Below are 42963 nucleotides of genomic sequence, written 5' to 3'. Positions count from 1 at the left end.
CAAGCGTTACTCCGCGGCTCCGAGTTTCATATGACTTGTCGGGTTGCCGCGTCCGTGAGACCTCCCCAGTTAAGAACATACTCTTTCCATCTTATCTCTGCATGATTTACCTTTGCAAGTTCCGGATAACTATTGGGCTTTGTCTTCTTGTGCAGACTCACCACACTTGCACCGGCCTTATATCATGTTCTTGTGCATCAGAGCAGATGTTTGACTCAGACTTCCTTCAGATTCCGCGTCGCCACGGACACCCTTGTCTTTGGCTGTAGCCTTCCCGTTATCAGGGCGGCTTGGGGACTTGCACCCGTTAGAGTATGCCCATGCTGGGCGAACACAAAAAAATCCGCCGCATTTTCTTTTGAAATGAGACGGATTTTAAACTATGGTGTAAGAATTGTCAGCTTTTTATCCCTAATTCGTGTATCTTTTTACTTTGCAACCACTTCGACCTCCGATTCGTATTTCTTGTCTACCACGATGAGCAGCAGTGGCTGAATGACGTACGAAATCTTAGAGCCGCGCTCAATGCCGTAGGAAAACACAATCCTGCCTTCCGAACGCACAAGCGATAATGGCGAATAGGTTGTGGAGTTTGCGGTAGGCTTTTCGCTCACGGCAATGACAAACTGCTTGCTGAAGTCAATCGGCGTGATGCTTCTGCCCATTACGGCAGCCATGCCAAACAATTTGTCGAACTCTCTCTGCGATGTAATCTTTCCAAGTGGAACTTTGTCTGCATCGTTCCTTACAAAATATCCTTCGCAAACCGTGTAAGGAATATCTCCGGTTTGATTCTGCGACTTACAGTCGGCAAGCAGCAAAACGGCAGATACAATTACCGAAATAATCAAAACTAACCTTCTCATCTTTTTTACTTATAAAACATTTTTTAGACACCCAAGTTAAAAGCTATCCTAATTGGAAAACGGCATAAACCTCGGCTGCAAAATTAAGAAAAAATTATTTTCACTCTCATTTTAATCTAAAATGTTTGCTTTTTTTCTGAAAGTGCTCATTTTATATAATACATTGCCAAAATCTTACATGGCAAGAAGCCATAAACGCAGACCATTCGTCACAAAACGTGCATTCCGTCAAGGCAAACGCACCATTCGTCACATAAACATGCAGAATATCCCAGAAACTTGCATTACAGCAGACGGCATTATAATTTTGCGCCATGAAAAAAACACGAAAATAAACATATCATGAATAATAGAACTATTCTTGGAATAATACTTGTGGCAGGCGCACTCTTGAAACTTGCCGACATGTGGGGCTTGGCAAACCTTGGATGGCTATGGCAGCAGCCTTGGCTCGAATACGTTGCCCCGGCGGTGTTTCTGTACATAGGCGTGCATCTTATAATTGAAAGCATAATTAATAACCGCGACCAGTGGCTTCAGCGTCCGCTGCCAATAGGCGACGACGGCAAGCGCATACGCTGCTCGGTTCACTACGGAGGCGACGAGTACATATATCGCGGAGAGGCATTTCACGGAGCGCGCCTCGACGTGTGCTGCGGAGGAATACGCCTCGACCTTCGCGAAGCAACCATAACCGAGGACGAGGAGATTGACATTCACACCTTTTGCGGAGGCGTTGAACTGCTCATTCCGCCAACGGTTAACGTGGTGGTGAAGAGCCGCAGCATTCTGGGCGGCATAGGCAACCATACCGACCGCCACGTCAAGCCCGATGCTCCGTGCATCCACATCATTGCAAGCAACATTATCGGCGGCATTGACATAAGAAACAGCGATTAGAACACAAAAACACAACGAGAAAATGCAAAGACTCAACAAAGAACTAACAATGCTTGCGGTTATTATTGTTGTAACCGCACTCGCTATTGCACAAGCACACAGACAATACGGCAAAACCATCAACGAGAAGGGCAAGGCACTGGCATGCTACGTCGTACTGCCTCTGCCACTTCCCTACTCAGTTTTCTTTGCTGAAGGCAACTGCACTCGCTGAACGGGAAAACGAGGAAATTCTGAATAAAATCAAAGAAAATGAACATTAGATTAGAAGAAACAAAAGACTACAGAGAGGTTGAGAACCTTACGCGCGAGGCATTCTGGAACGTTTACCGACCGGGATGTACCGAGCACTTCGTACTTAACCAGTACAGAACGAATCCCGACTTCATCCCGGAACTCGACTTCGTGATGGAGGAAGACAACAAGATAATAGGCCACGTAATGTTCTCGAAAGCCGAACTCGACCTCATCGACGGAACGAGCCGACAATCGTGGACGTTCGGTCCTATCAGCATACACCCCGACTACAAGCGAAAGGGCTACGGACTGAAACTGCTAAACCACGCGCTCGCCAAGGCGCGGCAGATGGGCATCGGATTCATCTGCATGGAAGGTAACATAGAGTTTTACAAACATGCCGGATTCGGACTTGCAAGCAAGCTGAACATACACTATCATGCCGAGCCGAAAGATGCCGAAGTGCCTTACTTCCTTGCGCAGGAACTGATTCCGGGCTGGCTTGGCGGCATTGAGGCTACATACACTCCACCGCTGGGATATTTCGTGGCCGAAGATAATCCCGAAGCATTCGAGGCATACGAATCAACATTTCCGAAGAAAGAAAAAATGTTCTGCGACGGTCAGCTTCCGCAGTTCTGCCAAAGTTGCGGAATGCCTCTGACAAGTGCTGCTGACTGCGGCACAAACGCCGACGGAAGCACCAACTTCGACTACTGCAAATTCTGCTATTCAGACGGCAGATTTCAGCAAGACTGCACAATGAACGAGATGATTGAGCATTGCCTTCAGTTTGTAAACGAGGTGAACAAGAACATGACAAAGCCCATGACAAAGGACGAATACAAGCAGATGATGCAAAACTTCTTCCCGATGCTAAGGCGATGGAGAAAAATGTGCAGATGATAATGGATTAGCCGACACCGACGACGGAAAGACTACGAACGGCGCACGGCATTATCCGATACAATCCACATCATCAATAAATGGAAACTGGCTCTTGAATAAAAAATGAACGCAATACTATACATTCACGGAAAAGGAGGAAGTGCAGCAGAGAGCGAGCACTACAAAACCCTTTGCCCCAACTGCGATGTCATAGGTCTGGACTACAAGACGTTCAGTCCTTGGGACACAGGCAAGGAGATAAACGATGCCGTAAAAGAACTAAAAAGCAAATGCGGCAGCATAACTCTGATAGCCAACAGCATAGGCGCATTCTTCAGCATGAATGCCGGCATCGATGACTTGATAGAGAAAGCCTTCTTCATCTCGCCCATCGTTGACATGGAAAGCCTCATCTCCAACATGATGACGTGGGCAGGCGTTACCGAGGAGCAACTGAAATCGGCAGGCACTATCCGCACCGATTTTGGCGAGGATTTGTCGTGGGATTATCTGTCCTACGTCAGAAGTCACCCCATAGAATGGCACGTGCCAACACATATTCTCTACGGCAGCAACGACAATCTGACATCGTTCAAGACAATCGCCGACTTTTCCAATAAGCATCAAGCCACTCTAACCGTCATGGAGAATGGCGAGCACTGGTTTCACACCGATGAGCAGATGGCGTTCTTAGATAACTGGATAAAAGGATGAAAACATTAGTATTAAACACATTAGGAAATGACTATACAGAGCAGATAAAGGCTCTGATTAAGGATAAAGAGGCTGAGATTGTAGACACCACAGACATGAAGATTGCACATTGCATGGGCTGCAACCACTGCTTTCTGAAAACGCCCGGCATTTGTGCCATAAAGGACGATTATGCGCAGATTCTGAAGAAACTGGCACACAGCGACAGCCTCTGGCTTGTGTCGGACACACGCTTTGGCTTTCTCGACTACAAGGGCAAGCGGGTGATGGACCGTATTCTGCCAATGCTTAACATGGACTTGTGCTTCAGAGACGGCGAGATGCGCCACACGCTGCGCTACGGCGCACTAAACGTAGGTGTTCTGTACAGCGGCGAGGGTAATCAGCAACTGCTCGACTTCTGGTGCTACCGCTCATCGGCAAACTTGGGCGGACACTCGCTGGGAGCATATTCGGTAAACAAGACAAAGGAGGTAAAAGTATGCATGTAGTAATAATAAACGGAAGTCCGCGAACAAAGAAATTCAGCAATACGGACAAGATTATACAATCGTTTGCAAAAGGTCTGCAAAGTGAAGGCTCAACCTGCGAGGTGTATTCCCTCTCTAACCGCAGCGAGTGGGAAGCGGCGTGGGAAGCCTTCATGACGCACGACAAGATAATCATCGCCCTGCCGCTCTATGTAGAGTGCGCGCCGTCGCTCCTTCTGGAGTTTCTGTCTACGCTGCCAACCGAGCGACGCAAGCCGGCAACGCTGTCGTTCATTCTTCAGAGCGGCTTTGCCGAGGGCTGCCAGCTGCGTTGCGGCGAGGCATTTCTGAAGTCGCTCCCTGCCCAGCTTGGCTGCACATTCGGCGGATGCCTTCTGCGCGGCAACAACTTCGGCATAAGGATTGCAAAAGAGGGCGAGCGCAACAAGATTCTGAAGCCATACGCCGACATGGGGCGCAGTTTTGCACAAAAGGGCAACTTCCTCTCGCCCGAGGCAGCCAAGTTTGTGGGACTGGAGACATTCCCTCTGGTGCTGCGCAAGTTTATAATGCTGTCTTACAAGGTTGTGGGGCACAGAAAGTTCAGCCGCACGGCAACGGAATGGGGCTGCATCCGTCCGCTCGACGACAGACCTTATTAGGAATGTGATTAGTATCTGTAATAAATTCTTTATGCACTGTTTATTTTTAAGTTAGAGTTGGTTTTCGGGAACGCACAGTCGGATGATTATTGCGTTCCCCTTTTTTATTTATGCCGACGTTCATTTTCTGTTCAAATTACCTATCTTTGCAAAAATTTAGTCACATTTAAAATTATGAATGATAATTTTGTATTCTCATATGCAGAAAATGCAGAAGGAAGAATGGTACATGTCGATTCTGTTCCAAATGGCTTAAAATGTAAATGCAATTGTCCACATTGTCATGAACAACTACTTGCACGTCATGGAGATGAAAGAACACATCATTTCGCACATCATAGCGAAAATCGTGGTGCAAACTTAAATATATGCTACATGGTAATATTGTACAAATTAGCCGAACAAATTGTACAAACCAAAAAACGAATCCATGCTCCATCTTATTATGGCATATACATAGAAAAAGATCTCGAATTCATTGATGTCAAAATAAACAGCGACTATGAGCGAGAGGACAAACAACCAGATGTTATTGCTACAACAAAAGATGGCAAGCAATATCTTATTGAATTTACATTCGAGTACAAAGTTCAGCACAAAAAACCTATTGATTACAAGAGCCTCAACTGTCTTGAAATTGATTTATCCCAGCAATCTCTTGAATCTCTGGAAGATTTTCTTCTTTCAAGTGCAGAAAGCAGAAAATGGCTTAACAATGAAAGCTACTTTACACGAATAGAAGAAACATATCTGAAAAGAAAGTTTAAAGTAAAGGTTGTAACAAATAATGAATGTCAACAATGCAAAATAAAAAACGCATGTGTTAATATAAAAGATACGAGTTGTCCAATGATTATTGAGAACAACGGTGAAAACTACCGTATCTGTAAGACAGAAATTTTTGAAAAAGAAATGACAGAAAGAGAAATGAGAAAAAAACATATGGAAGAAAAAAAAGAAAAGACTTTAAAAGTAGAAAGCATTATAACAGAGCAAAAAAATGAAGATTCTGAAATCGACACAGAAGAAATAATGAGAAAAAACCACGAATGGTTTCAAAATCTATTACGCCAACACAATGAAAAGATACAAAAAAACAATTAAGGAGATTTTTCAAATTTCAATTTACGACTTTTGAAAACCCGACTTTGAAAAAACATCATATCTCTGCAAACGGAGCAAAAAATATAGCCGAATTGCATAATTTCCGGTCTTTCTGTTCATGGAATCTTTGCCTTAGTTGAATAAATTAAATATTTTTGCCGCATCTTTTAATCCTTAACTGCGATTATTATGTATGAAAAATTTTTAATCATTGTTGATCCTCAGAACGATTTTATCGAGGGTGGCTCGCTTCCTGTCTCTGGTGCGCGCTCTGCAATGCAGCAACTTGCAGAATTTGTAAAAAGCAAATCTGCCGAGTTTTCAACCATCTTCGTGACTCAGGATTCGCATCCCGAGAACCACTGCAGTTTTTCATCAAACGGCGGAATATGGCCTGTGCATTGCGTCAGAGACTCCTCGGGCTTCGAGGTATTCCCGCAGTTGCAAGAGGCTCTGTCGGCTTCGGACAATGTTGAATATTGCCAGAAAGGCACGGATTCGGCAGTAGAGCAGTACAGCATATTCTCGTATAACGGTGGCCAGATAACCAACCCCGACGGACAGAAGATTATCTCTGCCATCGAGAAAGCCTCATCGCCAACGATTGTGGTGTGCGGAATTGCCGGCGACGTGTGCGTGATGAACACTCTCAACGACTTGGTTCAGATTCGCAAGTCGGCCGAAGGCATCTCTGTGGCAGCAAACTTTACGGCAAGCATCGACGGCGGCGAGAAACTCGAAGCCTTCTGCAAAGAGAACAACATCAACCTTCTTAATTTATAAAAATCACTATGCAACAGATAGTTAAGCACTTTACCGACAACGACCTATACACCTTTACCTGCATGTACTACATTGTGCAGTCGTACCCGAGAGCCGAGGTTGAATACACATTCTTCGACCGCAACAAGACCGTCTATCCCGACGGGTTCGACGCTCTGCTGCGCGAGCAGGTTGACATGATGAAAAACATAGTAATAACCGATGAGGAGATAGAATTCATGCAGCAGAAATGTTATTATCTGCCAAAATGGTTCATCGACGTGTTTCTGCGCGGCTTCAGATTCAACCCAGCCGAGGTGGATATTTCAATGGACAAGGACAACCATCTGCACGTCTCAGTCAAGGGCAAATGGTATTCGGCAATCATCTGGGAGATGCCTATACTTAGTTGCGTGAGCGAGCTGATGCACATTCTGAACGGCGACACAAAGATATACGATGAGCAGACCGAGCGCGAATACATCAGAAAGAAGTCTGAAGAGATATTCTCTTCATCGCTCGTAATTGGCGACATGGGTACGCGCCGCCGCTTCTCGTTCGAGCATCAGAAGGTGGTGCTCGAAGAGATGAGCCGCGTGTACAAGGAGAAACAGTGGAGCGGCATCTTCACCGGAACATCAAACGTATGGTTTGCCATGAAACTCGGACTGAATCCGCTTGGCACCATGAGCCACCAGATTATCTCGTTCGAGGAGAACTGCTCTTCGGTGTTCGAGGTGAACCATTCTGTTATGGAGAAGTGGGCCGAGGTGTATAACGGCGACCTCGGAATATATCTATACGACTGCTTTGGCGACAATGTCTTCTTCAACAATTTCTCTAAGAAGATGGCGATGCTGTTCTCTGGCTTGAGAGTGGATTCGGGCAACGAAGAGGAGCAGATTGACAAGATTGTGGCTAAGTACAAGGAACTGGGCGTTAATCCGCTTACAAAGCAGGTTATCTTCTCTAACGGTTTGAATATTAAGCGCGCAATAGAGATTAACAACTATGCCAAAGGCAAGATTATCCCATCGTTCGGCGTGGGCACGTTCCTGACGTGCGACGTTGCAAGCGGCGGCGGAGTGATAAAGCCTATGAACATCGTCGTAAAACTTACACGCTCAAGAATTACCGAGTCGAGAGAATGGCACGACTGCGTTAAACTCTCTTGCGACAAGGGCAAGACTCTTGGCAACGAGATGAAATGCAAGTACATTCAAAGCATTATCGGCTAATCGTAAACGAATTTTTTCAGTTGCGGCGGTGTTTTCTGTGGCATCGCCGCTTTTTGTTTCTGCGATTGGAGCATCGTTCTGCATAAAATAACTATCTTTGCAACCAATTTTGAAAAAAAGGCAAATGAAAGAATACGTTATAAAAAACAATCATCGTGGTTATGACGGAAGAGAAACGCTATTCAAGGCTAACGAAACAGGCGTTCTCACGCCAAAAATCCAATATTCACTTGAGCCGAACCGAAAAGAACAGCCAGAAGACGCTCAGTACCATCTTCTGAAATGGAAGGACATCGAGAAAATAGAATTCGGAAAATACTGTGGCTGCAACGAATACTTGTGTTTCTACACAACCGACGGCTATGTATACACTCTCCACATGGATATATACTTTCAGAATTTCTCCTTCGATAAACTGTATAAGAATTTCAAGAAACTTTCGGGAAGCGACAGTCTGAATATGGCTATCGTAAACGAAGAAGTCTGCCCAAACTACTTTCCCGAAGAGCCAGTAAAGAAAGAAGACTTTCTGATGCTAAAACAGCAGCATGCCAACGATAATTACAGTCCTGCAAATCAACAAGATGATATCGATTATTCAGAAACAGACAAGAAATTTAAGTTTAGCCTATATCCGAAAAATTATAAGATAAAAATACAGAATGAAATCCCTTCAGTTATAAAGTTATGGATAATAATATTGATATCGCTCTTTTGCATTCATTTTTCCGAATATTTCTGGGGAATACAGATAATAATGTGTACATTATGTATTGTTTATTGCATTTATGACTTTATTAAAAGAGAAAAAAATAAAATTCTTCTTTTTAAAGCAAACAGACAAGGTGTTTTCTTTTATAACGTACATGAATACTCTGCAACATTAAAGTGGAACAATATCAAGAAAGTTACATTTGGAAAGTTGGAAAATAAATTTTTATACATTTGTTTTCAAACCAATGATGACATTCTGTATTTCTATAAACATCCAAAAAGGGAAGTTTTATGGTTTCTAAAAGGACTATTCAGACATTATTCTGGAAACAAGAATTTGGAGATAACAACAATTAAGAACGATTATTTTTATATTCCTGTACGCAAGCCTATTAGCGAACAAGAATACTTGGATGAAGTAAAAAAATTGAAGAACGTTATAAACAAATAGAAAAACGGCTCTTATACTTGAATTACAAGCTATACGTTCTGCCGAATTCAGAAATCTCGGCAGAACGCGAGAAAATAAAAAATGTCCGCAGAGATTTTGTTTCTGCGGACATTTTTTGTGGTGAATTACAAACTCTTTATCGCATCTTTTATGCCAGCCATGTTGCTGCGCGAGACAGGCAAACATTCCTCGCTGTGGCGAACCAAAAGTTGCATCGTTCCTGCCTTTGAGACGATTTTCTCTACCTGAGCAAGATTAACGAGGAAGGCGCGGTGGCAGCGAACCACCATCGGATAGCCGTGCAACTCCTCTTCCATCTGTTTTGATGTGGCACGCAGCATATCGGTCTGAACCTTTCCGCCGAGCCACTGGCACACCTTAACGTAGTTGCCAACCGCCTCGACATAAAGCAGATTATCAACATTAAGGGTTATCGTCTCGCTCGTTGTGCCCGTTAGCGTAACGGTGCTTTCGGCAGCCGGAGCGTCATCGGCTTTTCTTTCAGCCTCAACCATCTTGGCGCGCTGTTCAGCCATTTTCTGCATCTTCTGCAACTGGTCGTTAAGTTGTTGCATCTCCTCTTCCTTCTCGCGCAAAAGTCTTTTGCGGCGGCGCGCAAGTACTGAGAGCGCAATGATTACGGCAAGCAGTCCGACGGTGAGCAGCAGGAAGAAGATGAGCTGGCGCTGGCGCGACACGGTGAGCAGCAGTTCGTGTTCGCGAAGGTTCTGAATGGAGCGTTCCTTGGCTTTCTCTACCGCCTGACGCTTGTTCATGCGGTTGCGAATGTCGTTGGCAAACTCAGCCATGTCGGTAATGTTGTACCGGCCTGTGGTAGCATAGTCGAGCACCATTCGGTGACCGATGACGCAGAACCGCGTTGAGTTTGACATATCGTACTCCTCTACCTTGTTCATGTAGTGCTGGGCGCGCTCCTTGTTGCCCTTAAGCAACCACGCGTGCGAGAGCGAGAAAAGCGGTCCGAGTTCGTTGCCGGAGTATTCCTTCGAGCGACCGTAATGTGCCATTATGTCCTCGTGCATGGCAATGCCCTCGTCTATCCTGCCTATGTCAATGAGCAGGTCGGCATAGTTTCGCATGGCATCGCGCCACACATAGACAGAGTCTTTTGCCGTATCGCGAAAGGCGATGGCTCGCTTGAACATCACGATGGCAGAATCAATCTTTCCTTCGTAATAATAGTTTACGGCAAGGGCGTTGAGGAGCTGCGCGTGATTCTTGTCGCCACCGTCGATGGAGAGAAGCTCGTCTACATATTGTTTTGCCTCCTTCTGATTGTTGTTCTTGAGGGCGAGTTTAGCCATTCCGCACAGCATCGAAACGGTTTCGGGATAATTGGCAGCCTTGCGGCTCTCTTCGAGCGACTGCACCATCAGTTTCTTAGCCTCATCCTCACGCTCTGTCCACCAGTAGTACGACGATGTGAACGAGCGTGCCTTGCGCAGTCTTACGCTGTCGATGGGCTGATGATGCTGAAAATAGCTGAACGCGAATGCCACCATCGAGTCTTCGGATAGCGACTGGTTCATGGCGGCATGAGCCTCGGCCGTTGTTAGCCAGTATCGGGCAAGCCACTCGTCGGGCAGTCTGCCCACGTTCTCAACCTGATTTAATACATAAAGTGCGCTGTCGGGTTTCTCGCTTATCAATGCTTCGGCTTCGCTGATGTACTGTTTGTCTGAATTTCCGCAGGAGGTGAGCGCAATCATTCCTGCGAGTGTCCATAGAATCTTTTTCATAGCACAAAGTTCACACATTTTTTTGGTTCTGCCAAGCCATTCGTCACAAAACCGTGCAGAATATCCCAAAAATTAGGCTATTCGACATACAAACCGTTACTTTGCCGACGAAAAAAACGCATTGGGCGAACAAAACACACCGCCCGGTACAAATTGAAAAGCGATAAAAAACTAACAAAAAAGAAACTTAATTATGAAGAAATTTCTTTTCATGGCGTTTGCAGCCACCATCTGCTGCGGAATATTTGCATCGTGCAACACCGATGACGATGACGAGATTTACGACCCTTTCGAGATAACCGACGGCGACAAGAAGGATTACTACGGGTATTCGGAAGAAGGCTTCTTTATAGACGGCGAAATAAAAGTCGTGGGATTCTTCGACAAGGACAGCGTGATTGAGGGATACACAAAATACGTGGAGCGCAACTATCTCTATCACGAGAAAGACAACGACGAGGAGGAGCACAAGCGCAGCCTCGGATACGGCATGAACATGCGTCTGAAAGACTTTGCCGTGATATATACCGACGAGATAACATACAATGCCGACAGCACACGGATAACGGGCAAGGGGCATCTGTATTTTATTGAGAACGACAAGAATAACGTAACCGTTCCGAAAGTTCTTCCAGACAACAAGAAGAACGACTTCGGTACAGACGTATCTGCCACCATCGACGAGAAAGGACAGCCTCATCTGATAACCTGCAAGACGGTGATTGACAACAAACTGGTTACAATTCAGTTCAGGGAACTCCACTTCAAGTCGCCCTACGATGCCCCAAACATCGAAATACCAAAGGACGATGAATTCAGTATTTAATTGTTAAAACTCAATACTAATTCCAATCTACTGTAATCTCTCTTTTTTATCAAACCAACAGAGATAAGGAATAAAGGCACTCAGTCGGGAGACTATAGTGCCCTTAATTTTGAAAAAAGAAAAACAAACAAAATATAATGAGAATCTTAAACATTATCATCGCAACAGCGATTTTGTGCCTCGTGCCAATCATGGCATTTGGGCAGACAACACAAACCATTCGCGGACAAGTAAGCGACATTGCATCGGGCGAACCGATGATTGGCGTGAGCATCGTTGTAGAAGATGCCGACAACTGCGCCACCACATCAGACACCGAAGGAAACTTTGTGATAACCCGAGTGCCCGTAGGCCGCCACTCCATCAGGGTGAGTTACGTTGGCTACGAGCCTCTGGTTCTGAAAGAGCAACTCCTCTCATCAGGAAAAGAGATGGTTCTGAGCCTAAAGATGCACGAGAGCGTTGCCGAACTGGGCGAGGTGGTTGTAAAGCCACGCTCAAACAAGCAGATGCCGCTAAACGACATGGCTCAGGTTGGAGCACGAATGTTCAGCGTTGAGGAGGCAAACAGATATGCCGGCGGAATGGCCGACCCGGCACGCACGGCTTCGATGTTTGCCGGCGTGGCTTCGGGCGGAGCAACAAACGGCATCAGCATTCACGGAAACTCGCCGCAGATGCTACAATGGCGAATAGAGGGCGTTGAGGTGAACAACCCCAACCACTTTGCCGAAATAACCGAAGCAGGCGGAGGCATATTCACCTCGCTTAACGGAACGGTTCTTGCCAACAGCGACTTCCTTACGGGAGCGATGCCTGCCGAGTTTGGAAACGCCCTGTCGGGCGCATTCGACATGAAGATGCGAGCCGGAAACAACAACAAGCACGAGCACGCCATACAGATAGGAACGCTGGGCGTAGACTTTGCCTCGGAAGGCCCGATAGGAAAGTCTAAGAACGGCTGCCCGCGCGCATCGTATCTGGTTAACTACCGATACAGTTTTCTGGAGATAGCAAAGAAACTCCACGCCATAAACATGGAGAAGGAGACGCTCGACTATCAGGATTTGAGCGGAAAACTGAATATGCCGACGTGCAAGGCCGGAACATTCGCCCTATGGTTTACAGGCTTGATTGACAGATACATAAACGACGTTCCCGAAAAAGACGAGTGGGAAACGCTGTGGGACATGAACGACTCGTGGTCTAACCAGAAGAGTTGGGCTGGCGGACTTACGCACAACTACCGTTTCCGCAACGGCGGAACACTTCACTCAAGCATTGCATATACCGGAAACTATCAGAATCTGAGAACCAACGACTACGACGACAATATGACAAAGACTCCCGACATGAAGGGCCAAAACCTGTCGTGGAACGTGATGATTGGCGTGCAGTATCAGCACAAATTCTCATCAAGATACACCATGCAGAACGGATTCGACCATCAGCATATCGACTTCAACACATGGTTAGACCACGTTGCCGAGGTAGGCGGTCCGCTGCTGCGCATATACCAGTCGGAAGGCAACACGGGACTAACACGCGCCTACACAAGCCACAAGATTGCACTTAGCCGAAGACTCTCGGCGGTGGCTGGCGCAAACGTAATGTGGTTCAACCTTAACGACCAGTGGCTGTTAGAGCCTCGCGCAAGCATTGAGTACAAGACATCGGCATCGAGCAGCGTGGCAATAGCCTACGCGCTTAACAGCCGAAAGGAGACGACCGACACTTATTTCGTACAGATATCCGACGGCAACGGAAATGCTGCCAACCCAAACAAGAATCTGGGACTCACGCGCTCGCACCACATCTCGGCATCGTTCAGCCAGCGTCTGGGCGAGAATGCGATAATTAAGATTGAGCCTTACTGGCAATATCTGTTCGACGTTCCGGTAGAGATTGGCTCAACTTTCTCAATCCTCAACCACAACCTTTTCTATCAAGACAGGGCTCTTGTAAACGAGGGTGTTGGACGCAACTACGGAATAGACCTCACCCTTGAGCGATATCTGAAGGACGGACTCTACGGAATGTTTACGGCAACCCTCTTCAAGTCTGAATACCGCGACGCGCAGGGCGAATGGCACAACACGCGCCACGACCGCACGTTCGTAACCAACATTCTGGGCGGAAAAGAGTGGATGGTTGGCAAGAGCAAGAAGAACGTCTTCGGATTTAACGGACGATTTACGCTGATGGGCGGCGACCGTTACACTCCGATGCCCGAGGGACTGACGTTAGAAGAAGTGATGAAGCGTCCCGACCATTCCATTCCCGAGGACGGCGACAAACCGTTCAGCAAGCAGATGGGACTGAACACAGGCTTTGCCTTCTCGGTTAAATACACCATCAACGGAAAGCGAAAGGCCACGCACCTCATTCTCGAATACCTGAAAGTGCGCTCGTTCCAAGGCAAGACATTCAACATAAAGACCCACGAGGTTGAGGATAAATTCACCTCGCTCACCTTCCCTAACATAGCCTACAGACTAGAGTTTTAGGGCATTTCTGCAATTCGTCACAAAAGCGTGCAGAATATCCCAAAAGCATACGGAAAAAGAACTTTTTGGCATAACTTTGCAAGCAGAATCGCAGGGCGGCGAACACATACTTTCCCCCATGTGGTTCTGCTTTTTTTAACCTTTACACGATGATTATAATGGAAACAGAAAGACTGACGCTGCGACCGTGGCTCGACACCGATGCCGACGCGCTATTCAGATACGCATCCGAGCCCGACATAGGAAACCAAGCCGGATGGCCGCCGCACAAGAGCGTTGACGAGAGCCGCGAGATTATCCGAACGGTATTCAACAGTCCAACCGTGTGGGCTATAGTTCTGAAGGAGACTGGCGAACCAATAGGCTCGGTGGGCTACATGGAATCGTTCGACCTGAACATTCCTGCCCGACCCGGCGAGGCGATGGCAGGCTACTGGGTTGCAAAGCCCTACTGGAACAATGGCATCTGCACCGAGGCTCTGGCTGAGATGATAAGACACATAAGAGAAACAACACAAATACCGTCGCTCATCTGCTGCCACTTTACCGACAACCCTGCATCGGGGCGCGTGATGGAGAAATGCGGATTCATTCCGACAGGCGAAATAAGCATTGACGAAAATCAGCATGGCGGCAAAAATCGTCCAATGAGAATACTAAGGCTCGAATTTTAGTATCAAACCCGAAAAATGAGAAAACTTTTATATATAACTGCCCTGACTTTGACAGATACAGCAGTCATGGCAGCAGCACAAACACAGCAAGACACAATTGAATGGGTAAGCAAGATGTTAGAGTTGAAGGAGGTCGTCGTCCGTGGCGACCTTCCCAACACTCGGCTGAAAGGCAATGCCATGATTACGCGCATTGACGGAACGCCGCTTGCCAAGTCGGGAACGGCAGACGAGCTGCTACTGAAAGTGCCGGGAATGACCGGTAGCGAGGACAAACTCGAGGTTATAGGAAAGGGCGAGCCGCTCATCTACCTTAACGGCCGTCTGCTGCGCGATGCCGGCGAACTGAAGCGTCTGCGCAGCGAAGACATACGCGACGTTGAGGTGATAAACAACCCCGGAGCACAATACAACGCAACCGTAAAGGCGGTGGTGAGGATTCGCACAAAGCGGCAGAAGGGCGACGGATTCAGCCTCGACCTTACGGCTACCGACGAGCAGGACCTCAGATACGGCTTTAACATGCCGCGCGGAAAACTGGGCATGAACTACCGCACAAACGGATTTGACGTGTTCGGCTCGGTCTACTACTTTCATCAGGACTATCGACAATACAGCACTCTGAAAGAGGTTACGACAACGCCCAACAGGGTGTTCTGCCAAGACGGACCATACACAATGACTTGGTTTCACAACGACATCACTTACACCGCCGGAGCAAACTGGCAGATTTCAGACTCGCACTCGGTTGGAGTGAGAGCCGACCTGACTCAGTTTTTCGACGGAAAAAACAAGGTTATTTATGACGAAGACGTTTACATCGACAACAATAAAACCGACCATCTCTACTCCGACCAGACAAACCGCGAGACGAAGCCGCTGGGCATCCTTACAAATGCCTACTACAACGGCACGGCGGGCAAGTTGGGCATCGACCTCAATGTCGATTTCATGCGCACGCAGACCAATACCGACCGCCACAACGTGGAGACGAGCCTTCTGAACAACGACTACATACTTAGCAAGTCGGGGACAAAGAGCCGCCTGTATGCCGCCAAACTCGTTCTCTCCTACCCCGTGTGGAAAGGCGATGTAGAGGCAGGAACGGAGATGACCTTCGTAAGGCGGTACAACACTTATTGGATTGACAAGCCATCAATCTCAAATACCGATGCCGACATAAAGGAGGACAACATCGCCGCCTTTGCCGAGTATGCGTGCAACTTCGGAAATGCAGGAAGGGCAAGCATCGGAATGCGCTACGAACACACGCTGTCCGACTATAGCGACGCTCTGGCAAACGAATTTCTGCACCGTTCGCAAGACGAGTTCTTCCCTACGGCTTCGTATTCGGTAAGCCTCGGAAAGATTCAGGCGGCGCTGGCATACAGCCTCAAGACCAACCGCCCGAGTTTCTTTGCCATGAACGATGCCGTAACATACATAAGCCGATATTCGCTTCAGGCAGGAAACTCGCAACTGCTAAACGAGCGCATGCGCGACCTAACGCTAAACCTGTCGTGGAAATGGCTCACGCTGTCGGCATCATACGAGCGCAGCAGGAATGCCATAACGCAATGGTCGTTCCTTCGCGACAACGACGTGGCGCTGGTAAAGCACATCAACCTTGCCGACCCTTACGACAACTACAGCGCGTACATCTCGGCAACGCCAAAAGCTGGTATATGGTCGCTCAACGCAACGGCTGGGATTGACAAGCCCGACCTTACGCTTACGCTCGACGACGGCCGACGATGCTCGTTCAACAAGCCAACGTTCACGGTCAATGCCTTCAACACCATCAGTCTGAAGCACGGCTGGCGGTTCGACCTTAACCTGATGTTCCAGTCGCGCGGTAATGACATGAACTTCTACAACAGTTACGACAAGGTTCGCCTTGGCATTGTTGCGCAGAAGAGCCTGCTGAAAAACCGCTCGCTTACCGTCCGCGCCGCCGTGCTCGATGTTCTTCAGCGCAGCGGAATGAACGAATACGGCGACATGGGCTACTATCAGATTTGGCAGGCAAACAAGTATTCGCGGCACAAGCTGCATCTGTCGCTCTTCTATCGCCTCAACTCAGCCCGAAGCAAGTACAAGGGCACGGGCGCAGGCAAGGACGCGCAGAACAGAATGAAGTCATAAACACAAAAAAATCAGAAAAAATGAACAATATACAAATTGAAACATTATTTTTGGCACTCGGACTCGGTTTCAGCAGTTGCATGTCAACGCGCGACACCGTAAAAATAAACAAAGTTGAAATGGGAATGACGAAGGATGAGGTAAGAAATCTTCTGGGCAAGCCGCTCTTCAAGAATGCCGACGAAAACGGCGAGGAATGGGGCTACCGAAAGTTCGTAGGCGAGATTGCCGGCCCCGAGGAGATGATTTTCACCGTCGTCTTCAGTCCCGAAGGAAAAGTCATGGCTTACAACTCTGCCAAGGCTCATCCGCAGCACTATGGAAATGTGCAAAGATAATTACCATTAAAAACATTTGAAGATGGAACAGAAATTTTGTCAGAGTTGCGGAATGCCGCTCACTCCCGAAGTCCTCGGCACTAATGCCGACGGCAGCAAGAACGAGGACTACTGCATGTACTGCTACAAGGACGGCGATTTTACCACCGACTGCTCTATGGACGAGATGATTGAACATTGCGCCCAGTTTGTAGGCGAGGTAAACAAGCATCTTCCAAGCCCGATAACCAAGGAAGAATACATCGGGCAGATGAAGGCTTACTTTCCGCACCTGAAGCGGTGGCGCAAGTCTATTACGGTAGGCAACGACGACAAGATGCCTGATAATCCAGCCCTTGCACCAGTCAAGCCGCTCATCGGACAGATGGCAGACACGCTCCCCATTGCGTTCATCTCGTCGGTAGACAGCGACGGATTTCCATACACCAAGGCGATGCTTGCTCCGCGAAAGCGCGAGGGCATCAAGGTATTCTACTTCACCACAAACACTTTTTCGCTTCGTGTGGCACATTACAGAGCCAATCCAAAGGCGAGCGTGTATTTCTGCGATGCCGAGGGATTCAAGGGAATAATGCTGCGCGGCACGATGGAGGTTCTGACCGATGCGGCATCAAAACAGATGATTTGGCGCGAAGGCGACACCGAGTACTATCCCGGCGGCGTTTCAGACCCTAATTACTGCGTGCTTAAATTCACCGCTACCGACGGACGTTTTTACAGCGACTTTTACCCAAGAAGTTTCGTAATAGAATAGCATAAACATGAAAAAAACATTAAAGATTGCATTGTGCGGCACTCTCTGCCTCGCCTTGGTTGCGGCATTGATGGTGTGGCTGAAGTTCGGCTCGCTGATAAAGGGAGCAATGTCGGTAGAAAAACTCGACGACGGTCTGTACTACATGGAATACACCGGCGACGACGGCTTTGACGGACTGGTTGAGCAAGGCGGCGCAAAGACTTCGGGCGAACTTACAAGTTACATAATCAACTTTCTTTCGCAAGGCTACTACAAGTCCGAAATAAAGACAAAGAAGACCGACTACGGCTGTTCAACCCTCGCCGCCCGAACTTCCGACGGCAACGTGCTGATGGGGCGTAACTTCGACTATCCGTCGGCTCTGGGCATGATTATCCACACCATTCCCGAGCATGGATACGAAACGATAACGACCTTCAACATGGAGTTTTATGAATTTGGCGACGGCTACAAGCCCGAAGGATTCAGAAACCAGTATATGGCGCTGGCAGGACTGTTCTGCGCCCTCGACGGCATAAACGAGAAGGGACTTGCCATTGCCGACCTTGTTACAGGCGACAGCGTTCAGGCACATCAGAACACCGACAAGCCCGACATGACCACCACCGTTGCCCTGCGCTACATGCTTAACAAAGCAGCCAACGTAGACGAGGCTCTGAAACTTCTCGAAGGCATAGACATGCACTCCGACATTGGCTTCGGGCATCATTATGCCATGGCAGATGCCTCGGGCAGAAGCGTGGTTGTTGAATATGTAAACAACAAAATGGTTGTAACCGAGACTCCGGCGGTTGCCAACCACTATCTCTGCAAGGAGAATCTGAATGTGGGTCTGAAGGAAGGCGACGACCGCTACGACCGTCTTTGCAAGCGTTTCGAACAGGCTGGCGGCGTAATGAGCGTCAATCAGCTTACCGAGGCAATAGAATCGGCATCGCAGCCCGAGCGCGAAGGATTCCTTGGCACGGCTTGGACAATGGTGATGAACCTAACCAATCCGTCGGTAACATACTATTCGCGCCGTCATTTCGACAAACCGTTCACGTTCAGTCTAAAAAGAAAGAAATAACGAAGATGAATATTCTGATTATCAACGGCAGTCCGCGCAAGAAAGGACTCATCTCGCAGATGCTCGGCATTATGCGCAACGAAGCCGAGAAAAACGGCGACAAGGTTGAAACGGTCTTCACCAACGACCTTAACGTGAGGCCCTGCACAGGCTGCATGGCATGCCGCTCAAAAGAGCGATGCGTGCTGCCCGAGGACGATTCGCAACGCGTGCTCAGAATGATGCAGGCGGCAGATGCCATAATAATGGGCGCGCCGTGCTACTGGGGCAACATTCCCGGCAAGATGAAACTGCTGTTCGACCGCCTTGTGTACGGCCTGATGCGCGACACTCCGCGCTTTCCCGAGCCGCTGATGAAGGGCAAGAAGTGCATTCTTGTAAGCACCTGCACAACGCCGTGGCCTTTTAACATCTGGTTTGCGCAGTCGCGCGGCGCAATACGCGCAATGCGCGAGATAGCCCGATACAGCGGCTTCAATATTGTTGCAACCATCGAGCGCGGCGGCACGGCAAAACACTCCGAAATGACAGAAAAAGACAAGAATAGAAGTAGAAAAGCCGTGAGAAGGCTTAAATAACCATCATAAAAAGATTCTCATAGAAACCCAGATTCTGCGCGACGCAGAGTTTGGGTTGTTTTTTTTCATTCTGCATCTGGCTGGCATTTTTGCAAAAATGAAAAATAAGAGAATATTGAAAATTCTGAGTACGAAACTCATAATGAACAAATTTGATACAAAATATCCCTTTGGTAAATACAAAATAGTGCCAAGGTATAGGGAAGATATATGCAAGGTATATGCAAGGTATATGTAGGCTATATGTTGGGTATATGTTGGGTATATGTTAGATATAGCCAAATTAGGTGATAGGAAAGTTGAAAATTCTGAATTCGATTGACAGGAGGAATTGAAGTAAGCCGATAGCAAGGGAGTAGCAAGAGGATAGCAAGATGGTAGCAAGGGGGAAATTTCGACGAAGCGTATATTGAAGAAATTTGCAATTGCAATTCGGGAGTTGAAAATTAGAGTATTTCATTAGTTCTGCGGAATTCTGGCTCGAAGCACACAACATTCTTACAGGTAAAGGCTATTACGCCTTTGCCTGTAAAAAAGTTTTGAATATAATCTTATAAGTTTATGTTAGCTTTATGCTAAAACTACCTCCATAATGTTTCCTGCAAAATGTATAGAATGGCTACAACTATAATTGGTAAAGCAATGTTAGGTATAACAATCAAAAACAATCCTTTTTGAGCTAGTCTTTTCTTTTTTGAATCAGATAGCGTTTGGTAAAGTTCTATTTCTTTCTCAACAAAACATATTTTTTTCAATTTCCTTATAAAAAAACGAGCTATAATATATAATACTAAGAATGCAGATAAAACTAACATAACTCGATTTTTAATATGATTCCCAGTTATATTTACATATAAAAAACACAACGCACCAAATGTCCAAATCAATGGGTGAATTATAGCCATTTCTATTTTATCATAAATTGAATGAGAAATCATATCAATATGTTCAAGAAGTTTTTTGTTATACCTTTCTATCATTCTATAATTCCAATATACAACAATGCCAAACATCCGATGACTGAACCGAAATAGTAAACTTTCCATTTTATAATTTGTAACTATATTAGTAAGACCAAATAACACTATTATTATCACTTCTATCATAGACGGCTGAAACAAAAGTGCATACAAGTGACAATCCGCCTAATGTTAAAGCTAAAGGAGGAATCTCCACGCTCAAATTAGAATTTTATAGTTAATTATGTACCATCTATAAGCTTCAGGTATTGCTCCTTGATATATAACTGCCAAGGTCAGTTTCCTATTGTTTTTCTCTTTGCAAAAGAAATCAAAAAAATAAAAAACAGCAAATATTTTTTTGTAATTAAATGTAAAAATGCGCTCATTACTTGATTTATATCAATAGTAACAATAGTGATGCAATTAAAAAAATACAGACTTGTGACAACATAAAATTACATACAAGTTGATAATATTGCTATTTATATCCATCCTACTGAAAAACGAGTTTGTTTCAAAAAAATGCCCCAAATTACCAAAAACAAAGTTACGGATTTTTGCAATTATTGGCAGTTTCGCTATATTGATAGCCATAGATACTGCATCATATACCAAGCGTAGAGTCAATTACAGATGACAGTTTGGCATCAAAATGCTCCATTATTGAAAATATTCCGCCAAAAGGAGTGAGTTTCGCTGATTTTTTGCTTATATTTGCCATGCCATTGATGAAATTCATTTGCTTTATTTCGCAACACTAAGTTAAGTGATTTTAGACATGGCAAACACCTGAGCAACAAATCGTTGCTCAAAATTTTATATGGATCGTTAAATTTATTGTGTTGTGGAATTAAAGGGAATAACAAAAAATTCTCTTCTAAATATGCAGAAAAAACATATTTAGTGGATAATATTTATTATTTTGATGCAAAAGACAAATTCTATAAAGAATTCAATGATGCAAATACTTTTGATGCACAAGCGTATGTTGTTTCGAAGTTCATTGATGATGTTTGTCTGTATTATTTAAAACCATAATTCAAGGAAAAATCATGGCAGAACGTAAAGAAATACGAAATAGCACAGCTGAGTTCCTAATATTTCAGATAGAGGGAAAGGAACAAGGTATAGAAGTGTTCTACAAAGATAAAACTGTGTGGTGTACGCAAAAGGCAATGGGGACACTTTTTGATGTGAACATACCTGCTATTAGCAAACATCTTAAAAATATTTATGAGCAGGGTGAACTCACAGAAGAGCGAACTGTTTCCAAAATGGAAATAGTTCGAATGGAAGGTAATCGGCAGGTTAAACGCGAAACTGTGTTCTACAATCTTGATGCCGTTATTAGCGTAGGCTATCGTGTGAATAGTATTCGTGCTACTCAGTTCCGTCAATGGGCAACGAGCGTATTGCGAGAATTCGCTATACGTGGATATGTTTTGGATAAGAAGAGAATGGAGAACGGCTCGTTCCTTGGCGAAGATTATTTTGAACATCTCTTAGCCGAGATACGGGAGATTCGTCTTTCCGAACGACGATTCTATCAGAAACTGACAGATATCTATGCTACAGCCGTTGACTATAATCGGGATGCACCGACCACCCGATCATTCTTCAAGATGATGCAGAATAAGATGCACTATGCAGTTCACGGTCGAACAGCAGCTGAATTGATTGTAGAGCGAGCTGATGCTGAGCAAGAACATATGGGACTTACCTCATGGGAGAATGCACCAGAAGGTAAAATTGTAAAGACCGACGTGGTTATAGCCAAAAACTATCTTAAAGAGGCAGAACTTGCCGACATGGGACAGTTGGTGAATGGTGTGCTTGAATTGGCTGAAAGAATGACAAAACGTCATATTCCAATGACAATGGAAGATTGGGCTAAACGGATTGACACTATTCTCGCATCTGGTGGCAACGAGGTTCTACAAACGGCAGGACAAGTTACTGCCGAACAAGCAAAAGAACATGCTGAAACAGAATTTGAAAAGTATCGTATTATACAAGACCGCCTATTCCAAAGCGATTTTGACAGATATATGGATGCTCTTCCTTTTGATGAAGATCCAAAAGACTGAAATATCCAAGACCTCCTATTTTTTTGCCAACCGCAAGGGCTGGCACATAACTTCAAGTCAATAAAAAACTAGAGCATTGAGATAAGAATAAGAATAAAAAAGTAGTCCGCATCTGGAAAATTCTTTTGCCAGATGCGGACTATCATCGTTATAATCTCGTCACTCGTCACAAATCACGACAGAATATCCCAAATATTCAACTATTCAGGCAACATAGTGTAATTTTGCAGCATCAAATCATTAAAATAAAACAAGATGAAAAAAGAAATTAAATTCTGTCAGAGTTGCGGTATGCCGCTAACCGAAGACGTTCTCGGCACAAATGCCGACGGCAGTAAGAATGAAGACTATTGTATGTATTGCTACAAGGATGGAAAATTCTTGCAGGACTACACCATGGACGAGATGATAGAGCATTGCGCCCAGTTTATAGGTGCTGTCAACAAAAACTTGGAGAATCCCATCACCAAAGAGGAGTATATCGGCCAGATGAAAACGTATTTCCCCCAACTGAAACGCTGGCGCAAGGAATTGACACTTAGAGACAAGACTATTGAAAATCCTGCATTGAGAGGTGTAAAGGAACTCGTTGCCCAGATGGCCGATAAACAACCCATCGCTTACATCTCATCAGTAGACCGCGAAGGTTTTCCCTGGACCAAAGCCATGCTGAAACCACGCAAGCGTGAGGGCATCAAGACCTTCTACTTTACTACCAACACGTTCTCAATACGCGTGGTTCAATACAAGGACACCCCCAAGGCAAGCATCTATTTCTGCGATGCAGAAGGTTTTAAGGGTATTATGTTGCGAGGCACGATGGAGGTTCTGACTGATGCCGCTTCGAAAGAGATGATTTGGTGCGAGGGCGATGAGCAATACTACCCCGGTGGTGTGACCGATCCCAACTACTGCGTGCTGAAGTTTACCGCCACCGACGGTCGTTTCTACAGCGATTTCTATCCAAGGAGCTTCGTAATTGAGTAATCGTAAAATGAGATTTGTTCGTTTTATTGCGATGGCGATTGCGACAATGGGCGTCATCCATATCGTTGCTACTTTTACACCGCTCATCAACGGCGGACAGGAGGTGCTAAGTCCGGCCAAGCAGCAGGCCATGACTTATATGAGTCTGATGTGTGGCATGCTGCTGATAGTGTGCGGCTCGCTTGTGGCAATGCTTCATAGCAAAGTCAAAGAACATCCGTATTTACGCAGGCCATTTCTGCTGATATATGGTGCTCTGTGCGTTGATGGCATATCCGCAGTTGCCTTCATGCCCCATAATCCATTTGCGTGGTTGGTGCTTATATTGGTTGGCTGTTTGCTTATTGCAATTTTTTCAGCAACTCATAAATAAAATAAACAGAATATGGATAAAATGATTGGATATTGTGGCATTAACTGCGAGAAATGTGAGGCTCGCATAGCCACTGTTAGAGATGATGACAAAATGCGTGAAGAGGTTTCTCGTAAATGGTGTGAGATATTTCATACAGATATCATTACACCTGATAAAATCAACTGTACGGGATGCCGAAGTAATGGTGTAAAGTATTTCTTCTGTAGTCAGATGTGCGAAATCAAGCCGTGTGTTACCATGAAGGGCTATGAGTCTTGCGCAGAATGTGCCGAAATGGATTCCTGTGCAAAACTTGCCGCTGAGATTGGTAATAATGAAGAGGCAAAAGATAATCTGAAGAGAATAAAAGCAATACACCATAGAGAATGAAATAAGAAAAGCAAATGAAAAAGTACAGTTATCTAAAAAGCAACGCCTTTACGGTTGGCGAGTCGCTCGGAAATCCGGCGGCATGCGTGTTTACGGGCAAAGACGCCCTGTCGCCACAGCAGATGCAGGCAATAGCCAAGGAGCACAAAGGATTCGTTATGGAGATGGTATTCTGCGGAAAATCGGATGTTGCCGACTGCAAACTAACCTACTACTCATCGGAGTGCGAGGTTGATTTCTGCGGACACGGCACCATTGCCACCATGTACTCCATAATTAAGGACAACGCCGAACTGCGACAGAAAGCCGTGGTTACTGCCGAGACCAACCGCAAGGGCATCGTAAGCGTTTTCAACGCGATAGATGACGAAGACGCCGTTTACATAACCGCGCCCGAAGCCGTTGAGTACCCAATGACGTTCTCTGCCGAGAACATCGAAAAGGTTATGCACCTGCCCCACGGCTCAATATCCGAGGCACTTCCTATGCGCATAATCGATGCCGGATTGCGCACGCTCATCGTGCCTATCTCCGATTTCGACACCGAGGTTTCAGTCTTCCCAAACGAGCAGGAACTTAAGGCTTTCTGCCTTGAAAACGACATCGACATCATTCTCATCTTCTCGAAAGAGACGGCTTCAGAAGAGAACTTTGCCCACACACGCGTCTTCGCCCCTAAGTTCGGCTATCTCGAAGACCCGGCAACAGGCTCGGGCAACAGCGCGTTTGCCAACTATCTGCTTGGCGAGAAGCTCTGGGACGGCTCGCCAATAACCATTGAGCAAGGCGGAAACGACCGCATCTTCAACTCGGTAAAACTGAAAATAACAGACGGGAAGGTACTCTTCGGCGGAAAATCTACGGTTATAATAAAGGGCGACTATCTTGTCTAAACACCTAACAGAACGGACATTATGTATCAAACACAAAACATTCAAAACACGCGCATAGATGTGGCCGATGCCCTGCGCGGAATAGCCGTGGCAGGCATTATTCTTTACCACTCGGTTGAGCATTTCAACATCTTTACCAACGAACCTGTAGCCTTTACGCTTGGCTGCGACGAGTCTGTTGGCAGAATAATGGCATGGCTTCTGTCGGGCAAGATGTACGGCATCTTTGCCATGCTCTTCGGACTGAGTTTCTTTATAATGAACGACAACCAGCAGCAGAAAGGCCGCTCGTTTGCAGGCAGATTTGCGTGGCGAATGTGCCTTTTGCTGATGTTCGGCGCGGTAAACATGGCGCTCTACGACGGCGACATTCTTATGGTCTATGCAATTTTGGGAATGTTCATAATTCCAATAAGTTACCTGCCGTCGCCAGCCGTGTGGTGCATAATAGCGTTTCTGGCTGTTCAGCCAATAGAGATTTTCCGTCTGATAACGGGCTGGAATCTCGATACCGACAGTCTGTGGGCGCTGGCCGGGCGCATTGGCGAAGCCCATCAGCACGGAACATTTGTCGAGAACTCGTTGTGCAACCTGCGCTACGGACTTGAGTTCAACATAAAGTATTTTGTTTGGTGCGGACGTATGTCGCAGATTCTCTGCCTTTTCGTGCTCGGGATGCAGTTGGGGCGACAGAGGCTTTTCTACAACGAAGGACGCAATCTGCATGTATGGCACGTCGTTCTGGTCTGCTCGGCGGTGGCGGTGACGGCTCTGAGCCTTGCCGACTTTGGCAGACTGGATATGTGGCTCGCCCCAACCTACAATCTGCTGATTCTGCTTATGATAACATCGGCTGTTATTTCGGCGTGGTACGCGTTTGGCAGCGTTCGCGGCGCGTTGCAGCATCTCTGCATCTTCGGAAGGATGAGCCTTACCAACTATCTGCTGCAATCGGCATTCGGAAGCCTCATCTTCTGCGGATTCGGACTCTCGTTCTACAACAAGGTTGGAATAACCTACGCGGCCCTAATCGGCTTGCTGATGGTTGTGGCGCAATATGCCTTCTGCCGACTCAGGTTCAGAACGCACCAGCGCGGTCCGTTCGAGAGTCTGTGGCGACGGCTGACGTGGCTGAAATAGGAAAATAGGAAACGACTCCAGACTTGACAAAATGATTATTTTTCATTATCTTTGCGACATTAACTCAGTCAATAAGATGAAAAAAACTGTATTCGTACTTTTGTCAATGATTATTGTAGCGTTGTCGATTCCACTACTTCCCTTTTTCTTGTTTGTGTTTATGTATTCGCACGGCAATGGAATTGATTTTGATGTAAAATCGGCAACTGTTACCCACAAAGAAGGCAGAGAACTATACCGTCTGTATCTTTATGGCGACAGTTTGGAAGATATTTATCACATTGAACTAAAAGAAGGGCACGAGGCTGCAAAGAAGATTTCATTAACATCTGTTGATACAAATTATATCATTACAGATTGGCATGACAATCTATTTACAAAAATCCCTTTCAGCCCAAACAGAAAGTATAGAATTGAAAACCATTCAAATGGAGATTGCGGTCCCGGAACAGTTGCGTTTATGACAGATTCGTTAGGGAAACCAGCCTGCATAATGCCTTACGAATAAACCTCAGGTTTAAAAAACTCTTCAATATCGACCGTTTATCACAAACCAAAGGCAAAATATCCCAGATGTTTGCAAAAACGGGATATTTTGCCTTCTTTTGCATTATGACTAAAATCTAAATCGAAAATGAAAAGAATCATCATTCTAACCTTTACGGCATGTGTCTTTGCACTCTTGGGGGCATCGGCTGCCAATACCGACAATCAGCAGAAAGGCAAGGCCTTAAGCAAGGCTGAACTACTAAACGACTACGATTATTTTTTCGGCAAGTTCGAGGAAATTCACCCTAATCCATACGATGCGTTTGGCGGAAAAACTGAGTTTAGTAAAGCCGTTGGACAACTGAGAGAAAAACTGGCGGCAGAAGATTCGCTAACGCTTAACAATATGCAGTTCGAGGTTACGAAACTGCTTTCAGTCCTTCACGACGGACACACAAACATGGGCTATCCGGAGATGCCAAAGAAGGCGGCAAACGCTTGGATTCCGCTAAACCTGAAGGTTATCCGCGACGGATTCGTGGTAGACGGCTGGCTTCCGCAATTCTCGTTTCTGAAAGGCGCAAGACTGCAAGAGATTGAGGGCACTCCGCTTGAAACGCTTCTCGAAAGGCTCGACAAGATTCACGTTACAGAAAACCGCTACGGACTGCTGGGCAAGGCATGCAACTCGCTATGCCACAACAACAGCATACGACAGATTCTTCCGGGATTCGTTCGGGATTCGCTCGGGATGAGGTTCAGATTGTCCAACGGTGGCGACACTCTGGTCTATGTGCCCTTCTACCCCAACGGCGATGTGTGGAAGAAGTTCGTAAAATCGCCGCAAGACAGCCGTTTTCCGAAGAAGAACTTCGAGTTTCGATTTGCCGACGACAAGAGGCAGACGATGGTTATGTGCATCAACTCAATTACAAGTGCCGACATTCCCAACTACAAGGATTCGGAAGTAATTGTGGCAGAGGCTTTTGACAAGATGCTGCGCCAGATGAAGGCGGCAAAGAGCAAACGCCTCATCATAGACCTTCGCGGCAACGGCGGTGGCTGGACGATGATAATGTATGCCGCCCTCTACCAGCTCTACGGCGAGCGTTTCTTGAAAACCGACATGGGCATGAACTTCTCGGTAAAGATTTCGGAAGAATATCTGAAGAAGAACAATACAACCATCGAGCAGTTTAACAAAGCAAACGGAACATCGCTCGGCATTGGCGACTTCTTCGACGAGCCGACGGGAATTGACAACATAGACAATTTTATGTGCACCAACAAGAATATCCTGAAGGAACTGAAAGGCAAGCCTGTATACACGCCGAAGGAGATTTTCGTGGTGACAGACCAATGGACTTTCAGCGCGGCATTTCATCTTGCCTACATGATGCACAAGATGGGCGCAAAGATTGTGGGCGTGCCATCGGGACAAGCACCAAACACATATATGGAATGTACGCTGTTCAGTCTGCCAAACTCGAGGCAGCAATGTTCGGTTTCAAACTCAATTCAGCGTTGCTATCCCGACGGCGACAAACGGGCACGAGTATTTACGCCCGACATCGAACTTTCGTACGACGACTATCGCAAGTTCGACTTCAACAGAGATGCCGAGCTGCTTTATCTGCTGAAAAAATAGTCAGCTCATCACAAAAAAGTGCAGAATATCCCAGATTCTTGGATATTGCCTCACGGCATCGTACTTTTGCAAAAAGTTCTGAAGATAAGGCTTTATGAAAAAATCAATTCTAACTCTTGTGGCATTTGCCATAACAATATTAACAGCATCGGCACACAACGCACACAAGCAGCACGGCAACATAAAGATTGTGGCAGAGACTCGCCCCGAAATCAACTACGTTACTCATCTCTACACTCTTGCCGGGTTGGGATTCAAGGACGAGGAATATTCGGCAAAATACATCGGCACGGTTGCGAAAGCCGACCTTGACACGCTCAGAAAATACAGCAGTCTTCTGTCATTCGGCCGCGGCGAGGGCGGTATGTTTGCCAGAATGTTCTTCTTTGCGGTTGGAGGCGAGACGTTTTCAGACTCAAAAGCCCTTCAGGACATGATAGACAGATACCGCAAGATGGCAGAAGAACAGATTCCGGGACAGAACATGACAATTCCGAACGCTATTGCAAAGGTTTTTGTTAATAACTACGACCGCTATCTGAAGGAAGTATATCCGCAGGCAAAAAAGGACATGGAAGAGCGGAAGAATCTGCTTAACAAACTGCTTCAGAAAAACTCGTTCGTTAAGGACTGGGAAGCCGCAACGGGCTACAAATGGAAATATGGCGACTATCATTGGCTGCTTTTCCGCGCCGGAAAAAACGGTCCGTCGTACAACAACCTGAACGAGAACACAAACTCGGTCTACTATAATCAGCCGCTCGACTATCAACTGGCTATGTTCAGCCACGAATTCGGCATCTTTCTGATGCAGGAAAGCATCGACCCTATTATAAAGGAGATGAGAGAATACACAAGCAAACTAAACACAACGAGCGACTTAACCTTCGTGCCGTGGGGCGCGTTCGAGAGTCTTGCGTGCTGGTTTAACAACAAGATTAACGGTAAGGAGATGGCCGACTTCAAATCGTTTGGCGAGGCCGACGTGCAGACATTCTGCAAGATATACGACGAACTTTCTGCCAAGGGAATCAAGAATCCGGCAGAACTATACAGGAAGGGAATAATGAAGTATCTCGCACTAAAAGACTCTAAAAAATGAAAAATCCGTGGGAAGAGATAAGTCTCGACGACTACGAGAATCACATGAGCCTCGACTCGGTGAACCAGTTGCAGACTATGAATGCCATAATGAAGGCTCAGTTTGAAGACTATCAGGCTGAAACGGCGATGATTCTCGGCATTGCCGGCGGAAATGGTCTTGAACACATCAGAACGGAAAAAAACAAGGCGGTTTACGGAATTGACATAAACGAGGGCTATCTCGAAAAGATTCGCGAACGCTACCCGATGCTCGGAAACGTGCTAAGGCTGATGTGTCTCGACCTTACCAGCGAGGCCGGCAGACTTCCAAAAGCCGAACTTGTAATTGCCAATCTGCTTATAGAATATATTGGCTATAAGGCTTTTGCCGAGGCTGTTACTCAGGTTGGCGCAAGATACGTTTCGTGCGTAATTCAGATAAACGGCGAGGCGGAGAAGTGGGTTTCTGAATCGCCTTACCTGCACGCGTTCGACAGGCTCGACGAGATTCATCATCAGATGGAAGAAACAGAACTTGAGGGCGAGATGAACAAAATCGGCTACGTCTGCATATCCAAATCGGCAAGCAGTCTTCCAAACGGCAAGAAACTACTGCGAATAGACTTCGCAAAATCAACTAACTAAAAAATCAACAAAAAAATGAACAGACTTTTATTCTACTCGCTCCTGCTGAGCATCACACTTTTTAGTTGCACAAAAGCCGAGAGGCTAAGCGACGTAAAATCGGAATTTACGACAATAGACGACAGCATAAAGATTCATTACAAGGCATGGAACTGCGAAAAGAACGGCAATTCGCGACAGACAATATGCTTTGTTCACGGCTTCGGATGCGACCTTAACACATGGGAAAAGCAGTTCGAGGCTCTGCGCAATGAACCCGACCTGCAACTCGTATTCATCGACCTTCCGGGCTATGGCGAGAGCAGCAAGCCGCACGTTGAATACACGCTCGGTTTCTTTGCCAAGGCCGTCGGCAAGGTTCTCGACGACAACGGAATAAAATCCGTAACCCTTGTCGGTCACAGTCTTGGCACGCCCGTTTGCAGACAAGTCTTTCTGGAAGGCGGCAGAAACGGCAGACTTGTTGATATAGACGGCGTTTACTGCTTCTACGACGGAACGGAGACAGATGAATATGTAGAGGCTGTAAACCAGTTTGGACATGCCTTCGACGGGGCCGACTGCGGAAAGGTTATCGAGGGCTTCGTGACATCGCTTGCCGGCAAGAATACGCCGAAAGAGGTTAACGACTATGCCTTGAGCACGATGCCAAAAACGCCTCAGTATGTGGCATCGAGCACCATGCGCAATCTGGTAGAGCGCAAATGGTGGAATCAGAATCCGCTGGAGATAAAGACGATGGTCATCTGCACACAGAACAGCGGTCTCGACCCCGACAACAAGGCTAAGATGCAGAAGCTCTACCCTGTCCTCGACTATACCGAGCTGACCGACTGCGGACACTTCATACACATGGAGCAGGCCGAGATGCTTAACAGCAAACTCAAAGAATTCACAAAATAAAACAACGAACAAAAAATGTGCACAAGCATAGTAGTAAACAAGAAAAAGACCATCGTGGGATGGAATCTCGACATAAGGGATTCAGAAATCAGAGTCCGCCCCACCGATGATGGCGTCTTCATCGAGGTAGACAACCAGAAGGTTGGCTGGATGCCCCTATTTGGAGCTAACCGCCGAGGCGACTTTGTTGGGATGCCTACCTGCTGGCCTCCCGACGAAAGGAGCAATCCAGTAGGCAACGAAACAAACATCATAATGCTGGATATCGACCTTCTGCTGATGAAGAAGACGTTCCGCGAGGTTCACGATTTTGTACAAAACAACAAGGTTTGCAGCGTTCCCGGACTGACGTTCATGTCAGCACTCTCAGATAGCGACGGCAACGTGCTGCACATCGTTCCCGGACAAGGCTTCGAGTATTATCAGAAACCGGAATACAAGATAATGACTAACTTCTCGCCTCTTCAGAAAAATCCTCCGCAGCATCCGTGGATGGGCAAGGACAGATTTCAGAAGGCAGAGGAAATGCTCAGAACGGCGAAGGACGATTTTGGCGTGGCAGACTGCTTCGCGGTTCTCGAAGCCGTGGCGCAAACCGAGTTCCCAACACGCGTCTCGATGGTTTTCGACGTTGCCGAAAGAGCCGTATTCTGGTGCTTCGACCGAGATTTCAACAATATTGAAAACAAAAGATTTAAGTAACATGAACATTACACAAGCAAACACAACTGATTTTGAGCCAATTATGGCATTTTACAACGATGTTATAAACCGCACTCCCGACATGGCTATCTATGCACGCTGGAAAAAAAAACAGCACCCAACAGAGCAAGGCATAAGGGCTTATATCGAAGAAGGGGCGATGTATCTCTACAAAGAGAGCGGACAAATTGTTGGCGCAATGGCTGTTACAATGTATCAAGGCGATGATTATCACCCTATCGAATGGCTACAATCGCTGAAAGACAACGAGGTTGCTGTTATCCATATCCTCGCCGTGAGTCCAGATTATCAAGGTAAAGGCATCGGAACGATGATGATTAGCGAAAGCATCAGACTTGCCAAAACAAACGGAATGAAAGGCATCCGTCTCGATGCTCTTGCATCGAATACTCCAGCGCATAAGATATACAAAAACCTCGGCTTTGAATATCGCGACAAACAGCATCTCTTTGCCGAAAACACGGGGTGGACCGATTTCTTCTTCTTTGAATATAATCGGGAACTATAAACAAAGAACTTCGAAGATATCATTAAAGATTATTAATTATGAACGATTTTATAACACCGCCCAACCACATAAACTTCAGGGCTAAAAGGCTTTTTGGCGAGATGGGACGCATAGCAGACGGAGCGATTGCCTATATCGACCTCGACGGCGGCGGTCCTGCCGAGCCTCACACACACAGCCACAACCATCTCTTTATCGTTATCGAGGGCGAGGCGAAAATTCTTCTCGGCGACAAGGAAATAATTGTCAAGAAAGACGAGGCTTTTCTTGTAGAAGGCAAGATTCCGCACTCGGTTTGGAACAGTTCCGACGGCATAACAAAGATGATTGGCATTACCGTTGTACCATCAGCCGAGATGTGCCTGCGCCCTTTCATGCCTTCTGATGCGGCGAAGATTATGAGCTGGAACAAGGACAAACGCGCGTTCAGACTTTGGAGTGCCGACCGCTTCGGCGATTTTCCAGCAGAGCCGGGCGAACTGACGGCGCAGTTCGACGACGACAGAAAAATTCCGTTGGTGGCGATGGCAGACAACGAGGTTGTGGGCTTCATCATGATGCGCTATCCTACCGACGATAATTCGCTTATCCGCCTCGGATTCGTCATCATCGACGACTCTAAACGCGGCAAGGGCTACGGCAGCAAGATGCTCAGGCTTGCCATAGACCATGCGCGTAACGAACTTGGCGCAAAGCGAATCTCGCTCGGCGTTTTCTGCAACAATATATCGGCGGTAGAGTGCTACAAAGCGGTAGGTTTTAGCATCATCGGCGAGGATTCTTACACAATAGACGGCGAGGAATGGAAGGAATTCGAGATGATTCTCGAAGTTTAATCAACACAAAACATAAGATTCATGTTTGAAAGCGAATTTGCAAAAATCGAATATATCGAAAAGGACAACGTGGTCTTTCACGTTTGGAAGAAAGAGGCGCACTACGACGACTACCGAAAGCCGGTTACAGCATCGCTCCAGATGCTGCGCGAGCACAAAGACAGCATCTTCATTGTCGACGCCCGAAACGGCTTCGAAGACACGAAGGAAGATGTTGAATGGGGCTTCGGATTCTTTCTGCCCGAACTGAAAAAGGCAGGCTGCAAGGTGTGGGGCTTCATTCTGCCCGAGGTTTCGGACATCGAGGGCGAGATTGACTTGTGGACTAACGAGATTCTGAAAAATTTCCGCGTCGTAAGGGGCAAGTCGTACAATGAGGTATTGGAACTTTCAAAAGACAGCTTATGATTAGAGCAGTTACAAAAGCCGATGCGCCACGACTGATAGAAATTTATTCGTACTACGTTAAGAATACGCTCATCTCGGCAGAATACGAAGTTCCGACCGTAGAAGAATTTGAGCGGAGAATTGAGAGCACAACGCAAAAATTTCCTTACTTTTGCATCGAAGAAGACGGCAGAATACTTGGCTATGCCTACGCAAACCCTTTTCATTGGCGCGAAGCGTTCAAATATGATGCCGAGCTGTCTATCTATCTCGACAAGTCGGCTCGGAAGCACGGATACGGCCGCCTTCTCTACGAGGCTCTCGAAAAAGAGCTGAAGCAAATGGGAATCATAAATCTGTACTCATGCATTTCCGTTCCCGACGGCGACGACGACGAATTCTTAACGCACAACAGCGAGAGGTTTCACGAACATCTGGGCTTTACCAAAATAGGCACGTTCCGCGGATGCAAAAAGAAGTTCGACCGCTGGTTCGGCATGGTTTGGATGGAAAAGACTATCGGAGAAAGAAACTGAGAACGGCTGGATTTCTGCGGTAGCGACGAAAAAACAGAAAAGAATGAAGATTGAAAGAGCAACGCTTCGGGATGTTCCCGAGATTCTCGAACTACAATACAGAGCGTTCTGCCCAGTCTGCAAAGAGTTGGACTGGAGCGACGCTCCCACGGTTACAGAGACCATAGAACAGGCTTATGCCGATTTTCCGAACAGCACAGTTCTGAAAATGGTTGCCGACGACGGGCGGATTATCGGCTCGGTGCGAGGCAAGGCAGACAACGGCTCGCTCTACATAGGGCGGCTGATGGTGCTGCCCGAATTTCAGAAGAAAGGCTACGGCAAGATTCTTCTGCGCGAGATTCAGTCGGTTATGCCACACAAGCGCGCATGGCTGGGCACTTCGGGCGAGACAGAAAAGACCATCGCATTTTACAAGCGCGAGGGCTTCAGCATCTTCAAGACCGACACGCTCTCCAACGGTCATACATGGATTTCGATGGAGAAAATAATACTGTAGAAGCGGCAGCACGACAGACAACGAATAATTGACGTAACAATGAAAAATTTTGAAGTAACAATCTCAACCGATTACGACATCATCAAAACCCTTTTTGTTGAGTATTCGCAAATTAAGGGTGCGGAAGGATGCTTTGTTTCTTTTGAGAAAGAATTGGCAGACTTGGCTGAGTTTTACAAGGGCGGGGCGATTCTCGTGGGCTTTGAGGACGGCACTCCGATTGCAACCATTGCTCTCAAAAAAGTGGACGACGACACAACAGAAGTCAAACGCCTGTTCATAAAACCCGAACATCGGGGCAAAGGCTATGCGCGTAAGATGTTGAAGGCGATGTTTAAATGTGCCGATTCGCTTGGATACAAAGAAGTTATGCTCACAACGCGTCCTGAAGTGATGCCTGTTGCATACGCCCTATACCAACGCATCGGCTTTAATCAGACTGACTTTAAAGACGGCGTGGCAACAATGCGGATGGCAATAGTTAAAGTGATATAATTTATGAAAGCCGAAATAGACCCATGCGCCACCTCACGCGCCGCCGCGTTTGAATTGTGGATGACCTCGCCGATGCCGATGGTAACATTGGTCAAGACGTTGGATGTCAGCCGCTTGGCAAGACTCTCCCAAAAGCACGGAATCAAATTCAATATGCTGATGTGCTATTGCATCGGCAAGGCAGCAACAAGTGTTGAGGAGTTTTATATGCTTCCCGAAGGCGGAAAAATCTTCAGATACGACGCTCTTGCCATTAATGTTATCGTTAATAACAATAACGGCGGCATCAATTCGTGCGACATTCCATTTACGGCTGACTTGCAACAGTTTAACAATGATTATCAATTACTTACATCAAAACCGCAACCGAATCCAAAAGTTCTTTCCTCGAAGATTATATGATAATCGGAACGTCGGCAATGGTGGCTACCGAACTCGACTGCATAGTAAACCAATACACCGACAAGTTCGCAAACCCGATGGTGATGTGGGGCAAATATCGCAAACGCTTGTTTAAGACCACATTACCCGTATCGTTCCAATTCCACCACGTTCAGATGGACGGCGGACAGGCGGCGAAATTTTTGGAGCGACTGCAAGAGGAGATTAATGGTTGCGCCTTTTAGAGTACATTCCATCCAAGGCGGTCATGTTTGGATTTCGACGGAGAAAATAAAATAGACAAATGAGACAAATAATAATTTACGGCAGCCGATACGGTTCGGCAAAACGATATGCCGAACGGTTGGCAGAACTGACTGGATTTGAGGCGGTGGCACACTCTGCCGCAAAAAACATAGGCTCGTTCGACCGGGTTATCTACATCGGCGCAATCTATGCCGGGAGCGTTCTGGGGCTGAAATCATCGGTAAAGAAAATGACGGAGAAGCAGGAACTGATAGTCGTCAGCGTTGGGCTTACCGACACCGCCGACGCAACCAACATCGGCAATATCCGAAACACTATAAAATCGCAAATTCCGGCACATTTCTACAACGAGAGCCGCCTCTTTCATCTTCGCGGAGCAATAGACTACAGCCGGCTTGGACTGTTCTACCGTCTGCTTATGCGGATGATTCACAGCAAGGCTTCGAAAACGCCATCGGAACAACTCGACGCTACCGCAAAGGCCGTGCTCGAAACCTACGGCAAGCGCGCAGACTTTGTTGATTTTAACAATTTACAGACGATACTCGACATTATCAAAGAATAGAAAATGAACATCATAGTTTTATCAGGAAGTCCGCGGAAAGGCGGAAATACAGACTTGCTGGCAGAATCATTTGCCAAAGGAGCAACGGAAAAAGGTCATAAGGTAGAAACTGTTTCGGTTCACGACTACAAGGTTGCCCCGTGCAAGGGCTGCAACGCCTGTTTCAGAACCGCCAACAACACTTGCGTTCAGGTTGACGACATGACAGCAATCTATCAGAAGATGAAACAAGCCGATATGCTTGTAATAGCCTCGCCCGTGTACTTTTACGGCATCAGCGCACAACTGAAAGCCGTGATAGACCGCTGCCACAATCCGCTGCGCGATACGTTCGGCATCACCAAAGCCGCGCTTCTGCTTGTCGGAGCAGCGTCGCTGCCCGAACTGTTCGACGGCATAGTGGCGCAATATCGTCTGTGCCTCAACTTTTTCAAAATAGAAGATGCAGGGCACGTCTTTGTGCGAGGCGCAAAGGACAAGGGCGACATCAAAAATACCAATGCCCTGAACGAGGCTTACGAACTGGGAAAATCGCTATAATTATGAAATATATCAAGGCTACAGAAGAACAGACCGACGATGTCTTCGCCGTTTATTCCGATGCGATTATCGCTATGGAGAAGGACGGCATCAACCAATGGGACGAGGTCTATCCCGACAGGCAGATTATTGCCGAGGATATTGCCGCAGACCGTATGTTCGTCGGCATTGAGGACGGCAGGATTGCCGTATGCTTTGTGCTTTGCGAGGAATGTGACGATGAGTACAAGAACGGCAGATGGCTCTATCCCGACTCGCGCTTCAACGTGATACACCGGCTCTGCGTTGCGCCGTCGTTCCAGCACCAAGGCGTTGCCGCACGAGCACTCGTCTATATCGAAAATCTTAGCAAGTCAAACGGATACGATTCTATCCGCCTCGACTGCTTTACCCAGAATCCGTATTCGCGAAAACTTTACGACAAAGCCGGATATACCGTTACTGGATATGCCGACTGGCGCAAAGGCAGATTCGAACTGAGAGAAAAGAAAATCTGATTTCTAAAAGTAGAGTAATAATGAAGACATATATTGCATACTGCGGTTTGGACTGCGAGAAATGCGAGGCGCGACTTGCCACCATAAACAACGACGACAAGCTGCGCGAGAAGGTTGCCAAGCATTGGTCTAAGCTGAACAATGCCGAAATCCTGCCCGAGATGATTAACTGCACCGGTTGCCGGATTGAGGGCGTAAAAACGCCTTTCTGCGGCTCGATGTGCCCTATCCGAAGGTGCGCAAAGGAGAAGAACTTCGAGACGTGCGGCAGTTGCAGCCAGATGCGGACGTGCGAGAAACTGGCTATGATTACCGACAACGACCACGAGATAATCCACAATCTGGAAGGATAAAAATGGAAAGATACATCTGGCTGCTACCTACAATCTTCATGTTTCACGACATGGAAGAGATTATAGGCATGAGGAAATGGCTATCCGGGCATTACGACGACGTTGTTGCCCGAATTCCGATGGCAAGGAAGCTTCTTGAGCCTTTAAGAGATATTTCGACCGCAAGGTTTGCCGCCGCCGTTTACGAGGAACTGATAGTCTTTATCATAATCTGTTTGCTGGCAGATGCCACCGACATTCCGTTCTTCGACGGGGTGTGGCTCGGCGCATTCATCGGGTTTGCGGTGCATCTGATGGTGCATCTGGTTCAGGCGGTAGTTGTCAGAGGATATGTGCCGGCCCTCATTACGAGCCTCATCAGCCTTCCGCCAAGCGCGTACATCATTTACAGGTCGTGGCTGGGCATGGAAACGGGCGCATCGGCAATAACCGGAGCAGCCGTCGGAATCGTCTTTCTTGCAACAAACTTGTTAATCATTCATCATTTTATGAAACCACAAAAAAATAATTGATACCGCTTTGAGATTGGAGTTTTGTTTTAACAAATAAAATTTATATTTTTGTCGCATATTTTTCAAAAAATACTAATTTTTAATACTTAATACAATGAAAAGACTAATGTTCCAATTAGCCATGCTTGTAACAGCATTCTTTATTACTGGCAGCACAGTAGCTCAGCCCGGCGTTCCGCAGGTGCAGTCGCCGGTTGTCAACAAAGACAACTCAGTAACTTTCAATTATTTAAACAAAACCGCACAAAAGGTGGAGGTAGACGTTCAGTTTGCCGGTCGCCACGAAATGAAAAAAGACGACAAAGGCGTGTGGTCTATCACTCTCGGACCTACCACTCCCGACATCTATCCTTACTGCTTTATCGTTGACGGAATGCAGGTTATGGACCCCGTTAACGCCGAATGGTTTCCCAACGAGGGTTTCAAAAACAGTCTTTTGGATATGCGTGGCGATTTCAACCTGCCCCACGCCCTCAAAAACGTTCCCCACGGTAGCGTAGAGTACGTAACTTATTGGTCTGACGCAGCCAACACATTCTGCAACGCCATTGTTTACGTTCCCCCCACATACTACAACGGCAAAGGCGCAAGTTACCCCGTAATGTACCTCATCAGCGGCACCACCGACACCGAAGAGGTATATTTCAAGGTAGGCAAAATGAACCTTATTCTCGACAACCTCATTGCTCAGGGCAAGGCTAAGGAGATGATTATCGTCCTCCCCTACGGCAACCCCAACCGTATTGCAGGTCAGGGAGATACACCCGCTATGCAGTTTGATATGTTTGGCAAGGATTTTCTCGATTTCCTTATGCCCTACGTTGAGAAAAACTACCGCACCATCAACAACGCTGCCAACCGTGCTATCGGAGGATTCTCTCGCGGCGGCAATCAGGCTCTCAGCATTGGTCTCAACAATTTGGACAAATTTTCGCACCTCTGCTCTTACAGTTCGTTTACACAGTTGCGCCCCGGTCAGTTAGACGACGCCAAATCGCTCAACTCTAAGATAAAACTCTTCTGGCTTGGCGTTGGCAGCGACGATTTTCTCTACGGCAACGCTCGCGACTTTATGGTAGAGTTAGACAAACACAACATCAAGAATATGAAGGTGATAACATCCGACAAACACGGTCACACTTGGATGAACGCACGTTATTTCTTAGAGGAATCGCTTCCCCGTCTTTTCCAAGCCAACCCCTACAAGGGCGCAAATATGAAGGTAACACTTCCCGAGGCTAAAAAAGACCAACAGTTCACCCCTGGCGTAATGGCAAGAATGTTTCCCAAACCTGTGATTTCGCCCGAATATCACAAAGACGGCAGCGTAACATTCCGCCTCAAAGCCGACAATGCTAAGGAAGTAAAACTCGACCTCAACCAACTTATGGGCGGTCAAAACACTATGACCAAAGATGCCGACGGCGTTTGGAGCATCACCATCGCCACCGACCATCCCGACATCTACCCCTACGGCTTTATTGTTGACGGCACCAGCATCAACGACCCCAACAACGCTGACATCTTCCCCAACGAAGGTTTCAAAGGCAGTCTCGTAGACATCCGCACCAAAGAACCCGGAATGCAGGACATTCAGAAAGTTCCCCACGGCAAAGTGGCTTACCGTTTTTATCATTCCAACAGCCTTGGAATCGACCGTCCGATGTGCGTTTACACTCCCGAAGGCTACAAACCCGACGGCAACGAGAAACTCCCCGTGCTTTACCTAATTCACGGTATGACAGATACTTACGAAACTTGGTTTAAAGTGGGCAAGATGAACAACATCCTCGACAACCTTATTGCCAAGGGACTTGCAAAACGTATGATTGTGGTAATGCCCTACGCCAACCCCTACCCCGAACTTATTCTCCGCGGCAAGGCTGAGCGTTACGACGCTATGGACACCAAAAAGATTGTTACCGAAATCACCAAAGACGTTGTGCCCTACATCGAAAAGAATTTCAACGTACTTACCGATGCCGACAACCGCGCCATTGCAGGATTCTCGCTCGGCGGCCGTCAGACTTTGGCAACAGGTCTTGGCAATCCCGATATGTTCCACTACGTAGCCGCATTTGCACCGGCAATCTTTGGCAACGAGTTTAAAGACAATTTCTCAAACGGCACTTACGCCACTCCCGACGTACTTAAATCAAAACTCAAATTTATGTTCCTCGGCACAGGTAAAGACGATTTCTTGATTCAGGCATCGCTCGGTTTGGAAAAATACCTCACCGACAATGGCATCAAGCACACCTTCAACAATCCCGATGGCGGACACACTTGGATGAACTGCCGCGATTACCTCGAACTCACCGCAAAAGAGTTGTTTAAATAAGATAGAATTGGAAGTCGGGAGAATGTTTCCCGGCTTTCAATTCTTTTTTTCTGAAGAAACCGCACTCAAAAAAGCACTCACAAATTCATGAAATAAAGGATATGACAAAGATTGATTTTTCTATGCTCCGCACCGATGAAGCCGAAAGAATTGCCGAGATGTCGCGAATGGCGACCGAGATTCTGCGCGAGCATTACGACCCTATCGTTGGCAAGCAGCAGAACGACTATATGTTAGACAAGTTCCAGTCGGTCAAGGCAATAGGCGAGCAGCTGGGCAACGGCTATCGATATTATTTCGTGCGCTGCGACGGTCGCAACGTCGGCTTCATGGCTTTCTATCCACGCCAGAAGGCGATGTATCTGAGCAAACTCTATCTCTACAAAGACGAGCGCGGCAAGGGCTTTTCGCGTCAGATGATTGCGTTTGTAGCAGAAGAGGCGCGCCGCGAGAATCTGTGCGCCGTCGAACTGAACGTGAACAAGCACAACCCTTCCATCAGCGTGTACGAGAGTCTTGGCTTCAGGCATCTCCGTGCCGAGAAGATTGACATCGGGCACGGCTATTTCATGGACGATTTTGTTATGAGGCTAGAAATCTGACAATCAATATCATTGCTCTGCAAGATGCACGGTTTTATCGGCATTTCCAGAGAAACAACATAAACATCAGCAAGAAATGAAGACTATTTTCATCACAGGCGCATCTGCCGGAATTGGCAAGTCTACAGCGCAGATTTTTGCAAGCCGCGGCTGGCAGGTTGTGGCAACCATGCGCTCGCCCGAGAAAGAGACAGAATTGACAAAGAACGGCAACATTCTTGTTCTGCCGCTCGACGTAACCAAGCCCGAGACCATCGATAGCGCGGTAAAGACAGCCATCGACCGCTTTGGAAGCATCGACGTGCTTGTAAACAACGCCGGTTTCTACACCATCGGCGCACTCGAGTCGTTCTCCGACGAGGATATTGTAAGGCAAATTGACACCAATCTTGTTGGACTAATCCGCGTAACAAAGGCGGTTCTGCCTTACATGCGGCAGAGGAGAAGCGGAAAAATCGTCAATCTGTCGTCTATCGCAGGTCGGATGACCGTTCCAATCCAGTCGCTCTACCACGCCACAAAATGGGGCGTTGAGGGCTTTACCGAGGCGTTGCAGTTCGAGTTGAAGCCTTTCGGCATCGACGTTGCGCTTGTTGAGCCGGGCGTTATCAACACCGATTTCTACGGAAGGTCTATGAGCTGCGTCTTGCCCGACAACGAATACAAGGGCTACGTCACGGCGGTGCGCGATTTTCTTGTGAAAAGCGGCGGCAAAGGCTCTAAACCGGAGATTATCGGCGAGACAATCTACAAGATTGCCGAAAGCCGAAAGCCAAAGTTGCGCTATATCATCGGAAAATCAACATTCATCGTGCCTATGCACAAAATTCTGCCTCGCTCTCTTTACATGTTCATTGTAAACAAGATTATGGCAAGGTAACAGCAAAACAAATCACTAATTTTCATTTTCAAAAAGGCTGAACTGGAATTCGTCGGTTCGGCCTTTTTTTGTAGGCTGACGGCAATCATGTTACGCAAGTCCGGCATAATCAATTCTGCAACAATATGCAAGCAACGAATCGTTATGCAGAAAAGAACCCCCAAAAACAACTTTCAGGGTACGGGATAGCAAGGAGGTAACAAAGCTGTAACAAGGGGGAAGAAAGAAGATGCATACTTTGATGTAAGCCAGAAGGTTCGGAGAAGCAACAGAGAAGCAACGGGAAAGTAAGCCGCAAGGTTCGAGGTAGCTACGGAGTAGGAACGGGGTAGCTACGGGGAAGGTTCGGAGAAGATACGGAGAAGTAAGCCGATAATAATTGACAATTCACAATGGACAAAGTTGAAAAGTGCTGATTCTGCACAATAAAAAATTATACGCTTATGGCTTATAATAAAATGAGGGTGTGTCAAAATAGGCACATCCTCTTATTTGTTTTTTTACAGGCACGGCGTGGAAAGATTCTTTATATGCCGCTTTTTTGATGTAAAATCTGTCACAAGCACCCACGAAGCCGCATTTTGCGTTATATAGTCGGTATATTGGTATAAAAACAGCCTTTGAGAGACCGTTCTGTGCCTGTTTTCTCATCACGGCAGCCATTTTCTTGATGTCAAAGGCAATGGCGAAGAAGGCAAAGTCCATGGTGACCTTGCCCTTGCCGAAGTGACGGAAGCGCTTGTACTGCATGTTGTATTTCATCTGTCCGAAGACGGCTTCCGGTTCTATCGGACGCTTT

Annotated in this window: 48 protein-coding genes and 4 pseudogenes; 48 read left to right on the top strand and 4 right to left on the bottom strand. The window is 46.8% G+C overall.

Translation table 11 applies throughout. The features are described from left to right. Positions 1–428: 428 nt before the first annotated feature. Entirely contained in the window at positions 429–866 is a 438-nt protein-coding gene (locus tag T538_RS0110170) for a hypothetical protein (protein ID WP_031533670.1), read from the bottom strand. Positions 867–1208: 342 nt separating this feature from the next. Here T538_RS0110170 and T538_RS17760 point away from each other — a divergent pair, with 342 nt between their 5' ends. The 11 genes and pseudogenes from T538_RS17760 to T538_RS0110115 all read left to right on the top strand — a co-directional run bounded on the left by T538_RS17760 (position 1209) and on the right by T538_RS0110115 (position 9006). Then, positions 1209–1766, top strand: a complete 558-nt coding sequence (locus T538_RS17760) for a hypothetical protein (protein ID WP_051656016.1) — start codon at positions 1209–1211, stop codon at positions 1764–1766. A gap of 22 nt (positions 1767–1788) precedes the next feature. Next, positions 1789–1980 (top strand): hypothetical protein, encoded by a 192-nt coding sequence (locus T538_RS0110155; RefSeq protein WP_031533667.1) that lies wholly within the window; start codon positions 1789–1791, stop codon positions 1978–1980. A gap of 38 nt (positions 1981–2018) precedes the next feature. Further along, positions 2019–2405, top strand: a pseudogene (locus tag T538_RS18940) (GNAT family N-acetyltransferase); the annotation flags it as partial. A 207-nt stretch (positions 2406–2612) separates the two neighbouring features. Then, positions 2613–2909 (top strand): zinc ribbon domain-containing protein, encoded by a 297-nt coding sequence (locus T538_RS18935; protein WP_231497096.1) that lies wholly within the window; start codon positions 2613–2615, stop codon positions 2907–2909. Between the two features lie 105 nt (positions 2910–3014). Continuing rightward, on the top strand, positions 3015–3605 hold the full coding sequence (locus T538_RS0110145) for an alpha/beta hydrolase (protein ID WP_031533665.1): 591 nt from the start codon (positions 3015–3017) through the stop codon (positions 3603–3605). Next, positions 3602–4096, top strand: coding sequence for a flavodoxin family protein (locus T538_RS18650; RefSeq protein WP_197025777.1), 495 nt, complete (start codon positions 3602–3604; stop codon positions 4094–4096). Before T538_RS0110145 ends, T538_RS18650 begins: the two co-directional genes overlap by 4 nt. Beyond that, positions 4087–4737: an NAD(P)H-dependent oxidoreductase gene (locus T538_RS18645; RefSeq protein WP_197025776.1), complete on the top strand. Its 651-nt coding sequence runs from the start codon at positions 4087–4089 to the stop codon at positions 4735–4737. The genes T538_RS18650 and T538_RS18645 overlap by 10 nt, the downstream gene beginning before the upstream one ends. Before the next feature lie 174 nt (positions 4738–4911). After that, a complete protein-coding gene (locus T538_RS0110135) occupies positions 4912–5841 on the top strand; it encodes a hypothetical protein (RefSeq protein WP_051656015.1) in 930 nt (309 codons plus the stop codon). A gap of 189 nt (positions 5842–6030) precedes the next feature. After that, positions 6031–6624 (top strand): isochorismatase family protein, encoded by a 594-nt coding sequence (locus T538_RS0110130; RefSeq protein ID WP_031533663.1) that lies wholly within the window; start codon positions 6031–6033, stop codon positions 6622–6624. Between the two features lie 8 nt (positions 6625–6632). Beyond that, positions 6633–7841: a nicotinate phosphoribosyltransferase gene (pncB, locus tag T538_RS0110125; protein WP_031533662.1), complete on the top strand. Its 1209-nt coding sequence runs from the start codon at positions 6633–6635 to the stop codon at positions 7839–7841. 124 nt (positions 7842–7965) lie between these two features. After that, positions 7966–9006: a hypothetical protein gene (locus tag T538_RS0110115; protein WP_031533661.1), complete on the top strand. Its 1041-nt coding sequence runs from the start codon at positions 7966–7968 to the stop codon at positions 9004–9006. Between the two features lie 125 nt (positions 9007–9131). On the opposite strand, the gene T538_RS0110110 is transcribed toward T538_RS0110115, so the two are convergent. After that, positions 9132–10766: a LytTR family DNA-binding domain-containing protein gene (locus tag T538_RS0110110; RefSeq protein ID WP_034538990.1), complete on the bottom strand. Its 1635-nt coding sequence runs from the start codon at positions 10764–10766 to the stop codon at positions 9132–9134. Between the two features lie 193 nt (positions 10767–10959). On the opposite strand from T538_RS0110110, the gene T538_RS0110105 reads away from it, so the two are divergent. The 9 genes and pseudogenes from T538_RS0110105 to T538_RS0110070 all read left to right on the top strand — a co-directional run bounded on the left by T538_RS0110105 (position 10960) and on the right by T538_RS0110070 (position 19660). Continuing rightward, positions 10960–11592 (top strand): hypothetical protein, encoded by a 633-nt coding sequence (locus T538_RS0110105; protein ID WP_031533659.1) that lies wholly within the window; start codon positions 10960–10962, stop codon positions 11590–11592. A gap of 137 nt (positions 11593–11729) precedes the next feature. Then, complete coding sequence (locus tag T538_RS0110100; protein WP_031533658.1) at positions 11730–14099, top strand: TonB-dependent receptor; 2370 nt, start codon at positions 11730–11732, stop codon at positions 14097–14099. Between the two features lie 149 nt (positions 14100–14248). Next, positions 14249–14773 carry a GNAT family N-acetyltransferase gene (locus T538_RS0110095; protein ID WP_231497095.1) on the top strand — a complete coding sequence of 175 codons (525 nt, stop codon included), beginning with the start codon at positions 14249–14251 and terminating at the stop codon, positions 14771–14773. Between the two features lie 15 nt (positions 14774–14788). Further along, positions 14789–16918, top strand: a complete 2130-nt coding sequence (locus T538_RS0110090; protein ID WP_081834944.1) for an outer membrane beta-barrel family protein — start codon at positions 14789–14791, stop codon at positions 16916–16918. Between the two features lie 20 nt (positions 16919–16938). After that, positions 16939–17256 (top strand): outer membrane protein assembly factor BamE domain-containing protein, encoded by a 318-nt coding sequence (gene bamE / locus T538_RS0110085; protein ID WP_081834943.1) that lies wholly within the window; start codon positions 16939–16941, stop codon positions 17254–17256. A gap of 22 nt (positions 17257–17278) precedes the next feature. Further along, positions 17279–17530, top strand: a pseudogene (locus T538_RS18640) (zinc ribbon domain-containing protein); the annotation flags it as partial. Between the two features lie 42 nt (positions 17531–17572). After that, a complete protein-coding gene (locus T538_RS18635) occupies positions 17573–18010 on the top strand; it encodes a pyridoxamine 5'-phosphate oxidase family protein (protein WP_051656018.1) in 438 nt (145 codons plus the stop codon). Between the two features lie 7 nt (positions 18011–18017). Next, positions 18018–19082: a linear amide C-N hydrolase gene (locus tag T538_RS0110075; RefSeq protein WP_051656013.1), complete on the top strand. Its 1065-nt coding sequence runs from the start codon at positions 18018–18020 to the stop codon at positions 19080–19082. 5 nt (positions 19083–19087) lie between these two features. Beyond that, the gene (locus T538_RS0110070) at positions 19088–19660 is read left to right on the top strand and encodes a flavodoxin family protein (protein WP_031533652.1); all 573 of its coding nucleotides are present in this window, start codon (positions 19088–19090) and stop codon (positions 19658–19660) included. Positions 19661–20241: 581 nt separating this feature from the next. Here T538_RS0110070 and T538_RS0110055 read toward each other — a convergent pair. After that, a complete protein-coding gene (locus T538_RS0110055; protein WP_155993110.1) occupies positions 20242–20706 on the bottom strand; it encodes a hypothetical protein in 465 nt (154 codons plus the stop codon). Positions 20707–21674: 968 nt separating this feature from the next. On the opposite strand from T538_RS0110055, the gene T538_RS0110045 reads away from it, so the two are divergent. The 28 genes and pseudogenes from T538_RS0110045 (at position 21675) to T538_RS0109910 (ending at position 42164) form a co-directional block, all read left to right on the top strand. Continuing rightward, complete coding sequence (locus T538_RS0110045) at positions 21675–22709, top strand: virulence RhuM family protein (RefSeq protein ID WP_031533647.1); 1035 nt, start codon at positions 21675–21677, stop codon at positions 22707–22709. Between the two features lie 255 nt (positions 22710–22964). Then, a pseudogene (locus tag T538_RS18930) lies at positions 22965–23222 on the top strand (zinc ribbon domain-containing protein); the annotation flags it as partial. 54 nt (positions 23223–23276) lie between these two features. Further along, the gene (locus tag T538_RS18925) at positions 23277–23696 is read left to right on the top strand and encodes a pyridoxamine 5'-phosphate oxidase family protein (protein WP_031533646.1); all 420 of its coding nucleotides are present in this window, start codon (positions 23277–23279) and stop codon (positions 23694–23696) included. A 7-nt stretch (positions 23697–23703) separates the two neighbouring features. Further along, positions 23704–24069, top strand: a complete 366-nt coding sequence (locus T538_RS0110035) for a hypothetical protein (protein ID WP_155993108.1) — start codon at positions 23704–23706, stop codon at positions 24067–24069. A 21-nt stretch (positions 24070–24090) separates the two neighbouring features. Then, a complete protein-coding gene (locus T538_RS0110030; protein WP_197028319.1) occupies positions 24091–24441 on the top strand; it encodes a DUF3795 domain-containing protein in 351 nt (116 codons plus the stop codon). 14 nt (positions 24442–24455) lie between these two features. Then, positions 24456–25334: a PhzF family phenazine biosynthesis protein gene (locus tag T538_RS0110025; RefSeq protein WP_031533643.1), complete on the top strand. Its 879-nt coding sequence runs from the start codon at positions 24456–24458 to the stop codon at positions 25332–25334. A 21-nt stretch (positions 25335–25355) separates the two neighbouring features. Beyond that, positions 25356–26474 carry a DUF418 domain-containing protein gene (locus tag T538_RS0110020; RefSeq protein ID WP_031533642.1) on the top strand — a complete coding sequence of 373 codons (1119 nt, stop codon included), beginning with the start codon at positions 25356–25358 and terminating at the stop codon, positions 26472–26474. A gap of 76 nt (positions 26475–26550) precedes the next feature. Beyond that, the gene (locus T538_RS0110015) at positions 26551–26982 is read left to right on the top strand and encodes a hypothetical protein (RefSeq protein ID WP_031533641.1); all 432 of its coding nucleotides are present in this window, start codon (positions 26551–26553) and stop codon (positions 26980–26982) included. A 126-nt stretch (positions 26983–27108) separates the two neighbouring features. Continuing rightward, the gene (locus tag T538_RS0110010; protein ID WP_031541149.1) at positions 27109–28611 is read left to right on the top strand and encodes a S41 family peptidase; all 1503 of its coding nucleotides are present in this window, start codon (positions 27109–27111) and stop codon (positions 28609–28611) included. A gap of 94 nt (positions 28612–28705) precedes the next feature. Beyond that, positions 28706–29713: a hypothetical protein gene (locus tag T538_RS0110005; RefSeq protein WP_031533639.1), complete on the top strand. Its 1008-nt coding sequence runs from the start codon at positions 28706–28708 to the stop codon at positions 29711–29713. Beyond that, a complete protein-coding gene (locus T538_RS0110000; protein WP_031533638.1) occupies positions 29710–30339 on the top strand; it encodes a class I SAM-dependent methyltransferase in 630 nt (209 codons plus the stop codon). Before T538_RS0110005 ends, T538_RS0110000 begins: the two co-directional genes overlap by 4 nt. A gap of 15 nt (positions 30340–30354) precedes the next feature. Next, the gene (locus T538_RS0109995) at positions 30355–31242 is read left to right on the top strand and encodes an alpha/beta fold hydrolase (protein WP_031533637.1); all 888 of its coding nucleotides are present in this window, start codon (positions 30355–30357) and stop codon (positions 31240–31242) included. 15 nt (positions 31243–31257) lie between these two features. Continuing rightward, entirely contained in the window at positions 31258–31944 is a 687-nt protein-coding gene (locus tag T538_RS0109990) for a hypothetical protein (RefSeq protein WP_031533636.1), read from the top strand. 1 nt (position 31945) lies between these two features. Beyond that, a complete protein-coding gene (locus tag T538_RS0109985; protein WP_031533635.1) occupies positions 31946–32473 on the top strand; it encodes a GNAT family N-acetyltransferase in 528 nt (175 codons plus the stop codon). Positions 32474–32511: 38 nt separating this feature from the next. Then, a complete protein-coding gene (locus T538_RS18630) occupies positions 32512–33309 on the top strand; it encodes a GNAT family N-acetyltransferase (RefSeq protein WP_197025775.1) in 798 nt (265 codons plus the stop codon). Between the two features lie 21 nt (positions 33310–33330). After that, complete coding sequence (locus tag T538_RS0109975) at positions 33331–33717, top strand: hypothetical protein (protein ID WP_031533634.1); 387 nt, start codon at positions 33331–33333, stop codon at positions 33715–33717. Further along, positions 33714–34232 (top strand): GNAT family N-acetyltransferase, encoded by a 519-nt coding sequence (locus T538_RS0109970; protein ID WP_031533633.1) that lies wholly within the window; start codon positions 33714–33716, stop codon positions 34230–34232. Before T538_RS0109975 ends, T538_RS0109970 begins: the two co-directional genes overlap by 4 nt. Positions 34233–34275: 43 nt before the next feature. Continuing rightward, positions 34276–34731 (top strand): GNAT family N-acetyltransferase, encoded by a 456-nt coding sequence (locus T538_RS0109965; RefSeq protein WP_031533632.1) that lies wholly within the window; start codon positions 34276–34278, stop codon positions 34729–34731. A gap of 39 nt (positions 34732–34770) precedes the next feature. Next, a complete protein-coding gene (locus tag T538_RS0109960; RefSeq protein WP_031533631.1) occupies positions 34771–35226 on the top strand; it encodes a GNAT family N-acetyltransferase in 456 nt (151 codons plus the stop codon). Between the two features lie 3 nt (positions 35227–35229). Then, positions 35230–35852: pseudogene (locus T538_RS17175) on the top strand (CatA-like O-acetyltransferase, family 2). A gap of 59 nt (positions 35853–35911) precedes the next feature. Further along, positions 35912–36439: a flavodoxin domain-containing protein gene (locus tag T538_RS0109950; RefSeq protein ID WP_031533630.1), complete on the top strand. Its 528-nt coding sequence runs from the start codon at positions 35912–35914 to the stop codon at positions 36437–36439. A 3-nt stretch (positions 36440–36442) separates the two neighbouring features. Continuing rightward, positions 36443–36979, top strand: a complete 537-nt coding sequence (locus tag T538_RS0109945) for a flavodoxin family protein (RefSeq protein WP_031533629.1) — start codon at positions 36443–36445, stop codon at positions 36977–36979. A gap of 2 nt (positions 36980–36981) precedes the next feature. Then, positions 36982–37476, top strand: coding sequence for a GNAT family N-acetyltransferase (locus T538_RS0109940; protein ID WP_031533628.1), 495 nt, complete (start codon positions 36982–36984; stop codon positions 37474–37476). Between the two features lie 20 nt (positions 37477–37496). Further along, positions 37497–37829, top strand: a complete 333-nt coding sequence (locus tag T538_RS0109935; RefSeq protein ID WP_031533627.1) for a DUF3795 domain-containing protein — start codon at positions 37497–37499, stop codon at positions 37827–37829. A gap of 2 nt (positions 37830–37831) precedes the next feature. Then, positions 37832–38341, top strand: a complete 510-nt coding sequence (locus tag T538_RS0109930) for an HXXEE domain-containing protein (RefSeq protein WP_051656012.1) — start codon at positions 37832–37834, stop codon at positions 38339–38341. Between the two features lie 94 nt (positions 38342–38435). Then, entirely contained in the window at positions 38436–40682 is a 2247-nt protein-coding gene (locus T538_RS17755; RefSeq protein ID WP_081834940.1) for an alpha/beta hydrolase-fold protein, read from the top strand. A gap of 101 nt (positions 40683–40783) precedes the next feature. Continuing rightward, positions 40784–41284, top strand: coding sequence for a GNAT family N-acetyltransferase (locus T538_RS0109915; RefSeq protein ID WP_031533625.1), 501 nt, complete (start codon positions 40784–40786; stop codon positions 41282–41284). A 76-nt stretch (positions 41285–41360) separates the two neighbouring features. Beyond that, positions 41361–42164: an SDR family oxidoreductase gene (locus T538_RS0109910; protein ID WP_031533624.1), complete on the top strand. Its 804-nt coding sequence runs from the start codon at positions 41361–41363 to the stop codon at positions 42162–42164. A 441-nt stretch (positions 42165–42605) separates the two neighbouring features. Here the strand turns inward: T538_RS0109910 and T538_RS18920 are convergent. After that, the coding region (locus T538_RS18920; RefSeq protein WP_034538987.1) for a transposase at positions 42606–42963 on the bottom strand (358 nt) is incomplete at its 5' end.

The organism is Bacteroides sp. Ga6A2, from assembly GCF_000702225.1.
In the GTDB taxonomy this organism is placed as follows: Bacteria; Bacteroidota; Bacteroidia; order Bacteroidales; family Bacteroidaceae; genus Ga6A1.
Note: the sequence above shows the minus strand (reverse complement) of the source record. Positions and strands in the feature narration are given on the sequence as shown.

Bases quoted from the DNA above. Each gene is read 5' to 3' on its own strand.
- T538_RS0110170 (WP_031533670.1), bottom strand. From the start codon at position 866: ATGAGAAGGTTAGTTTTGATTATTTCGGTAATTGTATCTGCCGTTTTG.
- T538_RS17760 (WP_051656016.1), top strand. From the start codon at position 1,209: ATGAATAATAGAACTATTCTTGGAATAATACTTGTGGCAGGCGCACTC.
- T538_RS0110155 (WP_031533667.1), top strand. From the start codon at position 1,789: ATGCAAAGACTCAACAAAGAACTAACAATGCTTGCGGTTATTATTGTT.
- T538_RS18935 (WP_231497096.1), top strand. From the start codon at position 2,613: ATGTTCTGCGACGGTCAGCTTCCGCAGTTCTGCCAAAGTTGCGGAATG.
- T538_RS0110145 (WP_031533665.1), top strand. From the start codon at position 3,015: ATGAACGCAATACTATACATTCACGGAAAAGGAGGAAGTGCAGCAGAG.
- T538_RS18650 (WP_197025777.1), top strand. From the start codon at position 3,602: ATGAAAACATTAGTATTAAACACATTAGGAAATGACTATACAGAGCAG.
- T538_RS18645 (WP_197025776.1), top strand. From the start codon at position 4,087: ATGCATGTAGTAATAATAAACGGAAGTCCGCGAACAAAGAAATTCAGC.
- T538_RS0110135 (WP_051656015.1), top strand. From the start codon at position 4,912: ATGAATGATAATTTTGTATTCTCATATGCAGAAAATGCAGAAGGAAGA.
- T538_RS0110130 (WP_031533663.1), top strand. From the start codon at position 6,031: ATGTATGAAAAATTTTTAATCATTGTTGATCCTCAGAACGATTTTATC.
- pncB (WP_031533662.1), top strand. From the start codon at position 6,633: ATGCAACAGATAGTTAAGCACTTTACCGACAACGACCTATACACCTTT.
- T538_RS0110115 (WP_031533661.1), top strand. From the start codon at position 7,966: ATGAAAGAATACGTTATAAAAAACAATCATCGTGGTTATGACGGAAGA.
- T538_RS0110110 (WP_034538990.1), bottom strand. From the start codon at position 10,766: ATGAAAAAGATTCTATGGACACTCGCAGGAATGATTGCGCTCACCTCC.
- T538_RS0110105 (WP_031533659.1), top strand. From the start codon at position 10,960: ATGAAGAAATTTCTTTTCATGGCGTTTGCAGCCACCATCTGCTGCGGA.
- T538_RS0110100 (WP_031533658.1), top strand. From the start codon at position 11,730: ATGAGAATCTTAAACATTATCATCGCAACAGCGATTTTGTGCCTCGTG.
- T538_RS0110095 (WP_231497095.1), top strand. From the start codon at position 14,249: ATGATTATAATGGAAACAGAAAGACTGACGCTGCGACCGTGGCTCGAC.
- T538_RS0110090 (WP_081834944.1), top strand. From the start codon at position 14,789: ATGAGAAAACTTTTATATATAACTGCCCTGACTTTGACAGATACAGCA.
- bamE (WP_081834943.1), top strand. From the start codon at position 16,939: ATGAACAATATACAAATTGAAACATTATTTTTGGCACTCGGACTCGGT.
- T538_RS18635 (WP_051656018.1), top strand. From the start codon at position 17,573: ATGCCTGATAATCCAGCCCTTGCACCAGTCAAGCCGCTCATCGGACAG.
- T538_RS0110075 (WP_051656013.1), top strand. From the start codon at position 18,018: ATGAAAAAAACATTAAAGATTGCATTGTGCGGCACTCTCTGCCTCGCC.
- T538_RS0110070 (WP_031533652.1), top strand. From the start codon at position 19,088: ATGAATATTCTGATTATCAACGGCAGTCCGCGCAAGAAAGGACTCATC.
- T538_RS0110055 (WP_155993110.1), bottom strand. From the start codon at position 20,706: ATGGAAAGTTTACTATTTCGGTTCAGTCATCGGATGTTTGGCATTGTT.
- T538_RS0110045 (WP_031533647.1), top strand. From the start codon at position 21,675: ATGGCAGAACGTAAAGAAATACGAAATAGCACAGCTGAGTTCCTAATA.
- T538_RS0110035 (WP_155993108.1), top strand. From the start codon at position 23,704: ATGAGATTTGTTCGTTTTATTGCGATGGCGATTGCGACAATGGGCGTC.
- T538_RS0110030 (WP_197028319.1), top strand. From the start codon at position 24,091: ATGATTGGATATTGTGGCATTAACTGCGAGAAATGTGAGGCTCGCATA.
- T538_RS0110025 (WP_031533643.1), top strand. From the start codon at position 24,456: ATGAAAAAGTACAGTTATCTAAAAAGCAACGCCTTTACGGTTGGCGAG.
- T538_RS0110020 (WP_031533642.1), top strand. From the start codon at position 25,356: ATGTATCAAACACAAAACATTCAAAACACGCGCATAGATGTGGCCGAT.
- T538_RS0110015 (WP_031533641.1), top strand. From the start codon at position 26,551: ATGAAAAAAACTGTATTCGTACTTTTGTCAATGATTATTGTAGCGTTG.
- T538_RS0110010 (WP_031541149.1), top strand. From the start codon at position 27,109: ATGAAAAGAATCATCATTCTAACCTTTACGGCATGTGTCTTTGCACTC.
- T538_RS0110005 (WP_031533639.1), top strand. From the start codon at position 28,706: ATGAAAAAATCAATTCTAACTCTTGTGGCATTTGCCATAACAATATTA.
- T538_RS0110000 (WP_031533638.1), top strand. From the start codon at position 29,710: ATGAAAAATCCGTGGGAAGAGATAAGTCTCGACGACTACGAGAATCAC.
- T538_RS0109995 (WP_031533637.1), top strand. From the start codon at position 30,355: ATGAACAGACTTTTATTCTACTCGCTCCTGCTGAGCATCACACTTTTT.
- T538_RS0109990 (WP_031533636.1), top strand. From the start codon at position 31,258: ATGTGCACAAGCATAGTAGTAAACAAGAAAAAGACCATCGTGGGATGG.
- T538_RS0109985 (WP_031533635.1), top strand. From the start codon at position 31,946: ATGAACATTACACAAGCAAACACAACTGATTTTGAGCCAATTATGGCA.
- T538_RS18630 (WP_197025775.1), top strand. From the start codon at position 32,512: ATGAACGATTTTATAACACCGCCCAACCACATAAACTTCAGGGCTAAA.
- T538_RS0109975 (WP_031533634.1), top strand. From the start codon at position 33,331: ATGTTTGAAAGCGAATTTGCAAAAATCGAATATATCGAAAAGGACAAC.
- T538_RS0109970 (WP_031533633.1), top strand. From the start codon at position 33,714: ATGATTAGAGCAGTTACAAAAGCCGATGCGCCACGACTGATAGAAATT.
- T538_RS0109965 (WP_031533632.1), top strand. From the start codon at position 34,276: ATGAAGATTGAAAGAGCAACGCTTCGGGATGTTCCCGAGATTCTCGAA.
- T538_RS0109960 (WP_031533631.1), top strand. From the start codon at position 34,771: ATGAAAAATTTTGAAGTAACAATCTCAACCGATTACGACATCATCAAA.
- T538_RS0109950 (WP_031533630.1), top strand. From the start codon at position 35,912: ATGAGACAAATAATAATTTACGGCAGCCGATACGGTTCGGCAAAACGA.
- T538_RS0109945 (WP_031533629.1), top strand. From the start codon at position 36,443: ATGAACATCATAGTTTTATCAGGAAGTCCGCGGAAAGGCGGAAATACA.
- T538_RS0109940 (WP_031533628.1), top strand. From the start codon at position 36,982: ATGAAATATATCAAGGCTACAGAAGAACAGACCGACGATGTCTTCGCC.
- T538_RS0109935 (WP_031533627.1), top strand. From the start codon at position 37,497: ATGAAGACATATATTGCATACTGCGGTTTGGACTGCGAGAAATGCGAG.
- T538_RS0109930 (WP_051656012.1), top strand. From the start codon at position 37,832: ATGGAAAGATACATCTGGCTGCTACCTACAATCTTCATGTTTCACGAC.
- T538_RS17755 (WP_081834940.1), top strand. From the start codon at position 38,436: ATGAAAAGACTAATGTTCCAATTAGCCATGCTTGTAACAGCATTCTTT.
- T538_RS0109915 (WP_031533625.1), top strand. From the start codon at position 40,784: ATGACAAAGATTGATTTTTCTATGCTCCGCACCGATGAAGCCGAAAGA.
- T538_RS0109910 (WP_031533624.1), top strand. From the start codon at position 41,361: ATGAAGACTATTTTCATCACAGGCGCATCTGCCGGAATTGGCAAGTCT.